At 73.1% G+C, this 56,843-nt stretch carries 51 protein-coding genes, 1 tRNA gene, 1 pseudogene and 1 riboswitch (1 of these 54 running past the window's edge); of the genes and pseudogenes, 32 read left to right on the top strand and 21 right to left on the bottom strand.

Annotated features, from left to right (window positions below):
* Positions 1-156: 156 nt before the first annotated feature.
* The 5 genes from ACFXHB_RS25275 to ACFXHB_RS25295 all read right to left on the bottom strand — a co-directional run bounded on the left by ACFXHB_RS25275 (position 157) and on the right by ACFXHB_RS25295 (position 4,183).
* On the bottom strand, positions 157-660 hold the full coding sequence (locus ACFXHB_RS25275) for a DinB family protein (protein WP_380576899.1): 504 nt from the start codon (positions 658-660) through the stop codon (positions 157-159).
* 40 nt (positions 661-700) lie between these two features.
* On the bottom strand, positions 701-1,453 hold the full coding sequence (locus ACFXHB_RS25280; RefSeq protein WP_380576900.1) for a cobalt-precorrin-6A reductase: 753 nt from the start codon (positions 1,451-1,453) through the stop codon (positions 701-703).
* Complete coding sequence (cobM, locus tag ACFXHB_RS25285) at positions 1,450-2,211, bottom strand: precorrin-4 C(11)-methyltransferase (RefSeq protein WP_380576901.1); 762 nt, start codon at positions 2,209-2,211, stop codon at positions 1,450-1,452. The genes ACFXHB_RS25280 and cobM overlap by 4 nt, the downstream gene beginning before the upstream one ends.
* Complete coding sequence (cbiE, locus tag ACFXHB_RS25290; RefSeq protein WP_380576902.1) at positions 2,208-3,446, bottom strand: precorrin-6y C5,15-methyltransferase (decarboxylating) subunit CbiE; 1,239 nt, start codon at positions 3,444-3,446, stop codon at positions 2,208-2,210. Before cbiE ends, cobM begins: the two co-directional genes overlap by 4 nt.
* Positions 3,447-3,646: 200 nt before the next feature.
* Positions 3,647-4,183 (bottom strand): gamma-glutamylcyclotransferase family protein, encoded by a 537-nt coding sequence (locus tag ACFXHB_RS25295; RefSeq protein ID WP_380576903.1) that lies wholly within the window; start codon positions 4,181-4,183, stop codon positions 3,647-3,649.
* Between the two features lie 169 nt (positions 4,184-4,352).
* Between ACFXHB_RS25295 and ACFXHB_RS25300 the strand changes: the two genes are divergently transcribed.
* Complete coding sequence (locus tag ACFXHB_RS25300) at positions 4,353-5,342, top strand: EamA family transporter (RefSeq protein WP_380576904.1); 990 nt, start codon at positions 4,353-4,355, stop codon at positions 5,340-5,342.
* Here ACFXHB_RS25300 and ACFXHB_RS25305 read toward each other — a convergent pair.
* Complete coding sequence (locus ACFXHB_RS25305) at positions 5,296-5,901, bottom strand: dihydrofolate reductase family protein (RefSeq protein ID WP_380576905.1); 606 nt, start codon at positions 5,899-5,901, stop codon at positions 5,296-5,298. The two genes, ACFXHB_RS25300 and ACFXHB_RS25305, sit on opposite strands and share 47 nt — an antisense overlap.
* Positions 5,902-6,007: 106 nt before the next feature.
* Between ACFXHB_RS25305 and ACFXHB_RS25310 the strand changes: the two genes are divergently transcribed.
* A complete protein-coding gene (locus tag ACFXHB_RS25310; RefSeq protein ID WP_380576906.1) occupies positions 6,008-6,583 on the top strand; it encodes a TetR/AcrR family transcriptional regulator in 576 nt (191 codons plus the stop codon).
* Between the two features lie 192 nt (positions 6,584-6,775).
* On the opposite strand, the gene ACFXHB_RS25315 is transcribed toward ACFXHB_RS25310, so the two are convergent.
* Entirely contained in the window at positions 6,776-7,846 is a 1,071-nt protein-coding gene (locus ACFXHB_RS25315; RefSeq protein WP_380576907.1) for a PhlD, read from the bottom strand.
* Between the two features lie 694 nt (positions 7,847-8,540).
* On the opposite strand from ACFXHB_RS25315, the gene ACFXHB_RS25320 reads away from it, so the two are divergent.
* Both ACFXHB_RS25320 and ACFXHB_RS25325 read left to right on the top strand, forming a co-directional pair.
* Positions 8,541-9,332, top strand: a complete 792-nt coding sequence (locus ACFXHB_RS25320) for a phytanoyl-CoA dioxygenase family protein (protein WP_380576908.1) — start codon at positions 8,541-8,543, stop codon at positions 9,330-9,332.
* A 139-nt stretch (positions 9,333-9,471) separates the two neighbouring features.
* Positions 9,472-10,050 (top strand): DUF6309 family protein, encoded by a 579-nt coding sequence (locus ACFXHB_RS25325; protein WP_380576909.1) that lies wholly within the window; start codon positions 9,472-9,474, stop codon positions 10,048-10,050.
* Between the two features lie 59 nt (positions 10,051-10,109).
* Here ACFXHB_RS25325 and ACFXHB_RS25330 read toward each other — a convergent pair whose 3' ends face one another.
* The gene (locus ACFXHB_RS25330) at positions 10,110-10,859 is read right to left on the bottom strand and encodes an SDR family oxidoreductase (protein WP_380576910.1); all 750 of its coding nucleotides are present in this window, start codon (positions 10,857-10,859) and stop codon (positions 10,110-10,112) included.
* Between the two features lie 194 nt (positions 10,860-11,053).
* Here ACFXHB_RS25330 and ACFXHB_RS25335 point away from each other — a divergent pair, with 194 nt between their 5' ends.
* Positions 11,054-12,421 carry an aspartate aminotransferase family protein gene (locus ACFXHB_RS25335; protein ID WP_380576911.1) on the top strand — a complete coding sequence of 456 codons (1,368 nt, stop codon included), beginning with the start codon at positions 11,054-11,056 and terminating at the stop codon, positions 12,419-12,421.
* A 145-nt stretch (positions 12,422-12,566) separates the two neighbouring features.
* Here the strand turns inward: ACFXHB_RS25335 and ACFXHB_RS25340 are convergent, their stop codons facing one another.
* The 5 genes from ACFXHB_RS25340 to ACFXHB_RS25360 all read right to left on the bottom strand — a co-directional run bounded on the left by ACFXHB_RS25340 (position 12,567) and on the right by ACFXHB_RS25360 (position 19,010).
* Entirely contained in the window at positions 12,567-13,091 is a 525-nt protein-coding gene (locus ACFXHB_RS25340; RefSeq protein ID WP_380576912.1) for a hypothetical protein, read from the bottom strand.
* Between the two features lie 87 nt (positions 13,092-13,178).
* A complete protein-coding gene (locus tag ACFXHB_RS25345; RefSeq protein WP_380576913.1) occupies positions 13,179-14,840 on the bottom strand; it encodes a dipeptide ABC transporter ATP-binding protein in 1,662 nt (553 codons plus the stop codon).
* Positions 14,841-14,855: 15 nt separating this feature from the next.
* A complete protein-coding gene (locus tag ACFXHB_RS25350; protein WP_380576914.1) occupies positions 14,856-15,848 on the bottom strand; it encodes an ABC transporter permease in 993 nt (330 codons plus the stop codon).
* A 163-nt stretch (positions 15,849-16,011) separates the two neighbouring features.
* A complete protein-coding gene (locus ACFXHB_RS25355) occupies positions 16,012-17,766 on the bottom strand; it encodes an ABC transporter substrate-binding protein (RefSeq protein WP_380576915.1) in 1,755 nt (584 codons plus the stop codon).
* 239 nt (positions 17,767-18,005) lie between these two features.
* Positions 18,006-19,010, bottom strand: a complete 1,005-nt coding sequence (locus ACFXHB_RS25360; protein WP_380576916.1) for an ABC transporter permease — start codon at positions 19,008-19,010, stop codon at positions 18,006-18,008.
* Between the two features lie 295 nt (positions 19,011-19,305).
* A riboswitch (ZMP/ZTP riboswitch) is annotated at positions 19,306-19,402 on the top strand.
* A 29-nt stretch (positions 19,403-19,431) separates the two neighbouring features.
* Between ACFXHB_RS25360 and ACFXHB_RS25365 the strand changes: the two genes are divergently transcribed.
* Complete coding sequence (locus tag ACFXHB_RS25365; protein WP_380576917.1) at positions 19,432-20,952, top strand: glycine hydroxymethyltransferase; 1,521 nt, start codon at positions 19,432-19,434, stop codon at positions 20,950-20,952.
* Positions 20,953-21,017: 65 nt separating this feature from the next.
* On the opposite strand, the gene ACFXHB_RS25370 is transcribed toward ACFXHB_RS25365, so the two are convergent.
* A complete protein-coding gene (locus ACFXHB_RS25370; RefSeq protein WP_380576918.1) occupies positions 21,018-22,457 on the bottom strand; it encodes an aldehyde dehydrogenase family protein in 1,440 nt (479 codons plus the stop codon).
* A 646-nt stretch (positions 22,458-23,103) separates the two neighbouring features.
* Between ACFXHB_RS25370 and ACFXHB_RS25375 the strand changes: the two genes are divergently transcribed.
* Positions 23,104-24,093, top strand: coding sequence for a class I SAM-dependent methyltransferase (locus ACFXHB_RS25375; RefSeq protein ID WP_380576919.1), 990 nt, complete (start codon positions 23,104-23,106; stop codon positions 24,091-24,093).
* A 113-nt stretch (positions 24,094-24,206) separates the two neighbouring features.
* On the opposite strand, the gene ACFXHB_RS25380 is transcribed toward ACFXHB_RS25375, so the two are convergent.
* On the bottom strand, positions 24,207-25,880 hold the full coding sequence (locus ACFXHB_RS25380; RefSeq protein WP_380576920.1) for an APC family permease: 1,674 nt from the start codon (positions 25,878-25,880) through the stop codon (positions 24,207-24,209).
* Between the two features lie 342 nt (positions 25,881-26,222).
* Positions 26,223-26,307, bottom strand: a tRNA-Leu gene (locus tag ACFXHB_RS25385).
* 534 nt (positions 26,308-26,841) lie between these two features.
* On the opposite strand from ACFXHB_RS25385, the gene ACFXHB_RS25390 reads away from it, so the two are divergent.
* On the top strand, positions 26,842-27,309 hold the full coding sequence (locus ACFXHB_RS25390) for an ATP-binding protein (RefSeq protein ID WP_380576955.1): 468 nt from the start codon (positions 26,842-26,844) through the stop codon (positions 27,307-27,309).
* Positions 27,310-27,317: 8 nt separating this feature from the next.
* Here ACFXHB_RS25390 and idi read toward each other — a convergent pair whose 3' ends face one another.
* Complete coding sequence (gene idi / locus ACFXHB_RS25395) at positions 27,318-27,971, bottom strand: isopentenyl-diphosphate Delta-isomerase (protein WP_380576921.1); 654 nt, start codon at positions 27,969-27,971, stop codon at positions 27,318-27,320.
* 132 nt (positions 27,972-28,103) lie between these two features.
* Between idi and ACFXHB_RS25400 the strand changes: the two are divergent.
* The 16 genes and pseudogenes from ACFXHB_RS25400 to ACFXHB_RS25475 all read left to right on the top strand — a co-directional run.
* Positions 28,104-28,316 (top strand): annotated as a pseudogene (locus ACFXHB_RS25400) (hypothetical protein); the annotation flags it as partial.
* Positions 28,317-28,437: 121 nt separating this feature from the next.
* Entirely contained in the window at positions 28,438-29,193 is a 756-nt protein-coding gene (locus ACFXHB_RS25405) for a sugar phosphate nucleotidyltransferase (RefSeq protein ID WP_380576922.1), read from the top strand.
* Complete coding sequence (locus tag ACFXHB_RS25410) at positions 29,181-30,242, top strand: iron-containing alcohol dehydrogenase family protein (protein WP_380576923.1); 1,062 nt, start codon at positions 29,181-29,183, stop codon at positions 30,240-30,242. Before ACFXHB_RS25405 ends, ACFXHB_RS25410 begins: the two co-directional genes overlap by 13 nt.
* A gap of 91 nt (positions 30,243-30,333) precedes the next feature.
* Positions 30,334-31,071, top strand: a complete 738-nt coding sequence (locus tag ACFXHB_RS25415) for a CDP-alcohol phosphatidyltransferase family protein (RefSeq protein WP_380576956.1) — start codon at positions 30,334-30,336, stop codon at positions 31,069-31,071.
* A 68-nt stretch (positions 31,072-31,139) separates the two neighbouring features.
* Positions 31,140-31,985 carry a glycosyltransferase family 2 protein gene (locus tag ACFXHB_RS25420; RefSeq protein WP_380576957.1) on the top strand — a complete coding sequence of 282 codons (846 nt, stop codon included), beginning with the start codon at positions 31,140-31,142 and terminating at the stop codon, positions 31,983-31,985.
* 193 nt (positions 31,986-32,178) lie between these two features.
* Positions 32,179-33,120 carry an ABC transporter permease gene (locus ACFXHB_RS25425; RefSeq protein WP_380576924.1) on the top strand — a complete coding sequence of 314 codons (942 nt, stop codon included), beginning with the start codon at positions 32,179-32,181 and terminating at the stop codon, positions 33,118-33,120.
* On the top strand, positions 33,113-33,922 hold the full coding sequence (locus ACFXHB_RS25430; RefSeq protein ID WP_380576925.1) for an ABC transporter ATP-binding protein: 810 nt from the start codon (positions 33,113-33,115) through the stop codon (positions 33,920-33,922). Before ACFXHB_RS25425 ends, ACFXHB_RS25430 begins: the two co-directional genes overlap by 8 nt.
* A 344-nt stretch (positions 33,923-34,266) precedes the next feature.
* Positions 34,267-35,214: a squalene synthase HpnC gene (hpnC, locus tag ACFXHB_RS25435; protein WP_380576958.1), complete on the top strand. Its 948-nt coding sequence runs from the start codon at positions 34,267-34,269 to the stop codon at positions 35,212-35,214.
* A 41-nt stretch (positions 35,215-35,255) separates the two neighbouring features.
* Positions 35,256-36,113, top strand: coding sequence for a presqualene diphosphate synthase HpnD (gene hpnD, locus ACFXHB_RS25440; RefSeq protein WP_380576959.1), 858 nt, complete (start codon positions 35,256-35,258; stop codon positions 36,111-36,113).
* A gap of 145 nt (positions 36,114-36,258) precedes the next feature.
* The gene (gene hpnE, locus ACFXHB_RS25445) at positions 36,259-37,692 is read left to right on the top strand and encodes a hydroxysqualene dehydroxylase HpnE (RefSeq protein ID WP_380576926.1); all 1,434 of its coding nucleotides are present in this window, start codon (positions 36,259-36,261) and stop codon (positions 37,690-37,692) included.
* A gap of 134 nt (positions 37,693-37,826) precedes the next feature.
* On the top strand, positions 37,827-38,915 hold the full coding sequence (locus tag ACFXHB_RS25450) for a polyprenyl synthetase family protein (RefSeq protein ID WP_380576927.1): 1,089 nt from the start codon (positions 37,827-37,829) through the stop codon (positions 38,913-38,915).
* A gap of 7 nt (positions 38,916-38,922) precedes the next feature.
* Positions 38,923-41,040, top strand: a complete 2,118-nt coding sequence (gene shc / locus ACFXHB_RS25455; RefSeq protein WP_380576928.1) for a squalene--hopene cyclase — start codon at positions 38,923-38,925, stop codon at positions 41,038-41,040.
* Entirely contained in the window at positions 41,037-41,729 is a 693-nt protein-coding gene (locus ACFXHB_RS25460) for a 1-hydroxy-2-methyl-2-butenyl 4-diphosphate reductase (RefSeq protein WP_380576929.1), read from the top strand. Before shc ends, ACFXHB_RS25460 begins: the two co-directional genes overlap by 4 nt.
* 2 nt (positions 41,730-41,731) lie before the next feature.
* A complete protein-coding gene (gene hpnH / locus ACFXHB_RS25465) occupies positions 41,732-42,757 on the top strand; it encodes an adenosyl-hopene transferase HpnH (protein WP_380576930.1) in 1,026 nt (341 codons plus the stop codon).
* Positions 42,758-42,850: 93 nt separating this feature from the next.
* On the top strand, positions 42,851-44,761 hold the full coding sequence (dxs, locus tag ACFXHB_RS25470) for a 1-deoxy-D-xylulose-5-phosphate synthase (RefSeq protein ID WP_380576931.1): 1,911 nt from the start codon (positions 42,851-42,853) through the stop codon (positions 44,759-44,761).
* Positions 44,751-46,157: an aspartate aminotransferase family protein gene (locus ACFXHB_RS25475; RefSeq protein ID WP_380576932.1), complete on the top strand. Its 1,407-nt coding sequence runs from the start codon at positions 44,751-44,753 to the stop codon at positions 46,155-46,157. Before dxs ends, ACFXHB_RS25475 begins: the two co-directional genes overlap by 11 nt.
* Before the next feature lie 66 nt (positions 46,158-46,223).
* Here ACFXHB_RS25475 and ACFXHB_RS25480 read toward each other — a convergent pair whose 3' ends face one another.
* Positions 46,224-46,496, bottom strand: coding sequence for a DUF6343 family protein (locus tag ACFXHB_RS25480; protein ID WP_380576933.1), 273 nt, complete (start codon positions 46,494-46,496; stop codon positions 46,224-46,226).
* A 74-nt stretch (positions 46,497-46,570) separates the two neighbouring features.
* Here ACFXHB_RS25480 and ACFXHB_RS25485 point away from each other — a divergent pair, with 74 nt between their 5' ends.
* The gene (locus tag ACFXHB_RS25485) at positions 46,571-46,759 is read left to right on the top strand and encodes an I78 family peptidase inhibitor (protein WP_380576934.1); all 189 of its coding nucleotides are present in this window, start codon (positions 46,571-46,573) and stop codon (positions 46,757-46,759) included.
* On the opposite strand, the gene ACFXHB_RS25490 is transcribed toward ACFXHB_RS25485, so the two are convergent.
* A complete protein-coding gene (locus ACFXHB_RS25490) occupies positions 46,710-47,495 on the bottom strand; it encodes a phosphatase PAP2 family protein (protein ID WP_380576935.1) in 786 nt (261 codons plus the stop codon). The two genes, ACFXHB_RS25485 and ACFXHB_RS25490, sit on opposite strands and share 50 nt — an antisense overlap.
* Before the next feature lie 232 nt (positions 47,496-47,727).
* On the bottom strand, positions 47,728-48,495 hold the full coding sequence (gene fabG / locus ACFXHB_RS25495; protein WP_380576936.1) for a 3-oxoacyl-ACP reductase FabG: 768 nt from the start codon (positions 48,493-48,495) through the stop codon (positions 47,728-47,730).
* Positions 48,496-48,887: 392 nt separating this feature from the next.
* Here fabG and ACFXHB_RS25500 point away from each other — a divergent pair, with 392 nt between their 5' ends.
* Positions 48,888-49,784, top strand: a complete 897-nt coding sequence (locus ACFXHB_RS25500) for a MarR family winged helix-turn-helix transcriptional regulator (protein ID WP_380576937.1) — start codon at positions 48,888-48,890, stop codon at positions 49,782-49,784.
* A 132-nt stretch (positions 49,785-49,916) separates the two neighbouring features.
* Here the strand turns inward: ACFXHB_RS25500 and ACFXHB_RS25505 are convergent, their stop codons facing one another.
* Entirely contained in the window at positions 49,917-50,780 is an 864-nt protein-coding gene (locus ACFXHB_RS25505) for an aldo/keto reductase (protein WP_380576938.1), read from the bottom strand.
* A 318-nt stretch (positions 50,781-51,098) separates the two neighbouring features.
* On the opposite strand from ACFXHB_RS25505, the gene ACFXHB_RS25510 reads away from it, so the two are divergent.
* From ACFXHB_RS25510 to ACFXHB_RS25535, 6 genes are all read left to right on the top strand, one after another.
* The gene (locus ACFXHB_RS25510) at positions 51,099-52,871 is read left to right on the top strand and encodes an ABC transporter transmembrane domain-containing protein (protein ID WP_380576939.1); all 1,773 of its coding nucleotides are present in this window, start codon (positions 51,099-51,101) and stop codon (positions 52,869-52,871) included.
* Between the two features lie 64 nt (positions 52,872-52,935).
* Positions 52,936-54,708: an ABC transporter ATP-binding protein gene (locus ACFXHB_RS25515; RefSeq protein ID WP_380576940.1), complete on the top strand. Its 1,773-nt coding sequence runs from the start codon at positions 52,936-52,938 to the stop codon at positions 54,706-54,708.
* 119 nt (positions 54,709-54,827) lie between these two features.
* A complete protein-coding gene (locus ACFXHB_RS25520) occupies positions 54,828-55,073 on the top strand; it encodes a LapA family protein (protein ID WP_380576941.1) in 246 nt (81 codons plus the stop codon).
* On the top strand, positions 55,070-55,834 hold the full coding sequence (locus ACFXHB_RS25525; RefSeq protein WP_380576942.1) for an amino acid ABC transporter ATP-binding protein: 765 nt from the start codon (positions 55,070-55,072) through the stop codon (positions 55,832-55,834). Before ACFXHB_RS25520 ends, ACFXHB_RS25525 begins: the two co-directional genes overlap by 4 nt.
* 9 nt (positions 55,835-55,843) lie before the next feature.
* On the top strand, positions 55,844-56,737 hold the full coding sequence (locus tag ACFXHB_RS25530) for a glutamate ABC transporter substrate-binding protein (RefSeq protein WP_380576943.1): 894 nt from the start codon (positions 55,844-55,846) through the stop codon (positions 56,735-56,737).
* A gap of 12 nt (positions 56,738-56,749) precedes the next feature.
* Positions 56,750-56,843: the beginning of an amino acid ABC transporter permease gene (locus tag ACFXHB_RS25535; protein ID WP_380576944.1), read on the top strand. 551 nt of this gene lie beyond the right edge of the window; only the first 94 of its 645 coding nucleotides appear in the window; its start codon is at positions 56,750-56,752; its stop codon lies beyond the right edge, outside the window.

Here is a 56,843-nt window from a genome sequence, read left to right on the forward strand (position 1 = left end):
CTGTTGGCCGGCCTCACCCGTCGAGGCCGGCCAACAGGCCGGCGACGTCCAGCCCGGTGGTCGGGTAGTCCACGAACACCGTGGTGTTCAGGGCCCCGGGGCGTCGTCGCCCTTCCGGCGGGTCCGCATCGCCGCTCCGTCGTCGCTCGGGCCCCGCTACTCCCCGGTCTCGCCGTCCAGGTGCTCGCGCAGCAGGTCGGCGTGACCGTTGTGGCGGGCGTACTCCTCGATCATGTGGGTGAGGATCCAGCGGAGCGAGAAGGTCTCCTCGCCGTGGTGGCCGAGAACGTCCAACGACTCGGCGGCGGCGACGAGTTCCCGGGCGTGGTCGCACTCGCGGCGCCAGACGGCGAAGGCCTCCTCGGGGTCGGCGGCCTCGACGTCGAAATCGGCGAAGGTCCCGTCGGGGTGCTTCCAGAAGCCGGGCCGGGCCTCGTTGTTCAAGGTGTTGCGGAACCAGCCGCGCTCGACCTCGGCGAGATGGCGGACCAGACCGAGCAGCGAGAGCGCGGAGGGCTGGAGGACGCGCGCGCGGAGCTGGTCGGTGCTCAGTCCGGTGCACTTCATCGCGAGGGTGTCGCGCTGGAAGTCCAGGAAGCTCACCAGGGTGGCGCGTTCGTCGGCGGTCTGCTCGGTCCGGGTGCGCTGTTCGTCTCTCATCGGCCCATCCTGGCAGGGCGGGCGGCGGGCGTCGCCCGGTTTACCGGGGAGTGAGACCGCGTGCGGCGAGCCAGTCCAGGGCGGCCGGTACGGACTCGGCGACCGGTACGCCGGCCGGCGGCGCCGGGCGTGCCACGACCACGACCGGCAGGCCGAGTTCGCGGGCCGCGGTCAGTTTGGGGGCGGTCGCGGCGCCGCCGCTGTCCTTGGTGACCACGACGTCGATCCGGTGCTCGCGCAACAGCGCCCGCTCGCCGTCCAGGGTGAACGGCCCGCGGTCGAGCAGCACGTCGAGGGCGGCGGGCACCGGCGGCTCGGGCGGGTCGACCGAGCGGGCCAGGAAGCGCAGGCCGTCCAGGTGGGCGAACGCGCCGATGCCCTGGCGGCCGGTGGTGAGGAACACCCGCCGGCCGAGCCCCGGGAGCAGGGCGGCGGCGGCCTCCAGCGAATCCACCGGGTACCAGCGGTCACCCGGCACCCGGGCCCAGCCGGGTCGGCGCAGGGCCAGCAGCGGCACCCCGGTCGCGGCGGCGGCCGACGCCGCGTTGCGCGACATGACGGCCGCGAACGGGTGGGTGGCGTCGACGACCGCGGCCACCCGCTCGGCGCGCAGCCAGGCGGCGAGCCCGTCCGGTCCGCCGAAGCCGCCGATCCGGACGTCGCCGACGGGCAGCCGGGGCTCGGCGACCCGCCCGGCGAGCGAGCTGGTGACCCGCGCCGGTCCGTCGGCCAGGGCGGCGGCGAGGGCGCGTGCCTCGGTCGTGCCGCCGAGGACGAGCAGGTGGGCGCTCACGCGCCGCAGGGCTCGTGCGGGCGCTCGCGGTCCGCCGAGTAGAGGTGGCTGTCCCGGAACTGTTCGGCGGTCAGGGTCCGGCCGACCAGGATGACGGCGGTGCGGACCACGCCCGCCGCCTTCACCTGCTCGGCGATGGTGGCGACCGTGCCGCGCAGCACGAGCTCGTCCGGGCGGCTGGCCATCGCCACGACGGCGGCCGGGCAGTCGGCGCCGTAGTGCGGCAGCAGTTGCTCGACCACGTCGTCGATGTACCCGGCGGCGAGGTGCAGCACCAGCAGGGCGCCGCTGCGGCCGAGCGTGGCGAGGTCCTCGCCCTCGGGCATCGGGGTGGCCCGCTTGGCGATCCGGGTGAGGATGACGGTCTGGCCGACCGTCGGCACCGTCAGCTCGCGCTTGAGCGCGGCCGCCGCGGCGGCGAAGGCGGGCACGCCGGGCACGATCTCGTAGGGCACGCCCGCCGCGTCGAGCCGGCGCATCTGCTCGGCGACGGCGCTGAACACGGAGGGGTCGCCGGAGTGGAGCCGCGCCACGTCCTGGCCGGCCCGGTGGGCGGCGACCAGTTCGGCGACGATCCGGTCCAGGTCGAGCTGCGCGGTGTCGACCAGCCGGGCGCCGGGCGGGCACTCGTCCAGCAGCTCGCGCGGCACCAGGCTGCCCGCGTAGAGGCAGACCTCGGCGCGGGCCAGGATCCGTGCGCCGCGCAGGGTGATCAGGTCGGCGGCGCCCGGGCCGGCCCCGATGAAGTAGACGGTCACGAGCTCGCTCCTGGATCGGTCGAAGGTTTGACGGCGGACCACTGGGTGACCGGCATCGCCTGCCGCCAGCCGGTGAAGCCGCCCACCGGCACGGCGTGCGCCACCGCGAGGCGCAGCAGCTCGCCGCCGTGCCGCCGGTACCAGGTGGTGAGCAGGGCCTCGGACTCCAGCGTCACGGTGTTGGCGACCAGCCGGCCGCCCGGCGGCAGCGCCGCCCAGCAGGCGTCCAGCAGGCCGGGCGCGGTGAGTCCGCCGCCGATGAACACGGCGTCGGGGGTGGGCAGTCCGGCGAGCGCCTCGGGGGCGGGGCCGGTGACCACCCGGAGCCGGGGCACGCCGAGCGCGGCGGCGTTGCGCCCGATCCGCTCGGCCCGGACGGCGCTGCGTTCGACGGTGACCGCCCGGTTCTCCCGGTGGGCGCGCAGCCACTCGATCGCGATCGAGCCGGAGCCGCCGCCGACGTCCCAGAGCAGTTCGCCGGGGGCCGGGGCCAGGGTGGCCAGGGTGGCGGCGCGGACGTGCCGCTTGGTGAGCTGACCGTCGCTCTCGTAGGCCTCGTCGGGCAGTCCGGGCACCAGCGACGTCCGGGGGCCGTCGGCCAGCGCGACGGCGATCACGTTCAGCGGGTCGCCGCCGGGGTGCGGCCAGCCGTCGGCCGGGCCGTCCAGCTGCCGCTCGTCGGGACCGCCGAGCCGCTCCAGCACCCGCAGCCGGGCGGAGCCGAAGCCGCGGGCGGTGAGCAGCGCGGCGACGGCGGCGGGTGTCTGCGCGTCGGCGCTGAGGACGAGCAGCCGGCGCCCGGGGTGCAGGGCGAGCGCCAGGGTGTCCAGGGGCCGGCCCACCAGGCTGACCACCTCGGTGGCCTCCAGCGGCCAGCCGAGCCGGGCGCAGGCGTAGGAGACGGAGGAGGGGTGCGGCAGGACGCGCAGGCGCTCGGGGCCGACGGTCTCGGCGAGGGTGCGGCCGATGCCGTAGAACATCGGGTCGCCGCTGGCCAGGACCGCCACCCGGCGGTCGGCGTGGGCGGCGAGCAGCCCGGGGACGGCCGGACGCAGCGGGGACGGCCACGGCACCCGCTCGGCGGCCGCCTCGTCGGCGGGGAGCAGGGCCAGCTGGCGGGGGCCGCCGATCACGACCTCGGCCGCCCGCAGCGCCGCCCGGGAGGCGGCGGCGAGGCCGGGCCAGCCGTCGGCGCCGATCCCGACCACGGTGATCGGTGGTGGCAGCTCGGGCACCGGGGGCTCCTCGTTCGGTCGTGCGGGTGGTGGTCGGCGTGCGGGTGGTGGTCGGCGAGCGGCTGTCGGCCCGGCCGGCCCGCGATGGCGTGGCCGGGGCAGCCTACCTGGCGGTACACGGCCACCCCCTGGTCAGGGTGCGCGCCCCGGAGGCGGGGGCGGGCGGCGGTGCCCGCGCCGGCGGGTGTCCGGTCGGGTGCTCAGCACTTCCGTGGTTCGGTGCGCTCCCGTGGTTCGTCGCTCTCCCGGGGTCGGTCGGTCTCCCGGGGTTCGTCGCGACGGGTCCAGTCCCCGGACGCGATGAGCGCCGGGCGGGCGCGCAGGCGGGCGGCGACGGCCGGGCCGGCCAGGTAGACCCAGGCGTCCGCGCTGCCTCCGCCCGCCGTGCGGACGGCCAGCCGCTCGCGCACGTACTCGCCGGTGCCGTCGGCCCGGCAGTCCTCCAGGCGGTCGAGCGCGACGAGCGCGGCGGCGTACGCGCCGGGGCGTACGGTGATCAGCTCGCCGATGATCCGCCGGCCGGGCGTCGCGTCCGGTGCCGCGTACGGGAAGCCCGGGCCGTCGTGCAGCGCGGCGCCCTCCAGTACGGCGGCCCGGACGTCCGCGCAGCGCCCGGCCAGGTGCAGGGCGTGGTTGCGCCCGCCGGTGCGGAGCGTGCCGTAGACGAAGAACGGGAGGGCGGCGGACCGGTCCGCGGACTGGTCGGCGGTCTGGTCGGCGGGCGGTGCGTCGGACACGTGGCCTCCTGGTGCGCCGGTCCTCCCGGCTGGGGGAGCGCCCACCGTAGCGCCCGCGCCGCGCGCCCCCGAGGGCGGTGGTGACCGCCCGCTGATACCCACTGGCGCACGGGTGTGCTGATGCGCTGTCATGGCGGGTGACCGCCAGCACCGTCCTAGGGGGACACCCATGACAGCTCCCGTTTCGCGTACGCCCGGCAAGGCCCCGGCCGACGCCCCGGCCGACGCCCTCCCCGGCCCGGCCGGTCTGGGCGGCGCGGTCTGGCTGGCGCTCGCCGTGGTGTACGTGGTGTGGGGTTCGACCTATCTGGCGATCAGGATCGCCCTGGAGACGATGCCCTCCTTCCTCTCCGCCGGGGCGCGGTTCGTCGTCGCCGGGCTGCTGCTGGCCGGTCTCGTCCTGTTCCGGCACGGGAGGGCGGGACTCCGGGTGGACCGCCGTCAGCTCGGCTCCTCCGCGCTGGTCGGCCTGCTGCTGCTGACCGGCGGCAACGGGCTGGTGGTGCTGGGCGAGAACTCCGTCCCCTCCGGGCTGGCCGCGCTGCTGGTGGCCGCCGTCCCGCTGTGGATGGTGCTGCTCACCGCCGCGGGCGGTGACCGCCCCAAGCCGGTCGAACTGGCCGGGGTGCTGCTCGGGCTGGTCGGTCTGGCGGTGCTCTCCGCGCCCGCGATCGGCGGGGACATCGCCCCGGGCGGCGTGCTGGTGATCATCTGCGCCACGCTGACCTGGGCGGCCGGCTCGTTCGCGGCCAAGCGGATACCGATGCCGGGCAATGTCTTCGCGGGGAGCGCGTACCAGATGATCGTCGGAGGATCGGGCAGTCTTCTGATCGGACTGGCGCGCGGAGAGCAGCACGGGCTGGACCTCGGGGCCGTCTCCACCCGGTCCTGGCTGGCGCTCGGCTATCTGGTGGTGGTCGGCTCGCTGGTCGGTTTCACCGCCTACGCGTGGCTGCTGCAGTCCGCGCCGCTCACCCTGGTCGCGACCTACGCGTACGTGAATCCGGTGGTGGCGGTACTGCTCGGCTATCTGGTGCTGGCCGAACCGCTGACCGGCCCCACCCTGGTGGGCGGGGCGATCGTGGTCATCGGCGTCTGCCTGGTGGTCAGCGTCAGCCGGTTGTCGGGGCGGGCGCCCCGGACGCCTTCGCGTAGGTGAGGACGACGGCGCCGTTGGAGAAGGCCCGGGTGCCGGCCAGGGCGAAGGTGTGCGGCGCGAAGTCGGCGCGGAAGAGCGGGACGCCGGAGCCGACCGCGACCGGGTAGAGCTTGACGATCAGTTCGTCGATCTCGGGCAGGAGTTGGCCGGCGAGGTCGCCGCCGCCGCAGAGGTAGATGCCCAGGCCCTCCTCCCGCTTCAGCCGGCGGACCAGGTCGAGCGGGTCCGCCGCGGTGACCTCGACGGCGGGGTCCGGGCTGGTGGTGAGCGAGCGGGAGACGACGATCTGCCGCAGGTGGGCGTAGGGACTGGTGAGACCGGCGGCCAGGCCGGGCTCGTAGCTGCCGCGGCCCATGAGCACGGTGTCGAAGCGCGTGGTGGGCGCGCCCGCCAGGCCGAGTGCGGCGCGGGCGGGGGTGGGCAGGGTGTCGCCGAACTCGCCGACCATGAAGGGCACGAAGTCGTCGGTGAGGTAGGGGTCGAAGAAGTCGTAGGCGCCGTCGGGGGCGGCGATGAAGCCGTCGAGGGTGGCGCCGACGTAGTAAGTGAGCTTGCGCACGCAGGTCCTTGGGGTCTCGGTCGAAGGTCTCGCACCCCCAACCACTCCGGCTATAGTACTCAGCCTGTAGTGGTTGTCCAGGACTTTCTGAAGGAGGATCAGAGCCGTGGTTCAGAACCCCGCTCGCCGTACCGCCCTTGTCGACGCGGCCATCGACGTCCTCGCACGCGAGGGCGCCCGCGGGCTCACCTTCCGCGCGGTCGACGCCCAGGCGGGCGTTCCCGCCGGCACCGCCTCCAACTACTTCGCCAACCGGGACGAGTTGCTGCACCAGACCGCTCGCCACATCCACCATCGGCTCACCCCGGATCCGGCGGTGATCGCCGATCTGCTGCGTGCCCCGCGCGACCGCGCTCTGGTCGAAGCCCTGATGCTCGATCTGCTGGGGCGGATCACCGCCGAGCGCTCCGGGTACCTGGCCCTGCTCGAACTCAGGCTGGAAGCGACCCGCCGACCGGACCTGCGCGCCGAGCTCACCCGCACGATCCGCGAGCAGCTGGAGGCGAACATCGCCTACCACGTGGGCGAGGGCCTTCCCGGGGACCGTGAGACGGTCGTCGTCCTCTACCTCGCGATGACCGGGCTGCTGGTCGAACACCTCACCCTTCCCGAGGTGCTGGGCACGGACGGCCTGGCCGCGCTGGTCGGGACGCTGGTCGAGCGGATCGTGCCGGGCGCGTAGCGGGCCGGCCAGGTCCGGGCTCGGTGTCCGATCGGCGCTAGCTCTGCGAGCGCCGATCGCGGTCGTGGCCGATGCTCGCGCGGACAGCGTCGATCGGCGGTTTTGGTAGCGCCGCTCGGAGTCCTGCCGATGCTCGGAGAACTGCCGACACTCGATGCCCTGCCCCGCGCCCGCGCGTCGTCGGGGACCCGTTCAGTCGGTGTCGCCGGTCCAGGTGACGAGCAGCGCGCTGAGGGCGACACCCGGGCCCAGGCCGAAGACCAGGCCGCGCGCTCCGGTGGCCGGGGGTGTCCGGTGGGTCCGGGCCAGCACGGAGAAGACCGTCGCCCCGCCCAGATTGCCCTCCTCGGCCAGCACCGCCCGCGAGTGCCCGAGGAAGGCGTCGTCCACACCGAGCAGGGTGCCGAGCCGGTCGAGGATCGCCGGTCCGCCCGGGTGCAGCACCCCGAAGTCGAGCTCCCGGCCGTCGTGCCGGTCCAGCCAGGCGAGCAGCGCCGGCCCCAGGTCGGTGACCGAGCGGAGGGAGGACCGGGTGGAGGCGAAGTGGTCGCCGCGTTCGTCGGTCAGCTTGAGGTACCGGTCGACGGTCCCCGGGATGGTGTACTCGAAGCTGTGGCCGAGGCGCAGCCCGGCCGTGCGCCGGTCTCCGGTGACGACGGCCGCGCCGACCATGTCCCCCCAGAGTCCCTTGTAGATCTGGTCCTCGATCGAGGTCCGGGTGTCCTGGTAGAGCGAGGAGAGGGACTCGCCGGCGACCACCAGGACGACACCCCCGGGGTTCCCGGTCAGGTACTCCTGGGCCGCGATCAGTACGTGGGCGCCGCCCGCGCAGGCCAGCTGCGTCATCGGCCGGCGCCTGATGTCCGGCCGGAGTCCGAGCCGCTGCTGGAGGAGGATGTCCAGCCCCGGCACCGCGTCGCCGGTCGAACTGCTGACGACGACGCAGTCGACGTCCTCGGCGCGCACGCCCGCGTTCGCCATCGCCTCGGTGGTGGCGCGCTCGGCGGCGGCCAGCAGGTCGGCCATGGTCGTGGTCTTCCGCTCGGCGGCCGTGCGGTCGGGTGAGGTGACGACCTCGTACGGCTGGAAGTACCGGCGGGTGCCGGGCAGGTTGCTCAGGGCCATCCGCACGGTCTGGGCCTGCCGGGGCGAGTAGCCGGGGTTGCGGGCGAGGATGTCGTCGCGGATCCGCTCGGCCCGGACGACGTGGGGGCCCGCGACCAGGGCCGGTCGGCCGACGTACGCGGTGGTCGGGCTAGGCATGGCGCGGTGTCCTCGGAGCGGTCCGTGCCGCGTCCGGGTGGGCGCGGCAGTCGGCGCCCGTGCGGCGGTCGCACGGAGTGCGTCGGCGCACCGTGACGCACCGTGACACTCGCGGGAGCCCCCACCCGGATACTGACGTACACACGCTACCCGCCCCGTGGCGGTGGTTCCGCGCATTGGTGGGCCTGATGGGGGTTGAGGGGCTGTCGCTCCCGAGGGTCGGGCCCAGCGCAGGGCGCCGTCATGGTTACTGAGAGTCGCGCTCGGATGGGTGAGATGTGGTCACCCGGGCGGGCCCACGACGGCCGGCCGCCGGGCCCCGGCGAGCGCGCCCGCGTCAGCGTCCGGCGGCCCGCCCACGGTCGTCCGTCGGCGAATTCGCGGGCCTTTCTCCTGCTGCGGACGGATTCGACTTCCGGTCCGTCCGGGCGGAATCCGAAGTTCCTGAACGCACGGCTGGGCCAGGCCGTTCCCGGCCAGAGCGAAACTATCCGGTCATTGTCCCCGAAGGCTGCATGGGTCCGGTGGCATCGGGATATTCCTAGTATCTGTTCGGTGGAATTGAAGTGAAGCACCAGGTAACGCGATTCCGCGACCAGTCGTCGCGCGAAGTTTTCATGGCCTCCTCGCACGGGCTTCCTCAGTCGTGACCGGGCGGGCCGACCGCACCGACAACCCTCTTGGAGTCCGGAGAATGGACAATCAGGGCACCCTGGCGCTCGACGCCGATCAGATCACTCAGTTCTTCGAGCTCGGCTATCTGGTTCTCCCGGCATTCCTGCCGGCCGACCTGGTCGAACGGCTGGAGCCCGAGGTGGACCGCTGGGTGGACAGCGGCCTGCGGGACCGCTCGATCGCGGCCTGCCTCGACCCCGAATCATTCGGGACCCCCACCGCACTGGAGATAGAAATGGCCGCCCACGGTGAACTCGTCGGCCACCCCCCGTTGCTCTCGATAGTCTCCCGGCTGCTCGGTCCTGAATTCGTGTTCCATCACATGCACAGCAATCGTCAGGCAGTCGGGTCGGCCGGCAAGGAATGGCACCATGACTACGAGCAGGGAGCGCAGGTGGACCGTTCGAGAATCATGGTCCACGCCCTGCACTATCTCGGCGGACTGGACCGGACGGTGGGGCCGCTCGTGGTTCTTCCTGGTTCGCACCGGGAACTTCTGGGAAAACGCGCCAGAGTGCATCTGGGCACCGCCGAAATCCCCGGTGAGGTGGTGATCGACGACCTTCCCCCCGGGTCCACCGTGCTGCTCCATTCGGCGCTCTTCCATGCCCGCCGGCCGTCCCCGGCCGGTCGGCGCGGCGAGCGGTACATGGTGGACAGTTCGTACTGTCAGTGCGGCGTCAGTTGGCCGCCGGTCAAGCCGTACTGGCGACATCTGCTCGCGAGGGGGCGGGCGCTCGGGCTGGACGGCGGGCAGTGGCCCGAGCTGTTCGCCGAACGGCACTTCGCGGAGTACGTGAAGCCGGTCTGACCGACGCGAACCCCGCACCCGGGCCCCGCCGCCCCCTGCCCCACTGCCGCCGGCCCCGCCACCCCTCGCCCCGCCGCCCCTCGCACCACCAGTCCTCGCCCCGCCGCCCCTCGCCCCGACGACGAAGGATCCGCCGCCGATGCGCATTCTCGACCGGCTCGATTTCGACACCGTGCTCCGGCTCTACCGTCGTGACCACCCGGTGGACCGGGAGCACGAGGACAACTCCAACGACGACGGCGACGCGCATCTGCTCACCGCCGAGGAGATGTTCGGCGGCTGGGGGAGGGTCCTGCTCGATCGTACGGAGGTGCTCGACACGGTGCTGCCCTGGCACCTCGGCGAGGGCGGCGAGGTGGAGCTCGTGTCCACCTCCGGGATGACCGTCGCCGAGGCGGCGGACCGGCTGCGCCGGATCGGCGACGGCTACTCCCGGCTGAACCCCTCCTGCGGCCGCAAACTGAGCCGTCAGGCCGGGGCGCCGTTCACTCCGGTCTTCCTGAGCACCTCGGCCATCGACAGCACCGACTACCAGGGGCTGCGGCACCCGGACGGTCTCACCCACCTCGACGGACTGCACCGCATGGTCGCCTGGGCGCTGTACGGTCGGCTCGGCCCGCGCGTCGAGATCGAGGCGTACGTCGCGGGCCTGCCGGCCGGGGCCGACGCCGTACGGCGGCCCGGTCCGGTCGGGTACCGCTCCCGGACCGAGGCCTGACGTCCGGGCCCGGGGCCCTGCCCGGCCGCTCCCGTCGGGCGGGATCGACCGGACGGGCGCTAGCCACGGCCGACGTAGGGCATGGCGCTCGGCATCACCGTGACCGACGCGATGTTCACCCCGGGCGGCAGCCCCGCCATCGTCACCACGGTCTCGGCGACATGGCGCACGTCCATGGTCGGTTCGACCCGGAGGCTGCCGTCGGCCTGGCGGGCGGCGGGCTGCTCCCGGTCGGCGGGCGTCACGTTGCCGATGTCGATCTGCCCGCAGGAGATGTCGTACCGACGGCCGTCCAGGGAGAGGGACTTGGTCAGGCCGGCCACCGCGTGCTTCGCGGCGGTGAACGCGATCGAGTCGGGGCGGGGGACGTGGGCCGAGGGCGCGCCGTTGTTGATGATCCGTCCGCCGCGCGGCGACTGCTCCTTCATCATCCGGTAGGCGGCCTGGGCGCAGAGGAAGCCGCCGGTGGCGATGGATCCGAGCACCCGGTCCCAGTCCTCGGCCGCGACGTCCTCGGTCGGGATGTAGGGCATGGTGTCGGCCGCGTTGTTGAACAGGAGGTCGAGCCGGCCGAAGCGCAGCGCGATCCCGGAGAACAGCTCGCGCACGGCCGCGGGATCGGTGATGTCCGCGGGCATGGGTACCAGGCGGTCCGCGAAGGAGGGGTCGGCCAGTCGGGCGGTCTCCTCCAGCGCGTCCTTGCGCCGGCCGACCAGGACGACGGACCAGCCGTCCGCCGCCAGTGCCAGCGCGCAGGCCCGTCCGACATTGCTGCCGGCTCCCGTCACCACGGAGATCTTCGCGACCACTGATGCAACTCCCTCAAGATTAAGAACACATGACGAGCACTCAGTTATCGCGCGGACGGTGAGGGCCGTCAAGGGCGCCCATTCGGCCGGACGCCGGCGCCGCGCCACCGCGCGGGCGTCACCGCGCACCGCCACCGCGCAGGCACCACCGGGCCCGTTCCACCGGATCCGAACCACTCGAACAGGAGCAGCGGATGACCACTCGACCGACCTTCCCGCCCGTACCCGACCCCGGCACACCGGTGGGGCCCCGGACGGACACCAGCCGGGCGCTGTTCGCCAGGGCCGGCAAGTCCCTCGCCGGCGGGGTCAGTTCGTCCTCCCGGATCACCTCCACGGGCCCGCATCCGTACCCGCTGTACATCGAGCGCGGCTCCGCCGCGCACATCTGGGACGCCGACGGTAACGAGTACGTGGACTTTCTGATCTCCTACGGCAGCGCGGTTCTCGGCCACGCCGACCCCGGCCTCGCCCGCGCGTTGGGCGACGTCCTGCAGACCGGGACGATGTTCGGCACCTGCAACCTGCCGGAGATCGAACTGGCCGAGCAGATCCAGCGGATGGTGCCCTGTGCCGACCTGGTGCGGTACGCCAACTCGGGGTCGGAGGCGATCCAGGGGGCGGTCCGGGCGGCCCGCGGCTTCACCGGGCGGTCCAGAATCCTCAAGTTCGAGGGGCACTACCATGGTTGGGTCGACACGCTGGCGATCTCCAACCGGCTCACCGCCGAGGAGGTCGGCCCCTACGAGGCCCCGGCGGCGCTGCCGCACTCCCCGGGCATCCCGGCGGGCGTGGTGGACGACGTACTGGTCTGCCCGTGGAACGACCCGGTGGCCCTGCGTGCCGTGCTGGACGCGCACCACCGCGAGATCGCGGCGGTCATCTGCGAGCCCATCGTCGCCAACAACGCCTGCACCATGCCGGCTCCGGGCTTCCTGGAGGTGCTGCGCGAGGAGTGCACCGCGCGGGGCCTCGTCCTGATCTTCGACGAGGTGTGCACGGGATTCCGCACCGGCCCCGGCGGTGCGCAGGCTCTGTTCGGTGTCGTCCCTGACCTGGCGGTCTACTCCAAGGCGCTCGGCGGCGGGCTGCCCATCGCGGCCTTCGCCGGCCGTGCCGACATCATGGGGGAGGTGGCCGCGAACCGGGTGAAGCACGGCGGCACGTACAACGGCTCCCCGCTCTGCGCCACCGCGGCACTGGTGACGCTGGAGCGGCTCGCGGACCCGGCGGTCACCGACCGGATCGACGCGGCCGGCCGGAGGATCATGTCCGCTGTGCGCCGGGCCGCCCACGACCACCGGGTCCCGTGCGCGGTGCAGGGCGTCGGCGCGATGTTCCAGGTGGTGTTCTCCGCCGACGGCGCGCCGACCAGGCAGTACCGGGACACCCTCGCCCTGGACCACCGGCGCTACGACGCCTTCCGGCACGCCCTGGTGGAGCGCGGTATCCACGTCAACGCGTACGGCCTGGCGTGCTGGTTCGTCTCGGCGGCGGTGACCGAGGACGACGTCGACGCGACCTGTGCGGCGATCGACGAGGCGTTCGCGACGCTCGGCTGAGGCCGGCGCCGCCGCTCCCCACAAGCGCGCCGTTCCCGCGTGCCCGCCGTTCCCGTGCGACCGCCGTTCCCGCGTGCCCGCCGTCCCCGTGCGCCCGCCGGGGAGCGGCGGGCGCACGGGCGGGCCGCGCCCCCGCCGCGGCGGCTCAGCCCGCGTTCGCGAGCGCCGCCTGGCCGAGCCGCTCCGCCAGCGTGCCGAAGGCGGCGCCCAGTTCCTCGTCCGCGACACCGGAGGCATAGGCCTGGAAGGCGAGCGCCGCCTGGGCCTGGACGGCCGGTGTGGCGTAGCCGGGGTCGATCGGGTACGGCTCGCCGGGCGGCCAGGGGAGGGGCCAGTGCCGGGGCCACGGGATGCGCCCGTCCGGCGGGGTCGGGCACCAGTCGTCCCCGACCTCGGTGAGGACGATGCCCGGGTCCCCGCCGGACAGCCGGGCGATGATGGCCGCGTTGGCCACCGCGCCGACCGTCCCGGCCACGGCGAGCCGCAGCTCGGCCGCGCCAGGTGGGAGCGGTTGCGGGTTGAGGCCGGCCGGACCGCTGCCGTGGGCGGCGAGGTGGAGGTGGCGGGTGGGTCCGAGGACGGGCAGGTGCGGGCGGATGCCGTCCAGGGCCTCGGGGTGGAGTCGGCCCAACAGCTGGAGCAGGGTGGCGGCCTGGCTGACGAGGGTCATCGGGGACCCCTTCTCTGGGGTGGCGGGAGTCGCTGCCGGTAGCCGATCGTATGCGGACCGCCGCGAAGGGCGGCCGCCGACACACCCTCAGTGCGCGGCGGCGAGCAACTCCCTGGTGTAGTCGGTGTGCGGGGCGGTGAACAACCGGTCGCGATCGGCGGCCTCGACCAGCCGGCCGCCGTGCATCACCGCGACCCGGTCGCAGAAGTGCCGCACCACGGCGAGGTCGTGCGAGACGAACAGGAAGGCGACGCCCAGGCGTTCACGCAGCTCCATCAGCAGGTTGAGCACCTGGGCCTGGACCGAGACGTCCAGGGCGGAGACCGGTTCGTCGGCGATGATCAGCCGGGGTTCGGGGGCGAGCGCCCGGGCGATGCCGATCCGCTGGCGTTGACCGCCGGAGAACTCGTGCGGGTAGCGGTCCAGGTGCGCGGCCGGCAGGCCGACCTGCTCCAGCAACTCGGCGGACCGCGCCCGTCGTTCGGCCGGGCCGAGCGAGGTGTGCAGGCGCAGCGGGGTGTCGAGGGTCTGCGCGACGGTGCGGCGCGGGTTGAGCGAGGCGTACGGGTCCTGGAAGACCAGCTGGATCTCGCGGCTGAGCCGGCGGCGCTGGTCCCGGTCGGGGGTGGTGACGTCGACGCCGTCGTAGCGCACCCGGCCGGCGGTCACGGCTTGCAGGCCGGCCAGTACCCGGGAGGTGGTGGACTTGCCGGAGCCGGACTCGCCGACCAGGCCCAGCGTCTCGCCGGGGGCGATCCGCAGGCTCACGCCCTCCACCGCGCGGACGGGCTCGGCGCGTCGACCGGTGAGGCGCCGCCGCCCGGGGAAGCGGACGGCGAGGTCCTCGACCTCGACCAGCCAGCGGTCGGGAGCGGCGGGCGGCCGCTGCGCGAAGGTGAGGGAGGGCGACGGGTCGTCGACGGTCGGCAGCGCTGTGCCGGGCACGGTCTCCCGGGTCAGCGCCGCCCCCACCAGGGCCCGGGTGTAGGGCTGTCGCGGCGCGGCCAGCAGCTCGCCGGTCGGCGCGGACTCCACCGGCCGGCCGTCGCGCAGCACCAGGGTCCGGTCGGTCGTCCCCGCGACCACGCCGAGGTCGTGGCTGACCAGCAGCACCGCGGTGCCGTGCTCACGCTGCAACTCGCCCAACAGGTCCAGGACCTGCCGCTGGACGCGGGCGTCCAGGGCGGTGGTCGGCTCGTCGGCGATCAGGACGTCGGGGTCGTTCATCAGCGCCATGGCGATCATCACCCGCTGGCGCATGCCGCCCGAGAACAGGTGCGGGTAGTCCCGGACCCGGGCGGCCGGGATGCCGACCCGGTCCAGCATGGCGGCGGCGCGCCGGCGGGCCTCGGCGCGGCCGGTGCCGGGGTGGTGCAGCCGGTACATCTCGGCCAACTGCGCGCCGACACCGTGGAACGGGCTGAGCGAGGTGAGCGCGTCCTGGAAGACCAGCGCGATCCGCCCGCCGCGCACCTCGCGCAGCACGGCCTCGTCCGCGCCGACCAGCTCCCGGCCGCCGAGCCGGATCGAGCCGGTGACGGTGGTGGTGCGCGGGTCGTGCAGGCCCAGGACGGCCAGCCCGGTCGCGGACTTGCCCGACCCGGACTCGCCGACCAGGCCGAGGACTTCGCCCCGGGCGAGGTCGAAGGAGAGGCCGCGGACGGCCCGCACGGGCGCGCCGCCGCGCGGGTCGGCGAAGGCGACGGACAGGTCGCGGACGCTCAGCACCGCTTCGGTGGAGGGGGTCATCGGAACTCCAGGGGGTCAGCTGAGGCGGATGCGCGGATCGAGCCAGGCCACCGCGAGGTCGGCCAGGGCGACGAACAGCACCACGAAGCAGGCGGCGAGCAGCACGGCGCCGACCACGGCCGGCAGGTCCTGGCCGGCGACGGCCTCGGCGGCGAAGGCGCCGACGCCGTTCAGCCCGAACACCGTCTCGGTGATCACCGCGCCGCCGAGCAGCGCGCCGGCCTCCAGGCCGAGCAGCTGCACCAGCGGTCCGGCGGCGCCGCGCGAGGTGTACTTGAGGTGGGTGCGCAGCCGGCCGAGGCCCTTGCCGCGGGCGGTGCGCACGTACTCCTCGTTCATCGTCTCCAGCAGCTGGGAGCGCGAGAGCCGGGCGAAGACGGCGGAGTTGACGAAGCCGAGGACGAGCCAGGGCAGCAGCATCCCGCCGGCCCAGGCGGCCGGGTCCTCGCCCGGCGGGGTGTAGGAGGGCAGCGGCAGCAGGCCCGTCGAGTAGACCAGCGCCCACTGGGCGACGTAGCCGAGGAAGTAGATCTGCACGCTGGCGCCGACCAGGGTGAAGCCGGAGAGCAGCCGGTCCGTCCTGGTCCGGTGGCGCAGGGCGGAGACGAAGCCGGTCCCGAGGCCGAACAGGACCAGTACGGCGAGCGCGCCGGCGGTGAGCGAGAAGGTCACCGGCAGGTGGTCGACCAGGGCCTCGGTGACGGGCTGGTGCAGTCGGTAGGAGTAGCCGAGGCAGGGGGCGTCGCAGTGGATGACGGAGCCGTCGACATCGCTGATGTCCCGTCCGGCGACCACCCCGGCGAGGTAGTCGGTGTACTGGGTGAGCAGCGGCTGGTCCAGGCCCATGCTCTGGCGGACGGACGCGACCTGGCCGGAGTCGCAGCGCGGGCCGCAGGCCGCGCGGGCCGGGTCGGCGGGGGCGGCGTAGAAGAGGGCGAAGGCGGCGGCGGAGACCGCGACCAGGACGGCGAGGGCCTGGAGGGTCCGCCGCAGGGCGAAGGAGAGCATGGCCGGTCCGGGGTCGAGGAGGGAGCGGGCGGAGGGAGGAAGTGGAGGAGGCGGGCGGTGGAGCGGACGAGAGGGAGGGAGCCGGTGGCCCGGCCCGCGGCACGGGCCGGGCCACCGGGGCGGTCAGGACGTCGGGGCGGTCAGGACGTCGGGCGCCCGGGCGTCAGGACTTGAGGTACAGCCAGGCCGGGCTGACCGAGCCGTAGATCGGGTGGACGAACGCACCGCCGACGTTGCTGCCGCGCAGCTGGTTCACGGTCGGGTAGGCGAAGGGCAGCACCGGCACGTCCTTCATCACGGTCTGCTCCAGCGCGTACAGCTCCTTGGCCTTGGCGCGCGGCTCGCCGATCTGGTTGATCCGGTCGATCTCCTTGTCCACCTCGGCGTTGCGGTAGCGGGCCGAGTTGAGGTCGCTGCCGGCGCGGCCGTCGAAGGAGAACGGGACCAGCGTGGACGGGGTCGGCCAGTCGACCGAGCTGGTCTCCTCGAACAGGTCGTACGGGGAGTCGGCGCGGTGCGCCTCGTCCAGCAGCGCCTTGGCGTCGACCGGCTTCGGCACGATGGTGATCCCGGCCTTGGCGAAGCCCTCGACCAGCACCTGGGCGACCCGCTGCCCGTTCGGCGTGTTGGCGTACGCGTAGGTCAGCGGGGCCGGCGGCTGCTTGGCCTTGGCGAGGGCCTGCTTGGCGGCCTCCGGGTCGCCCTCCGGCTTGGCCGGGTACAGGTCGTACTTCTGCCAGTCGACCAGCGCGGGGGAGCTGAGCGTGGTGGCCAGCTCGCCGACCCGGGGGCCGCCCTGGACCTGGCGGGCCTGCTGGCGCGGGTAGGCGAGCTGGAGCGCCTTGCGGACCTCCAGGTCCGGCACCCGCTCGTTGTTGATCACGATCTGGGTGACGAAGGCGCCCTGCCGGCCGGAGACCACCAGGTCCTTGGCCTTGGGGTCGGTGTCGACGGTCTGGTAGAGCTCGGGGGAGAGCTGGGTGGCCACCGTCGTCGCGTCGGCGCCGCCGTCGCGGCCGGAGAGGATCTCCTGGTTGATGTTGAGCGCCTCCTTGCCGAAGGTGAAGACGAACTTCTCCGGGTACTGGTTGCGGATCGGGTCGGTCGCCGCCTTCCAGTTCGGGTTGCGCTCCAGCACCAGCCGGGTGTTCTGGACGTGCTCGACGATCCGGTACGGGCCGCTGGAGAACGGCAGGCGGTCGTAGTCCGTGCCGGTGTCCTTGTCCTTGCGCACCGGCGAGGAGGAGGACTGCGCGGCCATGTACGGCACGTCCGCCTGCGGCTGCGGGAAGTGCAGGACGAGGGTGCGGTCGTCCGGGGTCTCGATCGCGGCGAGGTCGCCGTCCTGCGGGCCGCCGTACTTCTTTCGGGCGTCGTCGTAGCCGGCCTCGCCGGTGAGCCAGAGCGGCCAGTACGGCGGGCCGACCTCGTAACCCTTGCCGAAGGAGCGCTCGATGCCGTACTTGACCTGCTGGGAGGTGATCGGCTGGCCGTCCTCCCAGCTCACGCCCTCCTTCAGCTTGTACGTCCAGGTGCGGCCGCCGTCGGTCGAGGTCCCGGTGTCGGTGGCGAGGTCGCCGACCAGCTTGGCCTTGCCGTCCACCACCTGGTACTGGGTCAGCTGGCGGCCCCAGAGCAGCGAGGTGTTGTAGGCGGCGCCCGCGTAGACCTTCTGCGGGTCGAGGTGGCGGAAGTCGGTGGTGTTGTAGATGTTCACGGTGCCGCCCGGCCGGGCGCCGGCGACGGCGGGGGCCGGGCCGGCGCTCTCCTGCTCGGTGCCGAGCGCGGCGGTCAGCGGCGAGGTCTCCTTGGCGGTGCCGGCAGCGCCGGTGCCGGAGGTGGAGCCCGCGCCGGCCGAGCAGGAGGTCGCCAGCACCGCGGTGGCGATGACGGCGAGGGACGGTTTGATCCAGCGCATGGCGAATCTCTCCTTGCCCCGGTGGACGGGGCGGCTAGGTGAAAGGGAGGAGGGGAGGCGGTTCTGGAAGGACGGCGGGTCCTCGGCGGGAGCGCCGTTCCCGGGCGGGAGGGCCTTCCCGAACCGGGACGGCCCTTCCTGCCAGGAAAGGCTCTTCCCGGGCCGGGAGGGCCTTCCCGGCCGGGGTCACGCTCCGGCGGACGGCCGTGCCCGGGTGGTGGCGTCGCCCGGGGGGGGTCTCAGCGCACGGCGCGTGGGTCGAGCGCGTCCCGGACGGCGTCGCCGAGCAGGTTGAAGGCGAGCACGAAGAGCAGCAGCGCCACACCGGGGAAGAACATGTACGTCGGGTCGGCCTGGAAGACCTCGGAGCCCCGGGCGATCATCCGTCCCCAGTCCGGGATCGGCTCGTTGATCCCGACGCCGAGGAAGGACAGCACCGCCTCGGAGGCGACGAAGGCCGGCACCGCCATCGTGGTGTGCACCAGGAGCTGCGCCCGGACATTCGGCAGGAGTTCACGGAACACGATATGGAATCCGCTCGCGCCGAGGGCCCGCGCGGACTGCACGAAATCCCTTTCCCGAAGTGACCGGACGGAGGCCCGCAGGGAAAGCGCGAGCGGAATCCAGCCGAACGCGGAGAACACCAGGATCAGGACCAGGAACTGCATCCACTCCGGTTCCGCGGTGCCGGGATCGACCAGCCGGGACTGGATGACGGGGCTGAGCGCGAGCAGCAGGAGCAGCGTCGGAAAGGCCAGTAGGACATGGGAGAGGAAGCCGAAGAGCCGGTCCGTGACCCCGCCCAGGTAGCCGACCGCGACGCCGACCAGCACCCCGAGCGTGGTGGTGACGGCGGCCGCGGCGAAGGCGATCAGCAGGGAGGTGCGGATGCCGTACAGGAGTTGGGTGAGCACGTCGCGGCCGAGGCCGGGCTCCAGGCCGAACCAGAAGTCGCCCGAGATCCCGCCGTTCGGCGCCATCGGCAGCCCGCCGTCGCTGAGCAGGCCGGGCAGGTTCTGGCCGTAGTGCTCGACCGGGTTCCTGCCGTACAGGGCGGCGATCAGCGGAGCGGCGAGCGCGAGCAGCAGGAAGAGCAGGACGACCACGAGGGCGGCGGTGCCGACCCGGTCGCGGCAGATCCGGCGGAGCAGGCCCTGCGGGGCGGGCGCGGCGGCGGGCGTCCCGTCCGCGGACACCTCGGCGTCGGCCCCGGGGGGCTCGGTGACTGTCTCTACCGCTGGCATGAGAGGCGTACTCCCCGAATTCTCCGCCGCCCCGTGGGTGAGGGTGCGCTGGTGTGCATTTCCGGCCCGGCCCGCGGGGGTTTCCCGGTGACCTGACGAACGCCATCAGATCGGACCTCGGCGGACTTCCGCAAATCATTCCCGGCGGAGTTCGGGTGCCATGTTTCGTGGAATGTGACGGCTTCATTCCGCTGCAATACTGCCGTTGCAGGAGAACGGGCATATCATGACAAAAGCTTCAGTCCGTCCCGCATTCTGAGATCTCCGCCACACCCGTGGGCACATTGGTACGATCCCGGTGAGCCGCGACTGGCGCGCACGGATGGAATCGACCATCGGGAAGCGGCTCCGTGCACCCGCACGCCAAGTTGCCGAGCGCCTGGGCCGTCCGTACTCGTCCGTCCGTCACGAGGAGACCGCCTTGGCCACCCCTGCCACGCCCACCGGCCCCGCCGCCCCGCACGACGCCGCGCCGCACACCGCCGCGCCGCACACCGCCGCGAGCGGCACCGCCAACACCGCCTTCCGCAGCGCGCTCGACGTCGTCCGCGAGGTGGAGCCCCGGATCGCCGCCGCCATCGGCCAGGAGATCGAGGACCAGCGCGCCTCGCTCAAGCTCATCGCCAGCGAGAACTACGCCTCCCCGGCCGTCCTGCTCGCGATGGGCAACTGGCTCAGCGACAAGTACGCCGAGGGCACCGCGGGCCGCCGCTTCTACGCCGGCTGCCGCAACGTCGACACCGTCGAGACGATCGCCGCCGAGCACGCCCGCGCGCTCTTCGGCGCCGACCACGCCTACGTCCAGCCGCACTCCGGCATCGACGCCAACCTGACCGCCTTCTGGGCCGTCCTCTCCCAGCGCGTCGAGAGCCCCGCCCTGAAGCGCGCCGAGGTCCGCAACGTCAACGACCTCACCGAGCAGGACTGGGCCGAGCTGCGCCGCGAGCTCGGGAACCAGCGGATGCTCGGCATGTCCCTCGACACCGGCGGCCACCTCACCCACGGCTTCCGGCCGAACATCTCCGGCAAGATGTTCGAGCAGCGCAGCTACGGCACCGACCCGGTCACCGGCCTGATCGACTACGACGCGCTGCGCGCCACCGCCCGCGAGTTCCGCCCGCTGATCCTGGTGGCCGGCTACTCCGCGTACCCGCGGCTGGTCAACTTCCGCCTGATGCGCGAGATCGCGGACGAGGTCGGCGCGACCCTGATGGTCGACATGGCGCACTTCGCCGGCCTGGTCGCGGGCAAGGTCCTCACCGGCGACCACGACCCGGTCCCGCACGCCCACATCGTCACCACCACCACCCACAAGTCGCTGCGCGGCCCGCGCGGTGGCATGGTGCTCTGCACCGCCGAGCTGGCCGAGCACGTCGACCGGGGCTGCCCGCTGGTGCTCGGCGGTCCGCTCTCGCACGTGATGGCCGCCAAGGCGGTCGCCTTCGCCGAGGCCCGTCGTCCCGAGTTCCGGACGTACGCCCGGCGCGTGGTGGACAACGCGCAGGCCCTCGCCGAGGGTCTGCTGCGCCGCGGCGGCACGCTGGTCACCGGCGGCACCGACAACCACCTGGTGCTCGCGGACGTCTCCGGCTACGGCCTGACCGGCCGTCAGGCCGAGGCGGCGCTGCTGGACTCGGGCATCGTCACCAACCGCAACTCCGTCCCGCGCGACCCGAACGGCGCCTGGTACACCTCCGGTGTCCGGCTCGGCACTCCCGCGCTGACCACCCGGGGCCTGGGCACCGGCGAGATGGACGAGATCGCCGCCCTGATCGACACCGTCCTGCGCGGGACCACCCCCGTCGCCACCTCGGCCGGCGCCCCCTCCAAGGCCCAGTACACCCTGGACGACACCCTCCGCGAGGGGGTCGTCAAGCGCGCCGCCGACCTGCTCGCGGGCTTCCCCCTCTACCCGGGCGTCGACCTGGTCCGACCGGCCTGACCCCCGCGCGGCCGACCCCCAAGGGGGACCGGTACCGCCGGTCCCCCTCGGGGGTCACCGCCGCCTCAGTACTGCAGCGACTTGTGCTGCAGGAACTCCTCCAGGCCGTGCCGGCCGAGCTCACGGCCGAGGCCCGAGTTCTTGTAGCCGCCGAAGGGGGCCAGCGGGTTGAAGCGGCCGCCGTTGAGGTCGACCTGGCCGGTGTCGAGGCGGCGGGCGAAGGCGGCCGCGGTGGCCGTGTCCGCCGCCCAGACGCCGCCGGCCAGACCGTACTCGGTGCCGTTGGCCAGTTCCGCGGCGTGCTCCTCGTCCCGGTAGGCCAGGACGGCCAGGACCGGTCCGAAGACCTCCTCCTGGGCCACCGTCATGTCGTTGGTGACGTCGGCGAGGATGGTCGGCAGCACGTAGAAGCCGGTCTCCAGGCCCGCCGGGGCGTCCGCGCCGCCGACGACCAGGCGGGCGCCCTCGGCGAGCGCGCCGGTGATGTAGCCGCGCACCCGCTCGCGCTGCCGGGCACTGACCACCGGGCCGATCCGGGTCCGCGGATCGGCCGGGTCGCCGGGCACGTACTTGGCGGCCGCCTTCGCGGCCAGCGCCACCGCCTCCTCGTACTGGTCCTGGTGCACCAGCAGTCTGGTCCAGGCACTGCACGTCTGGCCGGAGTTGGCGAAGACGTTGGCGATGTTGACGTTGACCGCGCGGGCCAGGTCGGCGCCGGGCAGCACCACGTTGGCCGACTTGCCGCCCAACTCCAGTGCCACCCGCTTGATGCCCCGCCCGGCGGTCTCGGCGACGGTCCGGCCGACGGCGGTGGAGCCGGTGAACGAGACCACGTCCACCTCCGGGTGCCCGACCAGCGCCGTACCGGCCGCCGCACCGGTGCCGGTCACCAGGTTGAACACGCCGGCGGGGAAGCCCGCCTCGTCGACCAGCCGCGCGAACAGCCGGGCGACCAGCGGGGTGTCCTCGGCGGGCTTGAGGACCACCGGGCAGCCGGCGGCCAGGGCCGGCACCACCTTGGCCACGATCTGGTGCAGCGGGTAGTTCCACGGCGTGATCGCCGCGACCACCCCGGCCGGCTCGGCGAGCACCACCGAGTTGCCGATCCGCTCCTCGAAGGGGTAGTCGGCGAGCAGGGCGAGGTACGAACCGGCGACGGCGACCGGCAGGCCCGCGTGCACGGCGGTCGCGAAGCCGACGGGCGCGCCCAACTCGGCGACCACGGTGGCGGCGATCTCCTCCTGGCACCCGGCCAGGCCGTCCCGCAGCCGGGTGAGCGGCCCCAGCCGCTCCTCGCGGGAGGTGGCGGCCCAACCGCGGGCCGCCCGGCGGGCGGCGGCCACGGCGGCGGCCACGTCGGCCGTGCCGCCGGCGGGGACGGTGGCGAGCACCTGCTCGGTCGCCGGGTTCAGCACCGGAATCGACCCGGCGTCCAGGGAGGGCCGCCATTCGCCGTCGATGTACTGGTCGCCGTACTGGGTGCTGTGCTCAGCGTCCTGCTGCACCGGGTGGTCCTCTCGTCTGATCGTCCGTCGAAGGAGCGTCGCTAGTCAGAGGGCCAGTCAAGGGTGCCCGAGCGGCCCGGCGCAAGAGCCTGATCAACGCGCCCCGCACACGCGCCGGTCCACGCCCCACGCCGTACCGGTCCGCGCCCCGCACCGTGCCCGTCCGGGCCCCGCGCCGTACCCGTTCACACCGCCCGCCGCACCCCTCCGGGCACGCACCGCGGTCGGGTCACCGGGTGACCACGCAGCGCGATCCCCGGGGCGGCCGACCGCCGTCGGGTCCCCCGGGAAGATCGTTCCGGCGGATGGTGGCGCACCGGGCGCCCGCGCGGCAGTATGGACGAACCGGTGCTCCCCGTTCCGCTCTCCCCCGGCGTGCCCAGATTCACGCATTGGCCGAAAAGGTTCGTGCGATATCTCCTCAACTCCGGACAGCGGGCGGTAGATTGCGGCGCACTCCGGCGCGCGGGACTACCGTGGGCAGCGGGTTCGAGCGGCGTCCGCCCACGCCGGTCCGCAGGCTGCTCCGGAACGCGGGGCGGTGACCTCCGTCGCCGGCTCGCGCATCCCGATATCACGCGTGTCCGTACCAGAGATCGTTCCCAGTGGTCGTCCGCATCGTCCGCATCGTGTAAGGAGCAACCTCGTGACCGACGCCGCGTTGAGCGCCGAGCAGAGCCGGCCCGTCGAACCGGCCCTGCTCGATGACGTACCCGGCTGGTTCTGGGACCACGACCGGCATCTCTTCGAGTGGTTCCTCGCCCGCCAGGAGAAGGCCGGCGTCACCGGTGACCTGCTGGAGATGGGTGCCTACCTGGGGCGCAGCGCGATCGTGATCGGCGGCCACCTGCAGCCCTCGGAGACCTTCACGATCTGCGACCTGTTCGACTCGGACGCCCCGGACGACGAGAACGCCGCCGAGATGTCGATGTCCTACCGGAAGTCGCTGACCCGGACGGCGTTCGAGTCCAACTACCTCTCCTTCCACGACAAGCTGCCGGAGATCATCCAGGCGCCCACCTCGGTGCTCGACGGCGGCCGCATCCCGGCCGGCGCGTTCCGCTTCGTCCACATCGACGCCTCGCACCTGTACGAGCACGTGGTGGGCGACCTCCGGGTGGCCCGGGCGGCGCTGCAGCCGCAGGGCGTGGTGGCGCTGGACGACTACCGCTCCGCCCACACGCCCGGCGTGGCCGCCGCCACCTGGGAGGCGGTGTTCAACCACGGCCTCACCCCGATCGTGTTGACCGAGGGCAAGTTCTACGGCACCTGGGGCGATCCCGAGCCCGCCCAGCGCGACCTGCTGGACCGGGTCGGACTGGCCGAGGGCTGCGAGCTCACCGTCGAGACGCTGAACGGCCGGCGGGTGCTGCGGATCAACGGCACCTCCGAGGGCATCGCCCCGTTCCGGCCCTCGCGCCACCGTGACCGGCTGGTCGTCGAGGCCGCCCGGCGGGAGGCCGAGCAGGCGCGGGCGGAGGCGCTGCGCGCGCAGCAGGAGGCCGACGTCGACCTCGCCGTCCGCCGCGCCCGGGCCGCCGAGCGCCGCCGCCCCGCCAACGTGGCCAAGCGGGTCGCGGGCGACCTCCTCCCGCCCGTGGTGACCTCCGCCATCCGCCGCGCCCGCCGCGGCTGACGGCCCCGGGGGCGAAGGCGTACGCGGGGGAGCGGTAGGGCGGCCGCGGAAACGCCCCAGGGGGCGCACCGATCCATCGGTGCGCCCCCTGGGGCGGGTGAGGCGGCCGCGGCTCAGACCCGGGTCCGGTCCCCGCCCTGACGGGGGACGGCGGCCTGCCCGTCCTGGGTGCTCTCGGCGGCCGCGGTCTCGGCCAGCTCGCGCTTGACGGCGTCCAGGGAGGGGTTGGCCCAGGCGCTGGCCACGCCCCAGTGGTAGAAGGCGAGCCCGATCGCGGCGACGATCAGCAGGTCCCAGCCCTCGGGGAGGTAGCCCCGGCCGCCGAAGTCGGTGCTGCCGGCCCAGGAGACGGCGGCCATCACGAACAGGTAGGCGATCATCCAGGCGCCGGCCTTGAGGTGCGGCTTGAGCTCGGCCCACGGCTTGCGCAGCTCGTACCAGGCCCAGATCGGCAGGCCGGCGGCCATCAGCAGGATGACCTTGCCGGTCAGCGGCCAGCGGGCCCAGTAGAGCACCAGCGAGCCGAAGACCATCGCCACCGGGGCGATCACCGGCATGGCGCGCAGCCGGACCGGTCGCGGCAGCTCGGGTGCGAGACGGCGCAGTGCCATCACCGCGACCGGGCCGGTGACGTAGGAGATCACGGTGGCGACCGAGACGATCTCGGCGAGCGAGCCCCAGCCGCGGAAGACGGCCAGGAAGAGGAAGGCGATCAGCAGGTTGAGCAGCAGGGCCGGCCGGGGGATGCCGGTCTTGGGGTCCACCCGGCCGAAGATCTTGGGCAGGTGGCCGTTGTCCTGCACGCCGTGGATCATGCGCGAGGTGGTGGCGGCGTAGATCATGCCGGTGCCGCTGGGGGAGACGAAGGCGTCCGCGTACAGCAGCAGGGCGAGCCAGTTGAGGCCCCAGGCGATCGAGAGGTCGGCCAGCGGGGAGGTGTAGCCGAGGCCGCTCCAGCCGTTGCCGAGGTCCGCCGTCGGGACGGCGCCCAGGAAGGCCACCTGCAGCGCGACGTAGATCACCAGGGCGATCAGGATCGAGCCGATCACGGCCTTGGGCAGCGACTTGCCGGGGTCGCGGGCCTCGCCGGCCAGGTTCAGCGGGGACTGGAACCCGTTGAACGCCCAGACGATGCCGGAGACGGCGACCGCCGTGAACACCGCGCTCCAGCCGTTCGGCGCGAAGCCGCCGTGGTCGGTGAAGTGGGCGGTGTCGAAGTGCGCGAGGAGCAGGGCGCCGGCCGTCAGCGTCGGCACGACCACCTTGAACACCGTGATCGCGGTGTTGGTCTTGGCGAACAGCGTGATCGCGAACCAGTTCAGCGCGAAGTAGCCCACCAGCAGCACGCTCGCCACGGCGACCCCGCTGACCGACAGTTCCTGTCCGTCGAACAGCCCCCGTGCCCAGCCGAAGTGCCAGGAGCTCATGTACTGCACGGAGGCGGTGGCCTCGCCCGGGATCACCGAGACGATGGCGATCCAGTTGGCCCAGGCCGCCAGGTACCCGGCGAGCGAGCCGTGCGAGTACTGCCCGTACCGCACCATCCCGCCGGCCTTGGGGAACATCGACCCGAGCTCGCTGTAGGTCAGCGCGATGGTGAGCGCGACCGCGGCCCCGATCACCCAGGCGACGATCGAGGCCGGCCCGGCGAGGCGCGCCGCGCGCTCGGCGCCGAAGAGCCAGCCGGATCCGATGATCGAGCCCAGCCCGACGGCTGTGAGGCTGATGGTGCCGAGCGAACGGCGGTAGTGCTGATGGGAAGCCGTCGTCGACTCGGGCGCGCTCAACGTTATCGGTCCTCTGTCTCCTGGGGTTCCGGACAAACGCACAGCAGACTATGGTGCGAAATAGGACGAAAACCTCAAATAAAGCTCAGATCATCCGATTGTTGCCATCTCGTGTCCGATGATCGGACACGCACGAACCCGCGGGTGGTCGGTCGGTCGCGTTCCCGTCGGTCGCGTTCCCTGTCCGCCCCGCCCCCGTGCTCCCGACACGGTTCGGGACGCGGCTGTGGCGGCGCGAGGTCGTGGCCGGCGCGAAGTCGCGGCCCACGCGAAGCCACGGTTCGGGGCAAAAAGAAATTCCCCGCGGGATCTCTCGCGAGATTCCCACGGGGAATTGTTCTGTGTCCGAGGGGGGACTTGAACCCCCACGCCCGATAAAGGGCACTAGCACCTCAAGCTAGCGCGTCTGCCATTCCGCCACCCGGACGGGGTGTGTGCTTCGGGGGCTTTTCGCTCGCCCCCTTGGCGACAGAGAGAACATTACCAGGGTTCTGGAGTGCTTCTCACCTGCGTTTCCCCGGTCGGGACCACCGGGGTGGCAGGGACGGGTCGCAGAGGTGAGCGAAGCGGTGGTTCCGGGGCGGGAAACGGTCGGACTGGGAGTGGCGTGCGGTCGGAACCGGGCGGGAGTGGTCCGACACGGGCAACTTGTCGACGGTGCGACCGTGCCGGTGGCGGCTCTCCTAGCCTCTGTGAACCGAGGGCGCCATGAGCGGAACGCCTGATTCCCGGGGTCGCGGACGAAGGGCGGCTGGACGTGGAGCAGATCAGCGAGGCGGCGGAGGCCGAGCCGAGACGGGTGGAGAACGTTCCCGGCTGCCCGGGAGCCGCACCGACCGGACTCGCGCCGAGGGGAGTCCCGCCGGCGGGAGCCGCACCGTCGGGCGCCGCCCCGGTAGGAGCCGCACCGACCGGCGGCGTGCCGGTGCCGGGAGTCCTCCCGGTGGTCGGGGTCGCGCGGCTGCCGGCGTTGCGGGCCGGACGCCCCCGCACCGGCCCGGTCGAAGGGGTGTGGCGGTTCCCGGTCCCGGCGGTGGAGGCCTCGGTGCCGCGGACCAGGCACGCGGTGCGGGACCGGCTGCTGGCCCAGGGGATGGCGGGGGTGCGCTACCAGGAGCTGGTGGACGACCTGCTGCTGATCGTCTCGGAGCTGGTGGGCAACGCGGTGACGCACGCCGCCGAGCTGTCGCCGGAGGTGACCACCGAGCTCACGGTCGGCTCGGGCTGGGTGCGGGTGTCGGTCGAGGACGGCGATCCGTACCGGCCGAAGGCCCTGGAGAGCGACGCCGGACGGACCGGCGGGCGGGGGCTGCTGCTGGTGAAGAGCGTCACCCTGCAGGCCGGCGGGGTCTGCGACGTGGAGCGGACGGGGGAGGGCGGCAAGGTGGTCTGGGCCTCGCTGCCCGTCCCCCCCGAGGACGTGCGGTAGCGGGCGGCCTACCAGTCCCGGCCGGCGATCTCGCGGATGCCGGGCAGCGCGGCCTCGAAGACGGTCTGGAACCAGACCGAGAACGGCCGGTCCTCCCGCAGCTCGCGCAGCTCCTGCGCGGACACGAAGGCGAAGTCGTCCACCTCGTCGGGGTTCGGCTCGACCGGGGCGGTGACCAGGCCGACGAACAGGTGGTTCCACTCCCGCTCGATCAGGCCGGAGGCCTCGTCCGGCAGGTCGTACCGGACGGTTCCGGCCTCGCAGAGGAGCGCCGGTGCGACGCCCAGCTCCTCGGCGGTGCGCCGGGCGGCCGCGACGAACGGCGGCTCGTCGGGGTACGGGTGGCCGCAGCAGGTGTTCGACCAGACGCCGGGGGAGTGGTACTTGCCGAGGGCGCGGCGCTGGAGCAGCAGCCGGCCCTGGCGGTCGAAGAGGAACACCGAGAAGGCGCGGTGCAGCCGGCCCGGCTGCTGGTGGGCCCAGAGCTTCTCGGCGGTGCCGGTCGTGACGCCCTCGTCGTCGACGAGCTCCAGCAGGATCTCGGCGCCCGCGGGCGCCCCGGCCGCGGCTCCGGGGTCGGCCGACACGTCGGTCTCCACGTCGAGACCGGTGTCGATCTCCGAGGTGAAGTGCGTCGGGTTGGTCGGCAGACTCTGGGGCATGAGGCCTCTTTCGGGGGCAATGGGAGCACCGGCGGCGTCCTGCCCCAGTCTGCCGTACGGGTGGCGGTCCGCAGGCGTCCCACACACAACAGGGCGGATCATGACCGTTACCGGACCATTCCTGGCATCGGAATGGGCGCCGGATTAGCAGGGGTGTTCGTGATCCGTTCGGCACGCGTTCGATTCGGTCGGTGCGCGGGGGAGAACCGACACCGCGGCCGCACCGCTCCTTCACCGCGGTCCGGCCCGGTGCCCGTCCGGGCCCCGGCCGCGTTCGGGCTGGTCGTCGCGGTCGCCTACCATCACATACGACACGGTGCCCGCATCCTCGCCGGCACCGGCGCGCCACCCCGACGGCATTGCGGCGGCGCACGGCCCGGCGGCTTGCGGCAGCGCACAGCCCGACGGCCGGTAGCGGCGCGCGGCCCGACGGACCAGCACAGCACGACGGATCAGGAGACCCCGCATGATCGGCCTCGTTCTGGCAGCCGGCGCCGGCCGCCGGCTGCGCCCGTACACCGACACCCTGCCGAAGGCGCTGGTGCCGGTCGACGGGGAGCGGACCGTCCTGGACCTCACCCTCGGCAACTTCGCCGAGGTGGGCCTGCGCGAGGCGGCGATCGTCGTCGGCTACCGCAAGGAGGCGGTCCAGGACCGCAAGGCGGCCCTGGAGCAGAAGTACGGCGTGAAGCTCACCCTGGTCGAGAACGACAAGGCGGAGGAGTGGAACAACGCCTACTCCCTCTGGTGCGCCCGCGAGCTGTTCGGCGAGGGCCTGCTGCTGGCCAACGGCGACACCGTCCACCCGGCCTCCGTGCAGCGGACCATGCTGGAGGGCAACCTGCGGCTCACCGAGGAGGGCCGTGCCCCCGGCATCCTGCTCGCCCTGGACACGGTGAAGAAGCTCGCCGACGAGGAGATGAAGGTCGTCGTCGACCCGGCCGCGGGCATGCGGCGCATCACCAAGCTGATGGACCCGGCGGAGGCGACCGGTGAGTACATCGGTCTCACCGTGATCAACCCGTCCGCCGCCGCCGATCTCACCGACGCGCTGCGCACCACCTACGAGCGCGACCCGCAGCTGTACTACGAGGACGGCTACCAGGAGATGGTCGACCGCGGCCTGCGGATCGACGTGCAGCCGATCGGCGAGGTCTCCTGGGTCGAGGTCGACAACCACGACGACCTGGCCAAGGCACGGGAGATCGCGTGCCAGTACTGACGCGGCTGGTGCCGTCGCCGGTCTTCGTCGAGATCCGCTCGGGCGCGCTGGACGCGCTCGGCGGCATCCTCGCGGACCAGCGGCTCTCCACCTCGGGCCGGATCGCGGTGGCGATCAGCAACGGCTCGGGCGCGGTGCTGCGCGAGCGCCTGGAGCCCGCCCTGCCGGGCGCCGACTGGTACAACGTCGACGACGGCAGTCTCGACAGCGCGGTGCGACTGGCGGACGCGATGCGCGGCGGCCACTACGACGCGATCGTCGGCCTCGGCGGCGGCAAGATCATCGATGCCGCCAAGTACGCGGCGGCCCGGGTCGGGCTGCCGCTGGTCGCGGTCGCCACCAACCTCGCCCACGACGGCATCTGCTCGCCGGTCTCCACCCTCGACAACGACGCCGGGCGGGGGTCCTACGGGGTCCCCGGTCCGATCGGCATCGTGGTCGACCTCGACGTGATCCGGCAGGCCCCGCCGCGCTTCGTGGCGGCGGGCATAGGCGATGTCATCTCCAACATCTCGGCCTGCGCGGACTGGGAGCTCTCCCAGGTCGAGACGGGCGAGCCGGTGGACGGACTGGCCGTGGCGATGGCCCGTTCGGCGGGCGAGAACCTCCTGCGGCACCCAGGAAACCTTCAGGATCAGGACCTCCTCACAGCGCTCGCGGAAGCCCTGGTACTGTCCGGCATCGCGATGAACATCGCCGGCAGTACCCGGCCCTCGTCGGGCGCCTGCCACGAGATCTCGCATGCCCTGGACGTGCTGTATCCCAAGCGATCCGCCCAGCACGGCGAACAGGTCGGCCTCGGGGCCGCCTTCGCCAGCTTCCTGCGGGGCGAGCGCGAGCTGACCGGTCTGATCGTGGAGCGCCTGGCGCGTCACGGCCTGCCGGTGACCGCAGCTCAGATCGGCTTCACCGAGGCGGAGTTCACCGAAGCGGTGCACTACGCTCCGAATACCCGCCCGGGCCGCTTCACCATTCTTGAGCACCTCGACCTCTCCCCATCAGCGATCAGGGACGCGTACGCCGACTATGTCCAAGCCGTCAACAGCTGACCCCGCCACGAAGGGCTCGCCCCCGGCCCCGGTGGATCTGACCCGCCGCCCCTCCGTCGAGGAACTGCGCGCGGTGATCCACCCGGAGGGCATGCTCCAGCGCCGCAGTGCGGAGCACTGGGCCGGCCGCCTCTACATGCGGCGGATCTCGCTGCGGATCACCCGCGTGCTCTCCACCGTGACGGCGATCACGCCCAACGGCCTGACCTACCTGATGATGGTCACCGGCATCCTGGCCGGGGCCGCGCTGATCATCCCCGGCCTCGCCGGCGCGATCCTCGGCGCCCTGCTCATCCAGGTCTACCTACTGCTGGACTGCGTGGACGGCGAGGTCGCCCGCTGGCGCCGGCAGACCTCGCTCACCGGCGTCTACCTGGACCGGGTCGGCCACTACATGTCCGAGGCGGCCCTGCTGACCGGCCTCGGCCTGCGCGGCTGCGACCTCTTCCACCGGGCCGGCACCACCGCCCACTGGGAGTGGGCCTTCCTCGGCACGCTGGCCGCGCTCGGCGCCATCCTGATCAAGTCCGAGACGGACCTGGTGGACGTGGCCCGGGCCCGCAGCGGTCTGACGGCGGTCGAGGACAGCGCCTCGGTGCCGCGTTCGTCCGGTGTCGCCAAGGCCCGCCGGGCGGCCTCCTTCCTCAAGTTCCACCGACTGGTGGGCGCGGTCGAGGCCTCGCTGCTCATCCTCGCCGCCGGCGTCGCGGACGCCGTGCACGGCGGGCTGTTCTTCACCCGGCTCGCGGTGGTCGTGCTGGCCGCGATCGCCATGCTGCAGACCGTGCTGCACCTGCTGAGCATCGTCCTCTCCAGCAGGCTCCGGTGAGCGCCGTGACCGGCCGGGTGCGGGCCGGCTCCGCCGACACCTTCCGGCTCGGCGCGGTCATCATCACGATGGGCAACCGCCCGGCCGAGCTGAACGCCCTGATCGAGTCGGTCCGTGCCCAGGAGGGCCCGGCCGTCGAGCTGGCCGTGGTCGCCAACGGCGCCCCGCTGCCGCCGCTCCCGGCGGACGTGCGCAGCGTCGAGCTGCCGGAGAACCTCGGCATCCCCGGCGGCCGCAACGTCGGCATCGAGCTGTTCGGCAGGGACGGCCGGGACGTCGACGCCGTCCTGTTCCTGGACGACGACGGCCGGCTGCCGGGCACCGACTCGGCCCGCCTGCTGCGCGAGGCCTTCACCGCCGATCCGGAGCTGGGCATCGTCAGCTTCCGGATCGCGGACCCCGACACCGGCGTCACCCAGCGCCGGCACGTCCCCCGGCTGCGCGCCGGCGAACCGCTGCGCTCCTCCCGGGTGACCACCTTCCTGGGCGGCGCGAGCGCCGTGCGCTGCACGGTGTTCGAGCAGGCCGGCCAGCTGCCCGCCGAGTTCTTCTACGCGCACGAGGAGACCGACCTCGCCTGGCGCGCGTTGGACGCCGGCTGGGGCATCGACTACCGGGCCGACGTGGTGCTGCACCATCCCACCACCTCGCCGGCCCGGCACGCCTCGTACTTCCACAACGTGGCCCGCAACAGGGTGTGGCTCGCCCGACGGAACCTTCCGGCCCTGTTCGTGCCTCTCTACCTGGGAACCTGGTTCCTGCTGACCCTGGCCCGCCGCCCCTCCTCGGAGGCGCTGAAGGCCTGGTGGGGCGGGTTCCGGGCGGGCTGGCGCGAACCCTGCGGTACGCGGCGGCCCATGCGATGGCGTACCGTTTGGCGACTGACCAGGCTGGGCCGACCGCCGGTCATCTGATCGTAGGTTGGGCGGCCGTGCGGTGATTTGAACCGTACGGTTCAGACGTCGTACGGTCGTCCGATCGCAGCGGCCGGTGAGCACGCACCGGCCGGACTCTCCCCCGTGATCCGAGTGGATCCCCCTCGGCGCAAGGCCGGCGGACCCCCCGCCGACCGGTCCGCCCCGACCCGATCCCGCGCGAAGGACGAATGTGTCGACAGTGAGTGAATCCGTCAGCCTCTCGGCCCCGAGGGGGGCAGACGCGGGCCTGACCCCCAAGCAGCTTGCGGACAAGTACGGTCTGGCGGTCAGCGGCAGACGGCCCGGCCTGATCACCTACTCCAAGCAGCTGTGGGCCCGGCGGCACTTCATCTGGGCCTTCGCCACCGCCCGCCTGGTGGCCCAGTACACCGACGCCAAGCTCGGCCAGCTCTGGCAGGTCGTGACCCCGCTGCTGAACTGCGCGGTGTTCTACCTGGTCTTCGGTGTGATCCTGAAGAGCAAGGACGGCTTCCCGGACGGCACCTACACCGCTTGGCTGTGCATCGGTGTCTTCGTGTTCCAGTTCACCCAGAACGCGGTGCAGTCCGGCACCCGGGCGATCTCCGACAACCTCGGGCTGATCCGCGCGCTGCACTTCCCCCGCGCCTCGCTGCCGATCGCCTTCACGGTGATCCAGCTCCAGCAGCTGCTGATCTCGATGGTCGTGCTGGTCGGCGTCGTGCTGGCCAGCGGCATCGAGCCGGGCCGCACCTGGCTGGCCGTGGTCCCGGCGCTGCTCCTGCAGTCGCTGTTCAACACCGGGGTGGCCCTGGTGATGGCCCGGATCGGTGCCAAGACCAGTGACATCTCGCAGCTCATCCCGTTCGCGATGCGGGCCTGGATGTTCCTCTCCGGCGTGATGTTCAGCATCCAGGACAAGATCAGCACCTGGCCGGAGTTCTGGCAGAAGGTGATGCAGTTCAACCCGGCCTCGGTCTACATGGACCTGGTCCGGCACGCCTTCGCGCCGGTGATCTACAACAAGCACGTCCCCCAGCACCAGGTGTTCCCGCCGCACCAGTGGACGTACGGCATCCTCTGGGCGGTCGGAATGTTCGTGATCGGATACGTCTTCTTCTGGAAGGCCGAGGAGGAGTACGGCCGTGGCTGACACCGACCTGCGAAAGGGACCGACCGTGCGGGACGCCGACGTCGCCCGCGAGCCCACCGTGGTGGTCGACGACGTGCACATCGTCTACCGGGTGCACGGCGCCGGCTCCGGCAAGGGCAGCGCGACCTCCGCGATCAGCCGCATCATCAGCCGCAAGCGCTCCGCGGGCGTGCGCGAGGTGCACGCCGTCAAGGGGATCAGCTTCACCGCGTACAAGGGTGAGGCGATCGGCCTGATCGGCTCCAACGGCTCCGGCAAGTCGACCATGCTGGCCGCCATCGCCGGCCTGCTGCCGACCGAGCGGGGCGGCATCTACACCAACGGCCAGCCCTCGCTGCTGGGCGTCAACGCGGCGCTGATGAACGAGCTCACCGGCGAGCGCAACGTCGTCCTCGGCTGCCTGGCGATGGGGATGACCCCGGCCCAGGTGCGCGAGCGCTACAACGACATCGTCGAGTTCTCGGGCATCAACGACAAGGGCGACTTCATCTCCCTGCCGATGCGCACCTACTCCTCCGGCATGGGCGCCCGTCTGCGGTTCTCCATCGCGGCGGCGAAGACCCACGACGTGCTGCTGATCGACGAGGCGCTGGCCACCGGCGACCAGGCGTTCCAGCAGCGCAGCAAGAAGCGGATCGACGAGCTGCGCGGGTCGGCCGGTACGGTCTTCCTGGTCAGCCACGACAACAGCTCGATCCGCGAGGTCTGCGAGCGGACCATCTGGATCGAGGCCGGCGAGCTGGTGATGGACGGCCCGACCGAGGAGGTCGTGAGCCGCTACGAGCGCGGCGACCGGCCGTAGCACCGCGGGGCCCGTACGGAGGGCCGGTGACCGGGGCAGCCCCGGTCACCGGCCCTCCGTCGTTCGCCGACCACCGGCCCGGTCCCCGGAGGCGGCCCCGGGGTACGCCGGGTGGCCCGCCGCTGGGCGGGTGAGCGCCCCCGCGCGCCGGGTGGGGCGCCCTTCTCCGGCGCGGCCGGTGGTGTCAGGCTGTAAGGCGCGGGGGTGGTGTGTCGGAGGTGACCCCCGATATCGGACGCGTGTCCGACTCAGGCCGGTCGTACCGAGCGGTGTAGAACGGGGGAGTGACAGCAGTGTCGGCTTCGGCCCAGCCCAGTAGTGAGTCCCGGCCCGGCGACGGGACGGTGGACGGTTCAGCGGGAGAGACGCTGGACAAGGCGAGCGCGGAGAACTTCCCGGTCGCCCCCTTCTTCCTGCCCGCCGCCTGGCGGGACGACCTGATGGCGGTCTACGGCTTCGCCCGGCTGGTCGACGACGCCGGCGACGGTGACCTGGCCGATCCGGCCGGCGCCGCCCGGCTGCTCGGGGTGGCCGAGCGGCCCCCCGTCACTCCTTCGGCCCAGTCCGGCCCGCCGGGTCCGGCGGAGGTCGCCTTCCGGCTCGCGCTGCTCGACGGGCTGGAGCGGGACCTCGACCGGGTCTTCGAGACCGCCCTGCGCCCCGGGGCCGCCGAGACCCCCCGCCACCCGCTGATGCGCGGCCTCGTCCCGCTGGTGGACCGGCACGCGCTCACCCCGGAGCCGTTCCGCCGTCTGATCGAGGCCAACCGGGTGGACCAGACCACCGCCCGCTACGCCGGCTACCAGGACCTGATCGGCTACTGCACGCTCTCCGCCGACCCGGTCGGCCGCCTGGTGCTGGCCATCGCGGGAGTCGCCACCCCCGAGCGGATCGAGCTCTCCGACGCCGTCTGCAGCGGCCTCCAGGTGGTCGAGCACATCCAGGACGTCGCCGAGGACCTCGCCCGCGGCCGGATCTACCTCCCGGCCGAGGACCTGGCCCGCTTCGGCGTCACCGAGGCGGACCTCGCCGCCCCGGCCGCCGGCCCCGCGGTGCGCGAGCTGATCGCCCACGAGGTCGACCGGGCCCGCACCCTGCTGGACCGCGGCGCGCCATTGGTAGGTACGGTTCGGGGGAGGCTTCGACTGCTCCTGGCGGGATTCACCGCCGGCGGGTACGCGGCCCTGGCGGCCGTCGAGGACGCCGGGTACGACGTGCTCGCCCAGCAGACGAAGCCGGACAAGCGCCGCCTCGCAGTGCGGGCGGCGGCCATCTTCGCGAAGGGAAGGTGAACGCCCGAGTGGCGGCATCACCACTGGCGTCGGCGCAGGTCATGGCGGCGTACCGCTACTGCGAGGCAGTCACCGGACTGCAGGCCCGCAACTTCAGCTACGGCATCCGCCTGCTGCCGGAGCCGAAGCGGCTGGCCATGTCTGCCCTCTACGCCCTGGCGCGGCGGGTCGACGACATCGGCGACGGCGAGCTCCCCGCCGATCGCAAGGCCGAGGCGCTGCTGCGCACGCGCGAGCTGCTGGACGAGATCCGGGCCGGCTCGGTCGCGGAGGACGACACCGACCCGATCAAGGTCGCGCTGGCGGACACCGCCCGGCGGTTCCCGATCCCGCTCGGCGGCTTCGACGAACTGATCGACGGCGTCGAGATGGACCTCAAGGGCGCCGAGTACCAGACGTACGAGGAGCTCAAGGTCTACTGCCGCTGCGTCGCCGGCGCGATCGGCCGGCTCTCGCTCGGCGTGTACGGCTGCGACGACCCCGAGCGCGGGGCCCGCTACGCCGACACCCTGGGCCTGGCCCTCCAGCTCACCAACATCCTGCGCGACCTGCGCGAGGACGCCCTCAACGGCCGCACCTATCTGCCCGCCGAGGACCTCGCCCGGTTCGGCTGCGAGCAGGGCTTCGCGCTGCCCCGGCCGGCGGTCGGCGCCGACTTCACCGGCCTGGTGGCCTTCGAGGCCGCCCGGGCCCAGGCGGCCTTCGAGGAGGGCCTGCGGCTGCTGCCGATGCTCGACCGCCGCAGCCGGGCCTGCACCGCGGCGATGGCCGGGATCTACCACCGGCTGCTCGGCCGGATCGCGGCCGACCCGGAGTCGGTCCTGCGCGGCCGGGTCTCGCTGCCGGGCTGGGAGAAGGCGTACGTGGCGCTTTCCGGGCTCGCCGGGGGGCGTTCTTGATTCTCGCCGCAGTTCTGTCACGCTGTGTCAGCGGGGAATCACTTATGGGTAGAGCCGTGTTGACCACCGTGTTGGGCACCACCGTGTTGACCACGAGCGCCCCGGCCAGGACCGGGTCGGGCGCCGGATGCGAGGGGGAGGGCCGATGACCGGGCGAGCCGATGCCGCGCGCCCGGCCGCCGTCGTGGTCGGCGGCGGCCTGGCAGGCATCACCGCCGCGCTCCGGCTGGCCGAGGCCGACCACCGGGTCACCCTGGTCGAGGGCCGCCCCCGGCTGGGCGGCCTGGCCTTCTCGTTCCAGCGCGGCGAGCTGACCGTCGACAACGGGCAGCACGTCTACCTGCGCTGCTGCACGGCCTACCGGGGCCTGCTCGACCGGCTCGGGGCCGGCCGGCTGGTCCGTCTCCAGGACCGGCTGGACATCCCGGTGCTCGGCGTGGCCGGGCCCGCCGACGCCCCGGTGCGCACGCTCGGCCGGCTCCGCCGGGCCGGCCTGCCCGTGCCGCTGCACCTGGCCGCCAGCCTGGCCCGCTACCCGCACCTGAGCGTGGCCGACCGCGCCCGGGTGGTCCGCGGCGCGCTCGCCCTCCAGGGCCTCGACCTCACCGACCCGGCGCTGGACGAGGTCTCCTTCGGCGACTGGCTGCGCCGCAACGGGCAGAACGAGCGCACCCTCGCCGCCCTCTGGGACCTGGTGGGCGTGGCCACCCTGAACGCCCGGGCCGGCCAGGTGTCACTGGCGCTGGCCGCGATGGTCTTCAAGACCGGCCTGCTCTCCGACCCGGGCGCCTCCGACATCGGCATGGCCGCCGTCCCGCTCGGCGTGATCCACCACGACCGGGCACTCGCCGAGCTGGAGCGGGCCGGCGTCAAGGTGCTGCTGCGCACCCGGGCCGCCGAGCTCAAGCCGTCCGCGCCGCAGCACGCCGTCCGGCTGGAGGGCGGCGAGCTGCTCGCCGCCGACACGGTGGTGCTGGCCGGCGCCCAGGACACCGCGGCCGCCCTGCTGCCGCCCGACGCCGTCGACGCCCAGCAGCGGCTGGCCGACTTCGGCACCGCGCCGATCCTCAACGTGCACGTGGTCTACGACCGCGAGGTGCTGCGCCGCCCGTTCTTCGCCGCGCTCGGCTCGCCGGTGCAGTGGGTCTTCGACCGCACCCCGCACTCCGGGTTGGCCGGGACGGAGCTGGGCCGGGCCCACCCCGGGGCCCAGTACCTGGCGCTCTCCCAGTCCGCCGTCCAGGACGAGATCGACCTGCCGGTGGCCGAACTGCGCCGCCGCTACCTGCCGGAGCTGGCCCGTCTGCTCCCGGCCGCCGCCGGGGCCGAGGTGCTGGACTTCTTCGTCACCCGTGAGCGCACCGCCACCTTCGACCCGGCCCCCGGGACCGCGGCGGTGCGCCCGCCGGCCCGGACGAACGTCCCGGGCCTGCTGCTGGCCGGCGCGTGGACGGCCACCGGGTGGCCCGCGACCATGGAAGGGGCCGTGCGCAGCGGCCACGCCGCGGCCGACGCGGCACTCGCCGGCGCCGGCACCCGGCTTCCGGTGGACCGGGGTGACGGGAGGTGGCCCAGGTGACGCAGGGCCCCGTCGCCGGTCCCGGCGACCCCGCGAGATCCGGCCGCCCCGCCGCCGGCCGCACCGGTCTCATCGACATCGCAAGCGCCCGGCCGTCCCGTGCGGCCCGGCACCACCAGGGAGAGGGAACGCACGTGGAGTCACGCACCGGCACTGCCGTCGGAGGCACGGCGCACGCCGAACCGGTTTCGGTGCCGGAGCTGCTCGCCCGCAGCCGCACGCTCTGCACCCCGCCGCTGCGGGCCGCCGTCGCCGGTCTGGCCGCGCCGATGGACACCGTGGGGGCCTATCACTTCGGCTGGATCGACCGGGACGGCACGCCGGTCGCGGGGGACGGCGGCAAGGCCGTGCGCCCCGCGCTGGCCCTGCTCTCGGCCCAGTCCGTCGGCGCCCCGGCGGAGGCCGGTGTGCCCGGTGGGGTCGCCGTTGAACTGGTGCACAACTTCTCCCTGCTCCATGATGATCTGATGGACGGTGACGAGACCAGACGGCACCGGGCCACCGCCTGGACGGTCTTCGGACCGGCCCAGGCGATCCTGGTGGGTGACGCCCTGGCCACGCTCGGTACGGAGGTGCTGCTCGACGCCGCCACCGCCGGTGGCGCGAGCCCCGCCGACGCCGCGCGCGCCGTCCGCCTGCTCACCACCGCCACCCGGCGGCTCATCGACGGCCAGGCCATGGACGTCGCCTTCGAACAGCGGGACACCGTCACCGTCGCCGAGTGCCTGGAGATGGAGGGCGGCAAGACCGCCGCCCTGCTCGCCGCCGCCTCCGCGATCGGCGCCGTCCTGGCCGGCGCCGACGACCGGGTCTCGGACTCCCTCCAGCGCTACGGCCACCACCTGGGCCTGGCCTTCCAGGCGGTGGACGACCTGCTGGGCATCTGGGGGGCCACCGAGGTCACCGGCAAGCCGCACTGGGGGGACCTCCGCCAGCGCAAGAAGTCCCTGCCGGTCGCCGCGGCGCTCGCCGAGGGCGGCGCGGCCTCGCGTCGGCTCGCCGAACAGCTGGCCGACCCGTCGGGGCGCGGCGAGGAGAGCGAGCCCGAGCTCGCCGCCCGCGCCGCGCTGATCGAGGAGGCCGGCGGCCGCGCCTGGACCCAGGAGGAGGCCCGCCGCCAGCACACGACTGCCCTCGCCGCTCTGGACGAGGTGCCCATGCCCGATGTGGTGCGCGAGCACTTCGTCGCACTCGCCGAATTCGTGGTGGTACGAGAGAGGTGACGTTACGTTGACAGCAACCGCGGACGGCCGGCTCGACCCTGAGTACGATTCCGAGCCGGTCGCGGTGGGCGACCGCCCCCCGGCGCTGCTGAGCGCCGGGCGGTGGCAGCCCGCGGGACCGGACGCCGGTGCGGCCGACCGGCCCGACCAGGAGCAGGACGGTCCGGTCTCGGCCGAGGAGGCACTCGCCCGCGCCACCACCCACCTGCTCTCGCTGCAGAGCTCCGAGGGCTGGTGGAAGGGCGACCTGGAGACCAACGTCACCATGGACGCCGAGGACTTACTGCTCCGACAGTTCCTCGGGATCCGGACGGAGGAGCAGACCAAGCCCACCGCCGAGTGGATCCGCTCCCAACAGCGGGAGGACGGCACCTGGTCCACCTTCCACGGCGGACCGGCCGAGCTCTCCACCACGGTCGAGGCCTACGTCGCCCTCAAACTCGCCGGCGACGACCCCGATGCCCCGCACATGCTCGCCGCCGCCCGCTACGTCCGGTCCGCCGGCGGCATCGCGGCCGCCCGGGTCTTCACCCGGATCTGGCTCGCGCTCTTCGGCTGGTGGCCCTGGGCACGACTGCCCGAGATGCCACCGGAGATCATCTTCCTGCCCAAGTGGCTCCCGCTGAACATCTACGCCTTCGGTTGCTGGGCCCGGCAGACCATCGTGCCGCTCACCATCGTCTCGGCCCACCGCCCGGTGCGGCCCGCGCCCTTCCCGCTGACCGAGTTGCACACCGACCCGGAGCACCCCTTCCCCGAGCGCCCGCTGGCGCCCGCCACCACCTGGGACGGCGTCTTCGAACGCCTGGACAAGGTGCTGCACGCCTACCACCGCCGGGCGCTGCGCCCGCTGCGCCGGCTCGCCCTCTCGCAGGCCTGCCGCTGGATCGTCGAGCGCCAGGAGGCGGACGGCTGCTGGGGCGGGATCCAGCCGCCCGCCGTCTACTCGCTGATCGCCCTGCACCTGGAGGGCTACGAGCTGGAGCACCCGGTGATGCAGGCCGGGCTCTCCTCCTTCGACCGCTTCACCGTGCACACCGAGGACGGCCGGCGCTGGCTGGAGGCCTGCCAGTCCCCGGTCTGGGACACCTGCCTGGCCACCATCGCGCTGGCCGACGCCGGGCTGCCGGCCGACCACCCGGCGCTGGTCTCCGCCGTCGACTGGATGCTCGCCGAGGAGATCACCCGGCGCGGCGACTGGTCCGTCCAGAGGCCCTCGCTCGCTCCCGGCGGCTGGGCGTTCGAGTTCGAGAACGACACCTACCCCGACATCGACGACACCGCCGAGGTGGTGCTCGCGCTGCGCCGGGTCGCCCACCCCGACCCCGCCAAGGTGGGCGGGGCGGTCGACCGAGGGGTCGGCTGGAACCTCGGCATGCAGTCCAAGAACGGTGCCTGGGGCGCGTTCGACGTCGACAACACCAGCACCCTGCCGAACAAGCTGCCGTTCTGCGACTTCGGCGAGGTGGTCGACCCGCCGTCCGCCGACGTCACCGCCCACGTGGTGGAGATGCTCGCCGAGGTCGGCCGGGGCAAGGAGCCGAGCACCCGCCGGGGCGTGGAGTGGCTGCTGCGCAACCAGGAGGCCGACGGCTCCTGGTTCGGTCGCTGGGGCACCAACTACATCTACGGTACCGGCTCGGTGCTGCCCGCCCTGGTGGCGGCCGGCGTCCCGGACGAGCACCCCGCGATCCGGCGCGCCGTCCGCTGGCTGGAGGACCGGCAGAACACCGACGGCGGCTGGGGCGAGGACATGCGCTCCTACGAGGACCCGGCCCGCTGGGCCGGGCGCGGCGACTCCACCGCCTCGCAGACCGCCTGGGCGCTGATGGCGCTTCTCGCGGCCGGCGAGGGGCCGGAGGGCCGGGCCAACCCGGCGGTCGTGCGGGGCGTCGACTGGCTGGTCCGCACCCAGCTGCCCGAGGGCACCTGGGACGAGCCGCAGTTCACCGGCACCGGGTTCCCGTGGGACTTCTCCATCAACTACCACCTCTACCGGCTGGTCTTCCCGGTCACCGCGCTCGGGCGGTACCTGCACGGCAGCCCCGCCACCGGCCGGGACACCGCCCCCGGCGCCAAGGGCGCCCCCGCCACCGGCAGCCCGGCGATCGGGGCGGCCCGGTGAAGCCCGCTCCCCTGCTGGTGCTCTGCGCGCTCGGCCCCGAGGTCTGGGCCCTGCGCGGCGGGGACTGGCGCGGCGCTGCCGGCGGACCGCCGGTGCTGGTCCGCACCGGCGTCGGCCGCCGCCGGGCCTCCCACACCGTCAGACGGCTGCTGACCGCCGTCCCCGGCGGCTACGGCGCCGTCGTGGTGGCCGGATTCGGGGCCGCCGTGGCCCCGGGAATAACACCCGGTGACGTCATCGTTGCGGACGGGGTGCGCGATGCCGAGGGGAACCTCTTCGCGGTGGACTCGGGGCCCGAGCTCAGCCGGGCGCTGACGTCGCGCGGGCTGACGACCCACACCGGGGTGCACCACACCGCCGACCACGTGGTGCGCGGCCTGGAGCGCCGCGCCCTGCACCTGCAGGGCGCGCTCGCCGTCGACATGGAGGCCGCCGCGGTCCTCGCCGCCCTCCAGGAGATCCGCCCGGCACTGCCCTGCGCCGTCCTGCGGGTGGTGGTCGACACCCCCGAGCGCGAGCTGCTGCGTCCGGGCACCCTGCCGGCCGGCGTCCGCGCCTGGCGCACCCTGCGGGCCACCGTGCCCGCGCTGGTGGACTGGCACCAGCGGGACCGGGCCCGGTCGGGCGGCCCGGTGTCCACGACCCTCAACCACCCCACACCCTCGACGCTCCCCCAGGAGGCGAGCTAGCCATGGCCATGCCGTTGCGCCAGACCGTGCGGGTCGGCACCTATCTCATGCAGCAGAAGCTCAAGCGACGGGACAAGTTCCCGCTGATCGTCGAGCTGGAACCGCTCTTCGCCTGCAACCTCGCCTGTGAGGGCTGCGGCAAGATCCAGCACCCGGCCGGTGTGCTGAAGCAGCGCATGCCGGTCGCCCAGGCGGTCGGCGCGGTGCTGGAGTCGGGCGCCCCGATGGTCTCGATCGCCGGCGGCGAGCCGCTGATGCACCCGCAGATCGATGAGATCGTCCGCCAGCTGGTGGCGCGTCGCAAGTACGTCTTCCTCTGCACCAACGCGCTGCTGCTGCGCAAGAAGCTGGACAAGTTCACCCCCTCGCCCTACTTCACCTTCACCGTGCACATCGACGGACTGCGCGAGCGGCACGACGCCTCGGTGGCCAAGGAGGGGACCTTCGACGAGGCGGTGGAGGCGATCAAGGAGGCCAAGCGGCGCGGCTTCCGGGTCACCACCAACAGCACCTTCTTCAACACCGACACCCCGCAGACCATCATCGACGTGCTGGACTACCTCAACGACGACCTGAAGGTCGACGAGATGATGATCTCCCCGGCGTTCGCCTACGAGAAGGCGCCCGACCAGGAGCACTTCCTCGGCGTCGAGCAGACCAGGGAGCTCTTCCGCAAGACCTTCTCCGGCGGCAACCGGCGGCGCTGGCGGCTCAACCACAGCCCGCTCTTCCTGGACTTCCTGGAGGGCAAGGTCGACTTCGAGTGCACCGCCTGGGGCATCCCCAACTACTCGCTCTTCGGCTGGCAGCGCCCCTGCTACCTGATGGCCGACGGGTACGTGCCCACCTACCGCGAGCTGATCGAGAAGACCGACTGGTCGAAGTACGGCCGCGGCAAGGACGCGCGCTGCGCCAACTGCATGGCGCACTGCGGCTACGAGCCGACCGCCGTCCTCGCCACCATGGGCTCGCTCAAGGAGTCGCTGCGCGCGCTCAGCGAGACCGTCGGCGCCAACCGCGGCCGCTGACCGCGCTCCGCCCGGCACGGGGCCGCCCCCTGTGCCGGGCGAACCCGCCACAGGGGGGCACCACCGTACTGCTCCGAGTCGTGAGGTGAACACATGTCACTGCTCTCCGGCGTCACGTCCCCGGCCGACCTGCGGAAGATCCCGGCCGCCGACCTCCCGCTCCTCGCCGACGAGATCCGCGCCTTCCTGATCGACGCCGTCACCCGGACCGGAGGCCATCTCGGCCCGAATCTCGGCGTGGTGGAGCTGACCATCGCGTTGCACCGGGTGTTCGACTCGCCGTACGACCGGATCGTCTGGGACACCGGCCACCAGAGCTACGTCCACAAACTGCTCACCGGTCGGCAGGACTTCTCGAAACTGCGCTCCAGAGGCGGCCTGTCCGGTTATCCCTCGCGCGCGGAGTCCGAACACGACCTGGTCGAGAACTCGCACGCCTCCACCGCCCTCTCCTACGCCGACGGCCTCGCCAAGGCCGCCCGGCTGCTCGGCCAGTACGACCGGCAGACCGTCGCGGTGATCGGCGACGGGGCACTCACCGGCGGCCTCGCCTGGGAGGCGCTCAACAACATCGCCGAGGCCCGGGACCGGCCGCTGGTCATCGTCGTCAACGACAACGAGCGCTCCTACGCCAGGACCATCGGCGGCCTCGCCAACCACCTGGCCACGCTGCGCACCACCCAGGGGTACGAGCGCTTCCTCGCCCTCGGCAAGGGAGCGCTGCAACGCACCCCGCTCGTCGGGCAGCCGATCTTCGACGCGCTGCACGGCGCCAAGAAGGGCTTCAAGGACGCCTTCGCCCCGCAGGGCATGTTCGAGGACCTCGGGCTCAAGTACCTCGGCCCGATCGACGGCCACGACGTGGGCGCGGTGGAGCAGGCGCTGCGCCAGGCCCGCGGTTTCGGCGGCCCGGTCATCGTGCACTGCCTGACCGTGAAGGGCCGCGGCTACGGTCCGGCCGAGCAGGACGAGGCGGACCGCTTCCACGCCGTCAACCCGATCGACCCGTACACCTGCCTGCCCATCTCGCCCAGTGACGGGGTCTCCTGGACGTCCGTCTTCGGCGAGGAGATGCTCGGGCTCGGCGCGGAGCGGCCGGACCTGGTCGCGATCACCGCCGCGATGCTCCAGCCGGTCGGGCTGGGCAAGTTCGCCCGGGCCTACCCGGAGCGGATCTTCGACGTCGGGATCGCCGAGCAGCATGCCGTGACCAGCGCGGCCGGGCTGGCCACCGGTGGGCTGCACCCGGTGGTCGCGGTGTACGCGACCTTCCTCAACCGGGCCTTCGACCAGGTGCTGATGGACGTCGCGCTGCACCGGCTGGGCGTGACCTTCGTCCTCGACCGCTCCGGGGTGACCGGCCCGGACGGCGCCTCGCACAACGGCATGTGGGACATGTCGATCCTGCAGGTCGTCCCCGGTCTGCGGCTGGCCGCCCCGCGCGACGCCGACCAGCTGCGGGCCCAGCTGCGCGAGGCGGTGGACGTGGCCGACGCGCCGACGGTGGTCCGGTTCCCGAAGGGGAACATCGGGCCGGCCGTGCCGGCCGTGGAGCGCGTCGGCGGCGTGGACGTCCTGCTGCGGACCGCCGAGCTGCCGGAGATCCTGCTGGTCACCGTCGGCACCACGGCGGCCGCCGGGCTGGACGCCGCGCGGCTGCTGCTGGCCGAGGGGTTCACCGCGACGGTCGTCGACCCGCGCTGGGTCAAGCCGGTCGACCCGGCCCTGCCCGCGCTGGCGGCCGCGCACCGGCTGGTCGTCACGGTCGAGGACAACGGTCGGACCGGCGGTGTGGGTGCCGCGATCGCCCAGGCGTTGCGGGACGCCGATGTGGACGTCCCCGTGCGGGTGCTCGGCCTGCCGCAGGAGTTCCTCGGCCACGCCGCCCGGGGCGAGATCCTGGAGGAGACCGGCCTGACCGGTACCGGGGTCGCCGCGCAGACCGCTGCCTTCGCCAAGAACCTGCTACCGACCAGAGGAGCGAACCAGCGCCATGCCGGCTGACCCCGACCGCACCGAAGCCCGCTTCGACCTCGCCGCCCTGCTCGCCGAGCGCGGCGGCGAACGGTACGAGCTGCACAGCCGCTACCTCAATCCGCAACTGCCGCGGATGCTGCACACCATCGGTTTCGACAAGTACTACGAGCGCGCCGAGGGCCAGTACTTCTACGACGCCGAGGGGAACGAGTACCTCGACATGCTGGCCGGCTTCGGCATCTTCGCGCTGGGGCGCCACCACCCGGTGGTCCGCGGGGCGGTCCAGCAGGTGATGGACCTCGACCTGCCCGACCTGGTCCGGTTCGACTGTTCGCCGCTGCCCGGCCTGCTCGCCGAGCGACTGCTGGGCCACGCGCCCGGGCTGGACCGGGTCTTCTTCGGCAACAGCGGCACCGAGGCGGTGGAGACGGCGCTGAAGTTCGCCCGCTGCGCCACCGGGCGCCGGCGGGTGCTCTACGCCGACCACGCCTTCCACGGGCTGACCACCGGCTCGCTCTCGGTCAACGGCGAGAGCGGCTTCCGCAAGGGCTTCGACCCGCTGCTGCCGGACACCGCGATCCCGCTCGGTGACCTCGGGGCGCTGGCCAAGGAGTTGAAGAAGGGCGATGTCGCGGCGCTGATCGTGGAGCCGATCCAGGGCAAGGGCGTGCAGGCCCCGCCGCCGGGCTGGCTGCGCGCGGCGCAGGAGCTGCTGCACGAGCACAAGGCCCTGCTGATCTGCGACGAGGTGCAGACCGGCATCGGCCGGACCGGGGAGTTCTTCGCCTACCAGCACGAGGAGGGCGTGCTCCCCGACCTGGTCTGCGCGGCCAAGGCGCTCTCCGGCGGCTACGTACCGGTCGGGGCGACGCTCGGCAAGAGCTGGATCTTCGAGAAGGTCTACTCCTCGATGGACCGGGTGCTGGTGCACTCGGCCAGCTTCGGCGCCAACGCGCAGGCGATGGCGGCGGGCCTGGCCACCCTGGAGGTGATGCGGGACGAGAAGGTGGTGGAGAACGCCCGCGCCGTCGGGGACCGGTTCCGGGAGCGGCTGACCGCGCTGGTCGACCGGTACGAGCTGCTGGCCGAGGTGCGCGGTCGCGGGCTGATGATCGGGATCGAGTTCGGCCGGCCGAGGTCGCTGAAGCTGCGGACCGGGTGGACGGCGTTGCAGGCGGCGCGCAAGGGCCTGTTCGCGCAGATGGTGGTCGTCCCGCTGCTGCAGCGGCACCGGATCCTCACCCAGGTCTCCGGTGACCACCTGGAGGTGATCAAGCTGATCCCGCCGCTGATCATCACCGATCGGGACGTGGACCGGTTCGTCGACGCCTTCACCGAGGTGATGGACGACGCGCACCGGGGGAGCGGCCTGATGTGGGACTTCGGGCGGACGCTGGTGAAGCAGGCGGTCGGCAACCGCTGAGCGGGCGCGGGACGACGGAGTGGGACGTCGGACGGGCCGACGTCCCACTCCGTGGGAGATACCGCGTCAGAACTCGGTCCGGCGGCGCCGGACGACAACGACGAGATCGACGACGGCGAACAGGGTGAGGATTCCGCAGGCGACCGCGAATCCGGTGAGGGTGCCCCGGCTGGGGGCGCCGTACGCCGGAGCGTTGGCGGCCCACACCGCGAAGGCCACCGTGGCGACCGCGAACAGCGGCGTGAACGTCAGTGACAGCAGATAGCGCAGTTTGAGGTCGCTCCGGGCGGTCCTGGGTTCGGTGCCGCTCTTCCAGCGCCGCGGTGTGGTGGCTCGCATACCCGTGCACCTCCCGTCGGCCGGGTGCGGTCTACGATTCCAGCGTACGTCCGGGTGCGAGCGGGGGAGGGGCGATGTCGGGAGCGGACGCGGAGGGCTACGCGGGGCTGCGGGTGGAGCGGGCGGAGGAGCTGGCCCGTCGGCACGGCTGGGCATCCGTGCGGGTGCTGCCGCCCGGGGCGATGATGACCATGGACCACCGGGAGGGGCGGCTCAACCTCGCGGTGCGCGACGGGGTGGTGGAACGCAGCTGGGAGGGGTGAGCGCGGGCCCGCGCCGCCGGGCGACCCGCTCCTCGACGCCGTGCACCAGGGGTTCCAGCAGGGGCAGCGCGAGCAGCACCAGCAGGCCGGCGGCCCAGCCGGCCAGGACGTCGGTGACCCAGTGGGTGCCGAGGTAGACGGTGGTGAGTCCGACCGAGGCGGCGGTGGCGCCCGCCAGTGCCGCGCCGCAGCGCCGCCAGCGGACCGCCAGGTAGGCCAGTACGCCCCAGGTGACCACGGCGTTGGCGGTGTGCCCGGAGGGGAATATGGTGCCGCCGGAGAAGAGTTCGGGCGAGCCGACGTAGTGGGCGTAGTGCGGGCCGAGCCGGCCGGTCACGATCTTCACCGCGCCGACCGTGACGTTGAGCAGCAGCAGGGCCGCGCCCATCACCAGCAGCGGGCGCAGCCGCCGCAGCCGGTGGGCCCGCCAGCCGAGCCAGGCGAAGGCGGCGACGGCGGACGGGCCGCGCTGACCGGCCACCACCCAGTTGTCGAGCAGCGGCTCCAGGTGGGGCCACCGTTCGTAGGGGCGGGCGAGGCCCACGGCCCAGTCGAGGTCGACCAGCGGGGTGTCGAGGAGGACGCCCACCACCACGATCAGGTAACCGAACGCGGTGAGGGCCAGCGAGCCGGTCCACCGTCGGCCGAGTGGTGACCGGCCGGATTCTCCGGCGGTGCGGCGGGGGCGCTCGCGGCGGGTGGTCGGGTTCTCCTGCAATTCACTCGGCGCTCGCACGCCGGTGACCCTACCCAGCAGGTCGGCGCGGCTCCCGGCGAGATTCGGAATTCTTCGGGGAGACGTCGGAATGACCGGATCGCCGTCATTTCCGTCCGATTTTCCGATGGTCTCCTCTCGCTATTCCGGGCGATTGTCGATCAGGTATTCCCCTGGCTCGGACAAACGAACGGAGGGGGAGACCGGCCTCGCCGGTTCCCACTCCGTGGTAACCCTGTGTAGGTCCGGTGGGTCAGTCGAGGGGGCCGCCGGCCACGTAGATGACCTGGCCCGAGACGAATCCGGCGCCCTCGCCGGCCAGGAACGAGATGGTGTTGGCGACGTCCTCGGGCACGCCGACCCGCTGGACCGGGATCTGGGTGGCGGCGGCGCGCTTGAACTCCTCGAACTCCATTCCGACCCGGGCCGCGGTGGCCGCCGTCATGTCGGTGGCGATGAATCCGGGGGCGACGGCGTTGGCGGTGATCCCGAACCGGCCCAGTTCGATCGCGAGGGTCTTGGTGAAGCCCTGCAGGCCGGCCTTGGCGGCGGAGTAGTTGGCCTGGCCGCGGTTGCCCTGGGCCGAGGACGAGGACAGGTTGATCACTCGGCCGAAGCCGGCGTCCACCATGTGCTTCTGCACCGCGCGGGTCATCAGGAAGGCGCCGCGGAGGTGAACGTTCATGACCGTGTCCCAGTCGGACTCGGACATCTTGAAGATCAGGTTGTCGCGCAGGACGCCCGCGTTGTTGACCAGGACGACCGGGGCGCCCAGTTCGGCGGTGATCCGGTCGACCGCGGCCTGCACCTGTCCGGCGTCCGAGACGTCCGCCCCGACGGCGAGGGCCCGGCCGCCGGCGGCGGTGATCCGGTCGACGACGTCCTTGCCCGCGGCCTCCTCCAGGTCCAGCACGGCGACGGCGTAGCCGTCGGCCGCCAGGCGCTCGGCGGTGGCGGCGCCCAGACCGCGTGCGGCGCCGGTGACGACGGCGACCCTGGGTGCGGTGCTCTGCTCGGTCATGCTCGCTCTCGTCTCTCTCGGATCTCGCCGGGGGCTCCCGAGGGGTCGTCCGGCGGAGGGTGGATCGCTGAGTGGGCCACACCCTACCGGCGAGTAGGGTGCGCGGCCAGGGCGGAAGGCGCAGGTGACCGAGGGTAAGGACCGGCCGGTCGGCTTTCTCCGGCGAACGGGTTACCGACGGGTCGGCACGGCGCGTAAATATGCCAATGTTGCCGAACCTGCGTCTACTATCCGCCCCCGCCTGCCAGCGAGGGCCTGCCGTTTGTATAGTGTCCGCCAGCAGCCACCGGCTGCACGGCTGGAGCGCCCTCCCTCACAGCGGGACGCCCACTCGCCGTTACTGCCCCACCCGGGTGTCCCACACACACCGGGTGTGACATCGGGACGGATACATGGTGCTGGGGGAGATCCCGACGACCCGCGTGTCCGCGCGACTGCAGCAGTCGCCCGGGCACCTGATCCGCGTTGCACAGCAGGTACACACCCGTCTGTGGTCCGAACACGTCGGAGCCGATCTCACGGCTCCGCAGTTCGCCGTTCTGCTGGTCCTCGCCCTCGAACCGGGTGCTGACCAGCGGACGGTCGGCGAGCGCGCCTCGCTGGACAAGGCCACGATGGCCGAGATGGTCGCCCGGCTCGTCCGGCGCGGCCTGGTGTTGCGACGCCGCGATCCGGCCGACGGCCGGCGCAAACTGCTCGCTCTCTCGCAGAGCGGCGCACAGGCGGTGCGCGAGGCCACCGGCGGAGTGGTCCGTGTGCAGCGCACGCTCTTCGAGCCGCTCGTGGCCGAGGAGCAGCTGGAGATTGTCCGGGTGATGGCCAAGATAGCCAGGCTTGAACCCGCCGCGGTCGCCGTCCTCACCGACGCGCGACCGATGCTGGACGCCCAGCGGGCGATCGGCTATCTGATCAGGGTGAGCCAGCAGGTGCACACCAAGCTCTGGTCGGAGCACGTCGGTTCGGAGCTGACGGCGCCGCAGTACGCGGTGCTCGACGCGCTCGAACTGGAGCCGGGCGCGGACCAGCGCACGGTCGGTGAACTGGCCTCGCTGGACAAGGCCACGATGGCCGAGATGGTCAGCCGGCTGGTCCGGCGCGGCCTGGTGCAGCGCCGGCGCGACCCCTCGGACGGGCGGCGCAACCTGCTGTCGCTCTCGCCGGCGGGTCAGGACCTGCTGCACCGCTCGGCGGCGGGCGTCGCCCACGTCCAGCGGCTGCTGCTCGCTCCGCTGGACGAGGACGAGCACGAACCCGCGATGGCTCTGATCGCCAAGGCGGCCAGACTCTAGGGTCCGCCTTCGAGTTCCAGCCAAAACGATTCGCCAACGTACCGAAGGCCGCCGACCCGAATGTGGGAAGGCGGCCTTCGGTATTGACGGACGTTCAGGAGCGCGGCGCCCGGGCCGTGCTCACCGAGCGTGTCAGTTCCAGTCGAACTCCTGCGGGTCCGGGCCGATCCGTACGTCGGAGGCGATGCCGGCGATCGCGACGAGGTCGGCCGCGTCCAGCTCGAAGCCGGCCACGTCCAGGTTCTCCTTGATCCGGGACGGGGTGACCGACTTGGGGATCGCGACGATGCCGCTCTGCAGGTGCCAGCGGAGCACCACCTGGGCCACCGTGCGGCCGTGCTTCGCGGCGATCCGCACCAGCGCGGGCTCGGCGAGCAGCTCCTTGCCCTGGCCCAGCGGGCTCCAGGCCTCGGTGGCGATGCCGTGCCGCGCGTGGAAGGCGCGCAGCTCGTCCTGCGGGAAGAAGGGGTGCAGCTCGACCTGGTTCAGCGCCGGGGCGACGGAGGCCTCGCTGAGCAGGTGGGCGAGCTGCTCGGGGCCGAAGTTCGAGACGCCGATCGACTTGACCCGGCCGTCGGCCCGGAGCTCCTCGAACGCCTTCCAGACGTTCAGGTAGCTGCCGTGCATCGGGCGCGGCCAGTGGATCAGGTAGAGGTCGAGGTACTCCAGGCCGAGCTTGGCCAGCGAGGCGTCGAACTCGCGCAGCACCGCGTCGCGGCCCTGCGGGCCGGACCAGTCGCGGGTGCCGGAGTTCCACAGCTTGGTGGTGATGTAGAGGTCCTCGCGGGCGACGCCGCCCGCGATCGCCTCGGTGATCGCCTGGCCGGTGCCGGCCTCGTTCTCGTAGATCGCCGCGGTGTCGATCGAGCGGTAGCCCGTCTCGATGGCGGTGCGGACGGCGGCCGTGGCCTCCGCGTCCGGGACCTGCCACACGCCGAAGCCCAGCTGCGGGATCTGCGAGCCGTCGTTGAGGGTGACGCTGGGGATGGTGCTCACGGGAAGGGGTGCCTCCGGTTAGTCCCTACGGGTTCGAGTGCACCAACCGGCGTACTGTCCGGATTGTTCCCGGCCGGCCGAAGAAATTTCCGACGCGCTGTACCGGCGTGCGCAGGCTGTTGCGAGGGGGGCGCGCGCGGCGTAAAACCTGTTGCGCAGGTCACAGACGCCTTGGCAGGCTCGCTGCCATGACCTCCTGAGCAGCCCCTCCGGCCGTGACCGCACCGGCCCCCGCGTTCCTCCTCTCCCGTGCTCCCCGCGCCACCGCGCGCCGAGCGCGTCCGTGTCAATCGCCCGTACCACCCGCAACGGAGCGTCATGCCGCTGAAGACCCTGCCGCTGGCCGACCCCGGCGACCCGGACCTCTCCTCCCCCCTCGCGTTCCTGCGCTGGCTGCAGCGCGGCCAGCGGCGCGGGCAGGTGCTCGCCACCTGCTGGTCGCTGCTGGAGATGGGCAGCCGGGCGGCCCTGCCCGTCCCGGTCGGCCTCGGCGTCCAGGCCGTCGTGGACGGTGACGCCGCCGGCCTCCGGTGGGCCGGCGCCGCCGTGCTGGCCCTGGCCGTCGTCGCCGCCTTCGGCGCCGTCATGCTGCACCGCCAGGCGGTGTGGAACTGGATCCACGCCGCCACCCAGGTCCGCCAGCTGGTCTCCCGTCAGGCCTCCCACCTCGGTGCCGGCCTGTCCCGGCGGATCGCCACCGGCGAGATCGTCGCCGTCGGCAGCGGGGACGTCGAGAAGATCGGCTGGTACGTCGAGCTGGTCGCCCGGTTGCGCGGCGCGGTGATCGTCTGGCTGGCGGTCAGCGTCGCGGTGCTGGTCACCGAGCCCGTGCTCGGCCTGGCCGTGCTGCTCGGCGTCCCGGTCCTGGCCGCCTCGGTCTGGCCACTGCTGGGCCCGTTCGAGCGGCGCTACTCCGAGCAGCGCGCGCTCGGCGGCAAGGCGACCGAGCTGGCCGCCGACACCGTGGCCGGCCTCCGGGTGCTGCGCGGCATCGGCGGCGAGGAGCTGTTCCTCGACCGCTACCGGGCGGCCTCCCAGAAGGTCCGCACGGCCGCCGTCCGCTCGGCCCGGGTCTGGTCGCTGATGCAGGCCCAGCAGGTCCTGCTGCCGGGCCTGTTCGTGGTCGGCGTCACCTGGTACGGAGCCCGGCTGGCCGCGCACGGGGAGATCGGGATCGGTACCCTCGTCGCCGTCTACGGCGCCACCGCCTACCTGGCCTCCCCGCTGCGGATCCTCGGCGAGGCCGCGCACGCCTGGAGCGTCGCCCGGGTCTCCGCCGGGCGGGCCGCCCGGGTGCTCGCGCTCAGCCGGACGACCGGCACCGCCGAGGCCGTGCTGACCGGGCCCGGCCGGGCCGACCTGTTCGACCCGGCCACCGGGCTGACCGCCCGGGCCGGTGAGCTGACCGCCGTCGTCTGCGGCGACCCGGACTTCGCCGGGGCGCTCGCCGAGCGGCTCGGCGGACACGTCCCGTCGGCCGAGGGCGAGCGGCGGGAGGTCTCCGTCCGGCTCGGCGGCACCGAACTGGACGCCGTCCCGCTGGCCCGGGCCCGGGCGGCGGTGCTGGTCCACGACAAGGAGCCGGTGCTGCTCTCCGGCACCCTGGCCGAACTCTTCGACATCCCCGCCTCGGGCCGGGTCACGCCCGCCGAGGCGCTGGCCGCCGCCCGCGCCGAGGACGTCCTGGACGCCCTCGTGGACGGCTCGCCCGACTGCGAGGGGGACGCCATGCGGGCGCGGATCACCGAGCGGGGCCGCTCGCTCTCCGGCGGCCAGCGCCAGCGGCTGGCGCTGGCCCGCGCGCTGCTGGCCGACCCGCCGGTGCTCGTCCTGGACGAGCCCACCAGCGCGGTCGACGCCCACACCGAGTCCCGGATCGCGACCGGGCTGCGCGAGAGCCGGGAAGGGCGCACCACGGTGGTGTTCGCCACCAGCCCGCTGCTGCTGGACCAGGCGGACCGGGTGGTGCTGCTCCAGGCCGGCCGGGCCACCGCGGCCGGCCGCCACCGCGAGCTGATGCGCACCGAGCCCGCCTACCGCGCCGTGGTCACCCGGGACGAGGAGCCGGCTGCGGTCGGGGAGACCGTATGAGCAGCTCACCCGTCCGCCTGAGCAGCTCACCCGTCCGCCGCCCCGCCCAGCCGAGGAGCACCGCATGAAGCCCCCCGTCCATCAGGAGCAGGGACCGGCCACCACCCTGCCGATCGGCTCGCCGACCGCCGTCCGGGCCTACCTGCGGCTGCTCGCCCGGCGCCACCGGGCCGGATTCGCCGCGGTGGTCGGCCTGCACTCGGTGGCCACCGTGGCCGGGCTGGTCGGGCCCTGGGTGCTCGGCACACTGGTCGAGTCGCTGGCCACCGGCACCGCCGAGTCCACCATCGCGGTCGCCGTGGCCTGGTACCTGCTGGCGCTGGTGGTGCAGTCCGCCTTCACCTGGTGGTCACGGCTGCGCGGCAGCGTCCTCGGCGAGCGCGTGCTGGCCGACCTCCGGGAGGACTTCCTGGTCCGGTCGGTGACGCTGCCGACCGGCGTCCTGGAGCGGGCCGGTACCGGGGACCTCGTCTCCCGGGGCACCACCGACATCGACCGGCTCGACAAGTCGGTCCGCGAGGCGGTGCCCGAGCTGGCCGTCGCCGTGGTCTCGCTGCTGCTGGTGCTCGGCGCCCTGGTGGTGACGTCGCCGCTGCTGGCCCTCACCTCGCTGATCGGCCTGCCGCTGCTGCTGGCGAGTTCCCGCTGGTACTTCCGGCGGGCCCCGCAGTCCTACCGCAACGAGTCGGCCGGCTACGCCGCGGTGAACACCGTGCTGGCCGAGACGGTGGACGCCGGGCGGACGGTCGAGACGCTGCGCCTCGGCGAGGAGCGGGTCCGGTTGACCGACCGCAAGCTCGGCGAGTGGCTCGACTGGGAGCGGTACACCCTCTGGCTGCGGTCGGCCTGGTTCCCGACCATCGAGGCGGTCTACACCCTGGCCGTGCTGGGGACGCTGCTGCTCGGCGGTCTGTTCACCCTGCGGGGGTGGATCACCGTCGGCCAGTTGACCACCGGGGTGCTCTACGCCCAGGCGCTGACCGGCCCGGTCGACCTGATCCTGCGCTGGTACGACGAGCTGCAGATCGGGCAGGCCTCGCTGGCCCGGCTGGTCGGGGTCCGTGAGGTGCCCGAGCACGAGAGCGACGAGGACGCCCGCCCGGACGGCCGGCACGTCCGGGCGGAGGGTGTCCGGTTCGGCTACCGCGAGGGCGCCGACGTGCTGCACGGCATCAGCCTGGACGTCGCCCCGGGCAGCCGGGTCGCGCTGGTCGGGCCCTCCGGCGCGGGGAAGTCCACCCTGGGCCGGCTGCTGGCCGGGATCTACGCGCCCGGCCGGGGCCGGGTCACGCTCGGCGGGGCGGCGCTCGCGCGGATGCCGGCCGAGCGGGTCCGGGCCGAGGTGGCACTGGTCAACCAGGAGCACCACGTCTTCGTCGGCACCCTGCGGGACAACCTGCGGCTGGCCGCGCCGGAGGCCGCCGACACCCAGCTGCGCGCCGCGCTGGACGCGGTGGACGCCGGGGGCTGGGTGGACGCGCTCGCGGAGGGGCTGGACACCGAGGTCGGCTCGGGCGGCGCCGCGCTGACCGCGCCGCAGGCACAGCAGCTGGCGCTGGCCCGGCTGGTGCTGGCCGACCCGCACACCCTGGTCCTGGACGAGGCCACCTCGCTGCTGGACCCGAGGGCGGCCCGGCACCTGGAGCGCTCGCTCTCCCGGGTGCTGGACGGTCGGACGGTGATCGCCATCGCGCACCGGCTGCACACCGCGCACGACGCGGACGTGATCGCCGTGGTCGAGGGCGGGCGGATCAGCGAGTACGGCAGCCACTCCGAGCTGGTCGCGGCCGGCGGTCCGTACGCGGCGCTCTGGCGCTCCTGGCGGGACGAGCGGTAGCCGGCGGCCGTCGGCCCCGGCGGGGCGGCGCAAACCCGCACGGGGAAGAGTTGCCCCGTGCGGGTTACTCCCGGGCGCGTAACCGGACAAGTCGGCCGATCGGCCCGCAGACTGCGCGTGTGACCAAGATTTCAGACGGCTCGTCCGGCTCCAAGCGCAGCGAGATCGGTGGCATCCCCACCCGGTACATCGGGATCGGCGTCATCGTCGTGCTCGCGGTGTGGTTCCTGTTCGCCAACCTCGACAAGGTGAAGATCCAGTTCTGGGTGTTCACCGTCACCGCGCCGCTCTGGATCGCCCTGCTCGCCACCCTGCTCGCGGGCGGCGCGCTGGGCTGGCTGCTGAAGGGGCGGCGCGACAAGTGACCGCGGCGCCGGGGCCGCCCGCCTTCGAGCCGCTGATCGAGTTGCGCGGGGTCAACAAGCACTTCGGCGAGTTGCACGTGCTGCGGGACATCGAGCTGACGGTGGGGCGCGGCGAGGTCGTGGTGGTGATCGGCCCCTCCGGCTCGGGCAAGTCCACGCTCTGCCGGGCGATCAACCGGCTGGAGCCGATCGAGTCCGGTGTCATCACGATCGACGGCCGGCCGCTGCCCGCGGAGGGCAAGGGGCTCGCCCAGCTGCGTGCCGACGTCGGGATGGTGTTCCAGTCCTTCAACCTGTTCGCCCACAAGACCGTGCTGCAGAACGTCTCGCTGGCGCCGGTCAAGGTCCGCGGCCTGCCGCGGGCGGAGGCGGACGCGAAGTCGCGGGCCCTGCTGGAGCGGGTCGGGCTGGTCGCGCACGCGGACAAGTACCCGGCGCAGCTCTCCGGCGGCCAGCAGCAGCGCGTCGCGATCGCCCGCGCGCTCGCCATGGAGCCCAAGGCGCTGCTGTTCGACGAGCCCACCTCGGCCCTCGACCCCGAGATGATCAACGAAGTGCTGGACGTCATGCGCGGGCTCGCGCACGAGGGCATGACCATGGTGGTCGTCACCCACGAGATGGGGTTCGCCCGTGCGTCGGCCAACCGGGTGGTGTTCATGGCCGACGGGCGGATCGTCGAGGACCGCGCCCCCGAGGACTTCTTCGGCGCTCCGGAGAGCGACCGCGCCCGGGACTTCCTGTCCAAGATCCTGAAGCACTGAGGCGGCGCCGTGACGAGGAAGTGGGTGCTCGCCGCCGCGGCCCTGATCGCCCTGCTGGCCGGCTGCGGCAAGGAGGGCACGCCGCCGCCGAAGGGTCCGCAGCCCAGCGCGTTGCCCAGCTACCAGGTGCGGGACGCCGCCGGACTCACCGGCTCGCCCACCCTGGACGCGGCGCGTGCCCGGGGGCACCTGGTGGTGGGGGCCAAGGAGGACCAGCCCTACCTCGGCGAGAAGAACCCGGCCACCGGGGAGTACTCCGGATTCGACATCGAGATCGCCAAGATGGTCGGCGCCGACCTGGGGTTCGCCCCCGACCGGATCGAGTTCCGGACGATCGCCTCCGCCAACCGGGAGACCGCCCTGCAGAACGGGCAGGTCGACTACTACGTCGGCACCTACACCATCAACGACAACCGCAAGAAGCTGGTCGGCTTCGCGGGGCCGTACTACCTGGCCGGGCAGTCGCTGCTGGTGCGCGGGAACGACGACACCATCCACGGCCCGCAGGACCTGAACGGCAAGAAGGTCTGCTCGGCGGCGGGCTCCACCCCGTACCAGCGGATCCAGAAGCAGTACCCCGACGTGCAGCTGATCGGCTACGACACCTACTCGGCCTGCGTGGACAACCTGATCACCGGCCAGGTGGACGCCGTCACCACGGACAACACGATCCTGATGGGCTACGCGGCGAAGGTGCCGGACGAGCTCAAGGTGGTCGGGCCGCTGTTCTCCCAGGAGCCGTACGGGATCGGCACGCCGAAGGACGACACCGTGCTGCGCGGCGCGCTGAACGACGCCCTGGCGCACCACGAGGAGAACGGCGACTGGAAGCGGGCCTACGACGCGACCCTCGGCCTGTCCGGGGTGCCCGCGCCCGCTCCGCCGCCGATCGACCGGTACTGAGAGGGCCGCGCCGTGAAAACGCTGACCGACAACTGGTCGACCTACTGGGAGGGCTTCCTCGGCACCCTCTCGCTGTTCGTGGTGAGCGCCGTGCTGTCCCTGGTGC

Origin of the sequence: Kitasatospora sp. NPDC059327 (genome assembly GCF_042752535.1) — a bacterium.
Taxonomy (GTDB): Bacteria; Actinomycetota; Actinomycetes; order Streptomycetales; family Streptomycetaceae; genus Kitasatospora.

Coding starts and splice junctions, on each gene's coding strand:
- ACFXHB_RS25275 (WP_380576899.1), bottom strand. CDS start 660: ATGAGAGACGAACAGCGCACCCGGACCGAGCAGACCGCCGACGAACGC.
- ACFXHB_RS25300 (WP_380576904.1), top strand. CDS start 4,353: ATGACAGCTCCCGTTTCGCGTACGCCCGGCAAGGCCCCGGCCGACGCC.
- ACFXHB_RS25315 (WP_380576907.1), bottom strand. CDS start 7,846: ATGCCTAGCCCGACCACCGCGTACGTCGGCCGACCGGCCCTGGTCGCG.
- ACFXHB_RS25320 (WP_380576908.1), top strand. CDS start 8,541: ATGGACAATCAGGGCACCCTGGCGCTCGACGCCGATCAGATCACTCAG.
- ACFXHB_RS25325 (WP_380576909.1), top strand. CDS start 9,472: ATGCGCATTCTCGACCGGCTCGATTTCGACACCGTGCTCCGGCTCTAC.
- ACFXHB_RS25335 (WP_380576911.1), top strand. CDS start 11,054: ATGACCACTCGACCGACCTTCCCGCCCGTACCCGACCCCGGCACACCG.
- ACFXHB_RS25340 (WP_380576912.1), bottom strand. CDS start 13,091: ATGACCCTCGTCAGCCAGGCCGCCACCCTGCTCCAGCTGTTGGGCCGA.
- ACFXHB_RS25345 (WP_380576913.1), bottom strand. CDS start 14,840: ATGACCCCCTCCACCGAAGCGGTGCTGAGCGTCCGCGACCTGTCCGTC.
- ACFXHB_RS25350 (WP_380576914.1), bottom strand. CDS start 15,848: ATGCTCTCCTTCGCCCTGCGGCGGACCCTCCAGGCCCTCGCCGTCCTG.
- ACFXHB_RS25355 (WP_380576915.1), bottom strand. CDS start 17,766: ATGCGCTGGATCAAACCGTCCCTCGCCGTCATCGCCACCGCGGTGCTG.
- ACFXHB_RS25360 (WP_380576916.1), bottom strand. CDS start 19,010: ATGCCAGCGGTAGAGACAGTCACCGAGCCCCCCGGGGCCGACGCCGAG.
- idi (WP_380576921.1), bottom strand. CDS start 27,971: ATGCCCCAGAGTCTGCCGACCAACCCGACGCACTTCACCTCGGAGATC.
- ACFXHB_RS25405 (WP_380576922.1), top strand. CDS start 28,438: ATGATCGGCCTCGTTCTGGCAGCCGGCGCCGGCCGCCGGCTGCGCCCG.
- ACFXHB_RS25415 (WP_380576956.1), top strand. CDS start 30,334: ATGCTCCAGCGCCGCAGTGCGGAGCACTGGGCCGGCCGCCTCTACATG.
- ACFXHB_RS25420 (WP_380576957.1), top strand. CDS start 31,140: ATGGGCAACCGCCCGGCCGAGCTGAACGCCCTGATCGAGTCGGTCCGT.
- hpnD (WP_380576959.1), top strand. CDS start 35,256: ATGGCGGCGTACCGCTACTGCGAGGCAGTCACCGGACTGCAGGCCCGC.
- hpnE (WP_380576926.1), top strand. CDS start 36,259: ATGACCGGGCGAGCCGATGCCGCGCGCCCGGCCGCCGTCGTGGTCGGC.
- hpnH (WP_380576930.1), top strand. CDS start 41,732: ATGGCCATGCCGTTGCGCCAGACCGTGCGGGTCGGCACCTATCTCATG.
- dxs (WP_380576931.1), top strand. CDS start 42,851: ATGTCACTGCTCTCCGGCGTCACGTCCCCGGCCGACCTGCGGAAGATC.
- ACFXHB_RS25475 (WP_380576932.1), top strand. CDS start 44,751: ATGCCGGCTGACCCCGACCGCACCGAAGCCCGCTTCGACCTCGCCGCC.
- ACFXHB_RS25480 (WP_380576933.1), bottom strand. CDS start 46,496: ATGCGAGCCACCACACCGCGGCGCTGGAAGAGCGGCACCGAACCCAGG.
- ACFXHB_RS25485 (WP_380576934.1), top strand. CDS start 46,571: ATGTCGGGAGCGGACGCGGAGGGCTACGCGGGGCTGCGGGTGGAGCGG.
- fabG (WP_380576936.1), bottom strand. CDS start 48,495: ATGACCGAGCAGAGCACCGCACCCAGGGTCGCCGTCGTCACCGGCGCC.
- ACFXHB_RS25500 (WP_380576937.1), top strand. CDS start 48,888: ATGGTGCTGGGGGAGATCCCGACGACCCGCGTGTCCGCGCGACTGCAG.
- ACFXHB_RS25510 (WP_380576939.1), top strand. CDS start 51,099: ATGCCGCTGAAGACCCTGCCGCTGGCCGACCCCGGCGACCCGGACCTC.
- ACFXHB_RS25515 (WP_380576940.1), top strand. CDS start 52,936: ATGAAGCCCCCCGTCCATCAGGAGCAGGGACCGGCCACCACCCTGCCG.